The organism is Azospira restricta, assembly GCF_016858125.1.
GTDB classification, from domain to species: domain Bacteria; phylum Pseudomonadota; class Gammaproteobacteria; order Burkholderiales; family Rhodocyclaceae; genus Proximibacter; species Proximibacter restrictus.
The window spans coordinates 3,126,294-3,183,009 of sequence record NZ_CP064781.1; the positions used below are offsets into that span (position 1 = coordinate 3,126,294).

The 56,716-nt window shown below is 69.9% G+C and carries 46 protein-coding genes and 1 riboswitch (2 of these 47 only partly in view); of the genes, 18 read left to right on the forward strand and 28 right to left on the reverse strand.

Annotated elements, in window-relative coordinates:
- Positions 1 to 532, forward strand: partial view of an HpcH/HpaI aldolase/citrate lyase family protein gene (locus IWH25_RS14985; protein WP_203386566.1) — the 3' portion only. Its footprint begins 455 nt before the window's first position; 532 of the gene's 987 nt are visible here — the last part of the coding sequence; its start codon lies off the left edge, out of view; its stop codon occupies positions 530 to 532.
- A gap of 84 nt (positions 533 to 616) precedes the next feature.
- On the opposite strand, the gene IWH25_RS14990 is transcribed toward IWH25_RS14985, so the two are convergent.
- From IWH25_RS14990 to pqqB, 6 genes are all read right to left on the reverse strand, one after another.
- Complete coding sequence (locus tag IWH25_RS14990) at positions 617 to 1,855, reverse strand: porin (protein ID WP_203386567.1); 1,239 nt, start codon at positions 1,853 to 1,855, stop codon at positions 617 to 619.
- A 362-nt stretch (positions 1,856 to 2,217) separates the two neighbouring features.
- Positions 2,218 to 4,383 (reverse strand): TonB-dependent receptor family protein, encoded by a 2,166-nt coding sequence (locus IWH25_RS14995; protein WP_203386568.1) that lies wholly within the window; start codon positions 4,381 to 4,383, stop codon positions 2,218 to 2,220.
- Positions 4,384 to 4,410: 27 nt separating this feature from the next.
- Positions 4,411 to 4,725, reverse strand: coding sequence for a pyrroloquinoline quinone biosynthesis peptide chaperone PqqD (gene pqqD, locus IWH25_RS15000; RefSeq protein WP_238998919.1), 315 nt, complete (start codon positions 4,723 to 4,725; stop codon positions 4,411 to 4,413).
- Positions 4,726 to 4,751: 26 nt separating this feature from the next.
- Complete coding sequence (gene pqqA, locus IWH25_RS19330) at positions 4,752 to 4,826, reverse strand: pyrroloquinoline quinone precursor peptide PqqA (RefSeq protein WP_081455968.1); 75 nt, start codon at positions 4,824 to 4,826, stop codon at positions 4,752 to 4,754.
- A 108-nt stretch (positions 4,827 to 4,934) separates the two neighbouring features.
- On the reverse strand, positions 4,935 to 5,696 hold the full coding sequence (pqqC, locus tag IWH25_RS15010) for a pyrroloquinoline-quinone synthase PqqC (RefSeq protein ID WP_203386570.1): 762 nt from the start codon (positions 5,694 to 5,696) through the stop codon (positions 4,935 to 4,937).
- Positions 5,693 to 6,634 carry a pyrroloquinoline quinone biosynthesis protein PqqB gene (gene pqqB, locus IWH25_RS15015; protein ID WP_203386571.1) on the reverse strand — a complete coding sequence of 314 codons (942 nt, stop codon included), beginning with the start codon at positions 6,632 to 6,634 and terminating at the stop codon, positions 5,693 to 5,695. The genes pqqC and pqqB overlap by 4 nt, the downstream gene beginning before the upstream one ends.
- A 236-nt stretch (positions 6,635 to 6,870) precedes the next feature.
- Here pqqB and IWH25_RS15020 point away from each other — a divergent pair, with 236 nt between their 5' ends.
- The 3 genes from IWH25_RS15020 to IWH25_RS15030 all read left to right on the forward strand — a co-directional run bounded on the left by IWH25_RS15020 (position 6,871) and on the right by IWH25_RS15030 (position 10,981).
- Entirely contained in the window at positions 6,871 to 7,554 is a 684-nt protein-coding gene (locus IWH25_RS15020; protein WP_203386572.1) for a hypothetical protein, read from the forward strand.
- Positions 7,555 to 7,568: 14 nt separating this feature from the next.
- Positions 7,569 to 8,558 carry a DUF6976 family protein gene (locus IWH25_RS15025; RefSeq protein WP_203386573.1) on the forward strand — a complete coding sequence of 330 codons (990 nt, stop codon included), beginning with the start codon at positions 7,569 to 7,571 and terminating at the stop codon, positions 8,556 to 8,558.
- 86 nt (positions 8,559 to 8,644) lie between these two features.
- On the forward strand, positions 8,645 to 10,981 hold the full coding sequence (locus IWH25_RS15030; protein ID WP_203386574.1) for a penicillin-binding protein 1A: 2,337 nt from the start codon (positions 8,645 to 8,647) through the stop codon (positions 10,979 to 10,981).
- Positions 10,982 to 11,195: 214 nt separating this feature from the next.
- On the opposite strand, the gene IWH25_RS15035 is transcribed toward IWH25_RS15030, so the two are convergent.
- The 6 genes from IWH25_RS15035 to IWH25_RS15060 form a co-directional block, all read right to left on the reverse strand.
- Positions 11,196 to 14,339: a type I restriction endonuclease subunit R gene (locus tag IWH25_RS15035; protein ID WP_203386575.1), complete on the reverse strand. Its 3,144-nt coding sequence runs from the start codon at positions 14,337 to 14,339 to the stop codon at positions 11,196 to 11,198.
- A gap of 81 nt (positions 14,340 to 14,420) precedes the next feature.
- Positions 14,421 to 16,097 (reverse strand): RNA-binding domain-containing protein, encoded by a 1,677-nt coding sequence (locus IWH25_RS15040; protein WP_203386576.1) that lies wholly within the window; start codon positions 16,095 to 16,097, stop codon positions 14,421 to 14,423.
- Entirely contained in the window at positions 16,094 to 17,434 is a 1,341-nt protein-coding gene (locus tag IWH25_RS15045; RefSeq protein ID WP_203386577.1) for a restriction endonuclease subunit S, read from the reverse strand. Before IWH25_RS15045 ends, IWH25_RS15040 begins: the two co-directional genes overlap by 4 nt.
- Positions 17,431 to 18,330, reverse strand: coding sequence for an Abi family protein (locus IWH25_RS15050; RefSeq protein WP_203386578.1), 900 nt, complete (start codon positions 18,328 to 18,330; stop codon positions 17,431 to 17,433). The genes IWH25_RS15045 and IWH25_RS15050 overlap by 4 nt, the downstream gene beginning before the upstream one ends.
- 139 nt (positions 18,331 to 18,469) lie before the next feature.
- Positions 18,470 to 20,212, reverse strand: coding sequence for a type I restriction-modification system subunit M (locus IWH25_RS15055; protein WP_203386579.1), 1,743 nt, complete (start codon positions 20,210 to 20,212; stop codon positions 18,470 to 18,472).
- Positions 20,213 to 20,465: 253 nt separating this feature from the next.
- A complete protein-coding gene (locus IWH25_RS15060) occupies positions 20,466 to 21,131 on the reverse strand; it encodes an RluA family pseudouridine synthase (RefSeq protein ID WP_203386580.1) in 666 nt (221 codons plus the stop codon).
- 292 nt (positions 21,132 to 21,423) lie between these two features.
- Here IWH25_RS15060 and IWH25_RS15065 point away from each other — a divergent pair, with 292 nt between their 5' ends.
- The 7 genes from IWH25_RS15065 to IWH25_RS15095 all read left to right on the forward strand — a co-directional run bounded on the left by IWH25_RS15065 (position 21,424) and on the right by IWH25_RS15095 (position 32,025).
- Positions 21,424 to 23,541: a 4Fe-4S binding protein gene (locus tag IWH25_RS15065; RefSeq protein ID WP_203386581.1), complete on the forward strand. Its 2,118-nt coding sequence runs from the start codon at positions 21,424 to 21,426 to the stop codon at positions 23,539 to 23,541.
- A gap of 193 nt (positions 23,542 to 23,734) precedes the next feature.
- Positions 23,735 to 24,649 (forward strand): pirin family protein, encoded by a 915-nt coding sequence (locus tag IWH25_RS15070; RefSeq protein WP_203386582.1) that lies wholly within the window; start codon positions 23,735 to 23,737, stop codon positions 24,647 to 24,649.
- A 5-nt stretch (positions 24,650 to 24,654) separates the two neighbouring features.
- Positions 24,655 to 24,909 (forward strand): MbcA/ParS/Xre antitoxin family protein, encoded by a 255-nt coding sequence (locus tag IWH25_RS15075; protein WP_203386583.1) that lies wholly within the window; start codon positions 24,655 to 24,657, stop codon positions 24,907 to 24,909.
- Between the two features lie 2 nt (positions 24,910 to 24,911).
- Positions 24,912 to 25,637, forward strand: a complete 726-nt coding sequence (locus IWH25_RS15080) for a YceI family protein (RefSeq protein ID WP_203386584.1) — start codon at positions 24,912 to 24,914, stop codon at positions 25,635 to 25,637.
- A 95-nt stretch (positions 25,638 to 25,732) separates the two neighbouring features.
- A riboswitch (cobalamin riboswitch) is annotated at positions 25,733 to 25,954 on the forward strand.
- Between the two features lie 177 nt (positions 25,955 to 26,131).
- On the forward strand, positions 26,132 to 28,921 hold the full coding sequence (locus IWH25_RS15085; RefSeq protein WP_338022673.1) for a ribonucleoside-diphosphate reductase subunit alpha: 2,790 nt from the start codon (positions 26,132 to 26,134) through the stop codon (positions 28,919 to 28,921).
- On the forward strand, positions 28,912 to 30,564 hold the full coding sequence (locus IWH25_RS15090; protein ID WP_203386585.1) for an adenosylcobinamide amidohydrolase: 1,653 nt from the start codon (positions 28,912 to 28,914) through the stop codon (positions 30,562 to 30,564). The genes IWH25_RS15085 and IWH25_RS15090 overlap by 10 nt, the downstream gene beginning before the upstream one ends.
- Before the next feature lie 429 nt (positions 30,565 to 30,993).
- Complete coding sequence (locus IWH25_RS15095) at positions 30,994 to 32,025, forward strand: ribonucleotide-diphosphate reductase subunit beta (protein WP_238998920.1); 1,032 nt, start codon at positions 30,994 to 30,996, stop codon at positions 32,023 to 32,025.
- Between the two features lie 19 nt (positions 32,026 to 32,044).
- Here the strand turns inward: IWH25_RS15095 and IWH25_RS15100 are convergent, their stop codons facing one another.
- Positions 32,045 to 33,124, reverse strand: a complete 1,080-nt coding sequence (locus IWH25_RS15100; RefSeq protein WP_238998921.1) for an MBL fold metallo-hydrolase — start codon at positions 33,122 to 33,124, stop codon at positions 32,045 to 32,047.
- A 200-nt stretch (positions 33,125 to 33,324) separates the two neighbouring features.
- Between IWH25_RS15100 and IWH25_RS15105 the strand changes: the two genes are divergently transcribed.
- The 3 genes from IWH25_RS15105 to IWH25_RS15115 all read left to right on the forward strand — a co-directional run bounded on the left by IWH25_RS15105 (position 33,325) and on the right by IWH25_RS15115 (position 35,460).
- Positions 33,325 to 34,431 carry a phosphatase PAP2 family protein gene (locus tag IWH25_RS15105; protein WP_203386587.1) on the forward strand — a complete coding sequence of 369 codons (1,107 nt, stop codon included), beginning with the start codon at positions 33,325 to 33,327 and terminating at the stop codon, positions 34,429 to 34,431.
- A gap of 38 nt (positions 34,432 to 34,469) precedes the next feature.
- A complete protein-coding gene (locus IWH25_RS15110) occupies positions 34,470 to 35,006 on the forward strand; it encodes an RBBP9/YdeN family alpha/beta hydrolase (protein ID WP_203386588.1) in 537 nt (178 codons plus the stop codon).
- Positions 35,007 to 35,076: 70 nt separating this feature from the next.
- Complete coding sequence (locus IWH25_RS15115; RefSeq protein ID WP_203386589.1) at positions 35,077 to 35,460, forward strand: hypothetical protein; 384 nt, start codon at positions 35,077 to 35,079, stop codon at positions 35,458 to 35,460.
- 13 nt (positions 35,461 to 35,473) lie between these two features.
- Here IWH25_RS15115 and IWH25_RS15120 read toward each other — a convergent pair whose 3' ends face one another.
- The 10 genes from IWH25_RS15120 to IWH25_RS15165 all read right to left on the reverse strand — a co-directional run bounded on the left by IWH25_RS15120 (position 35,474) and on the right by IWH25_RS15165 (position 45,594).
- Positions 35,474 to 36,259, reverse strand: a complete 786-nt coding sequence (locus IWH25_RS15120) for a dihydroorotate dehydrogenase (RefSeq protein WP_203386590.1) — start codon at positions 36,257 to 36,259, stop codon at positions 35,474 to 35,476.
- Positions 36,256 to 37,398 (reverse strand): 3-phosphoserine/phosphohydroxythreonine transaminase, encoded by a 1,143-nt coding sequence (gene serC / locus IWH25_RS15125; RefSeq protein WP_203386591.1) that lies wholly within the window; start codon positions 37,396 to 37,398, stop codon positions 36,256 to 36,258. The genes IWH25_RS15120 and serC overlap by 4 nt, the downstream gene beginning before the upstream one ends.
- Positions 37,399 to 37,403: 5 nt before the next feature.
- A complete protein-coding gene (locus tag IWH25_RS15130) occupies positions 37,404 to 37,916 on the reverse strand; it encodes a urate hydroxylase PuuD (RefSeq protein WP_203386592.1) in 513 nt (170 codons plus the stop codon).
- A gap of 107 nt (positions 37,917 to 38,023) precedes the next feature.
- On the reverse strand, positions 38,024 to 39,169 hold the full coding sequence (gene pqqE, locus IWH25_RS15135; protein WP_203386593.1) for a pyrroloquinoline quinone biosynthesis protein PqqE: 1,146 nt from the start codon (positions 39,167 to 39,169) through the stop codon (positions 38,024 to 38,026).
- Positions 39,170 to 39,268: 99 nt separating this feature from the next.
- Positions 39,269 to 40,294, reverse strand: a complete 1,026-nt coding sequence (locus tag IWH25_RS15140; protein ID WP_203386594.1) for an alpha/beta fold hydrolase — start codon at positions 40,292 to 40,294, stop codon at positions 39,269 to 39,271.
- Positions 40,294 to 40,947, reverse strand: a complete 654-nt coding sequence (locus tag IWH25_RS15145; RefSeq protein ID WP_203386595.1) for a response regulator — start codon at positions 40,945 to 40,947, stop codon at positions 40,294 to 40,296. The genes IWH25_RS15140 and IWH25_RS15145 overlap by 1 nt, the downstream gene beginning before the upstream one ends.
- A 22-nt stretch (positions 40,948 to 40,969) precedes the next feature.
- The gene (locus IWH25_RS15150; RefSeq protein ID WP_203386596.1) at positions 40,970 to 42,358 is read right to left on the reverse strand and encodes a sensor histidine kinase; all 1,389 of its coding nucleotides are present in this window, start codon (positions 42,356 to 42,358) and stop codon (positions 40,970 to 40,972) included.
- Between the two features lie 2 nt (positions 42,359 to 42,360).
- Complete coding sequence (locus IWH25_RS15155; RefSeq protein WP_203386597.1) at positions 42,361 to 44,685, reverse strand: TonB-dependent receptor; 2,325 nt, start codon at positions 44,683 to 44,685, stop codon at positions 42,361 to 42,363.
- The gene (locus IWH25_RS15160) at positions 44,682 to 45,410 is read right to left on the reverse strand and encodes an energy transducer TonB family protein (protein WP_203386598.1); all 729 of its coding nucleotides are present in this window, start codon (positions 45,408 to 45,410) and stop codon (positions 44,682 to 44,684) included. The genes IWH25_RS15155 and IWH25_RS15160 overlap by 4 nt, the downstream gene beginning before the upstream one ends.
- Positions 45,397 to 45,594, reverse strand: coding sequence for a hypothetical protein (locus tag IWH25_RS15165; protein ID WP_203386599.1), 198 nt, complete (start codon positions 45,592 to 45,594; stop codon positions 45,397 to 45,399). The genes IWH25_RS15160 and IWH25_RS15165 overlap by 14 nt, the downstream gene beginning before the upstream one ends.
- A 350-nt stretch (positions 45,595 to 45,944) precedes the next feature.
- Here IWH25_RS15165 and IWH25_RS15170 point away from each other — a divergent pair, with 350 nt between their 5' ends.
- The 3 genes from IWH25_RS15170 (at position 45,945) to IWH25_RS15180 (ending at position 49,271) form a co-directional block, all read left to right on the forward strand.
- Entirely contained in the window at positions 45,945 to 47,729 is a 1,785-nt protein-coding gene (locus IWH25_RS15170) for a PQQ-dependent methanol/ethanol family dehydrogenase (protein WP_203386600.1), read from the forward strand.
- Between the two features lie 188 nt (positions 47,730 to 47,917).
- The gene (locus tag IWH25_RS15175) at positions 47,918 to 48,298 is read left to right on the forward strand and encodes a c-type cytochrome (RefSeq protein ID WP_203386601.1); all 381 of its coding nucleotides are present in this window, start codon (positions 47,918 to 47,920) and stop codon (positions 48,296 to 48,298) included.
- An 88-nt stretch (positions 48,299 to 48,386) separates the two neighbouring features.
- A complete protein-coding gene (locus IWH25_RS15180) occupies positions 48,387 to 49,271 on the forward strand; it encodes a cache domain-containing protein (RefSeq protein ID WP_203386602.1) in 885 nt (294 codons plus the stop codon).
- A gap of 41 nt (positions 49,272 to 49,312) precedes the next feature.
- Here the strand turns inward: IWH25_RS15180 and IWH25_RS15185 are convergent, their stop codons facing one another.
- Entirely contained in the window at positions 49,313 to 49,687 is a 375-nt protein-coding gene (locus tag IWH25_RS15185; RefSeq protein ID WP_203386603.1) for a hypothetical protein, read from the reverse strand.
- A 468-nt stretch (positions 49,688 to 50,155) separates the two neighbouring features.
- Here IWH25_RS15185 and IWH25_RS15190 point away from each other — a divergent pair, with 468 nt between their 5' ends.
- Entirely contained in the window at positions 50,156 to 51,127 is a 972-nt protein-coding gene (locus tag IWH25_RS15190; RefSeq protein WP_238998922.1) for a c-type cytochrome, read from the forward strand.
- Between the two features lie 57 nt (positions 51,128 to 51,184).
- On the opposite strand, the gene IWH25_RS15195 is transcribed toward IWH25_RS15190, so the two are convergent.
- From IWH25_RS15195 to IWH25_RS15210, 4 genes are all read right to left on the reverse strand, one after another.
- Positions 51,185 to 51,823 (reverse strand): response regulator transcription factor, encoded by a 639-nt coding sequence (locus IWH25_RS15195; RefSeq protein WP_203386605.1) that lies wholly within the window; start codon positions 51,821 to 51,823, stop codon positions 51,185 to 51,187.
- A complete protein-coding gene (locus IWH25_RS15200; RefSeq protein WP_203386606.1) occupies positions 51,807 to 53,591 on the reverse strand; it encodes a sensor histidine kinase in 1,785 nt (594 codons plus the stop codon). Before IWH25_RS15200 ends, IWH25_RS15195 begins: the two co-directional genes overlap by 17 nt.
- Positions 53,592 to 53,734: 143 nt before the next feature.
- Positions 53,735 to 54,529, reverse strand: a complete 795-nt coding sequence (locus IWH25_RS15205; protein ID WP_203386607.1) for a substrate-binding periplasmic protein — start codon at positions 54,527 to 54,529, stop codon at positions 53,735 to 53,737.
- A gap of 92 nt (positions 54,530 to 54,621) precedes the next feature.
- A protein-coding gene (locus IWH25_RS15210) for an ATP-binding protein (protein ID WP_203386608.1) crosses the window boundary here: on the reverse strand, positions 54,622 to 56,716 show its 3' portion. 197 nt of this gene lie beyond the right edge of the window; only the last 2,095 of its 2,292 coding nucleotides appear in the window; its start codon lies beyond the right edge, outside the window — the gene reads right to left on this strand; the stop codon is at positions 54,622 to 54,624.

The window sequence follows — 56,716 nt, forward strand, 5'->3', positions numbered from 1 at the left end:
GCACGGCGCGCTGCGCGAGGTGTGGCAGATCGCCGCGCTGCCCGGCGTCGAGTCGCTCGACTTCGGGCTGATGGACTTCGTCTCCGGCCACCACGGCGCGATCCCCGGCAGCGCGATGAAGAGCCCCGGCCAGTTCGACCACCCGCTCGTCGCCCGCGCCAAGTGCGAGATCGCCGCCGCGGCGCTGGCCAACGGCGTCGTGCCGTCGCACAACGTCACCACCGAACTCGCCGACCTCGACCTGATCCGCGCCGACGCGCGCCGCGCGCGGCAGGAGTTCGGCTACCTGCGCATGTGGAGCATCCACCCCAACCAGATCGTGCCGATCGTCGAGGCGATGCGCCCCGACTTCTCCGAAGTGCAGGCCGCCGCCGAAATCCTCACCGCCGCGCAGGACGCCGACTGGGGGCCGATCCGCCACGACGGCAAGCTGCACGACCGCGCCTCCTACCGCTACTACTGGGAGCTGCTGCAGCGGGCGCGCGCCACCGGCGCCGCGCTGCCCGACGACGCGCTTCGCCGCTTCTTCTGAGCCCGCCACGATAAAAAAGGGCGCCGCGAACGGCGCCCCAAGGCAGCACGAGGGAAGCCGCCCTCGCGGGCGGCGGGAACGCGCTTAGAAGAAGATGATGCCGCCCAGCGAGATGGTGCGGTTCTTCGCGTCGAAGTTGCTGTCGCCGACGTTGCTGACCTTCTCCTGGTTGAACTCGCCGACCAGCGTGATGAACTTGTTCAGCGAGTGATAGACGCCGATCGTGTAGGCGCGGTTCTTGATCTCGTTCAGCGAGCTCTGCGCGCCGGCGCCGCCGGTGATGCCGACGAAGCCGTTCTTGTCCTTGTTCTGGCCGTAGTTCAGGCCGACCTTGGTGTCGCCGAACTTGTACGTGCCCTGCAGGAAGTAGCCGCGCGAGTCGGTCTTGTCGCCGGCGCCGTCGCTGCCGCCGAGGAACTGCGCGCCGACCGTCGACAGGCCGAGACCGCGGCCGGTGAAGGCGTAGGCCAGCGCCTCGAAGTTGCCGATGCCGATCTTGCCGCCGAGCTCGTAGCCGGTGGCCGAGTGATCCTCGTTGCCGACGCAGGCGCCGCTGGTCGAGCAGCTGGTGCTCTGCGTCACCAGGCCGGTCCACACCTTGCCGGGGGTCGAGCCCTTCCAGTCGTACGAAGCCATCGCCTGGAAGCCGGGCGACTTGGTCTCGTCGCCGGCGAACTTGGCCGGCTGGAAGATGCCGGCGGCGGCCTGGAAGCCGCCCATCATCGGCGTCGTGTAGGTGATCTGCGGCTGGAAGCCGGTGTACATGTAGCCGTGGCCGATCATGCCGAAGGTGGTGTTGTACGGGATGCCGGCGTTGCTGGTGCCGCCGACGCCGAGCAGCGTCATGTCGTTGAGGATCACGTTCTGCCCGAAGAGGCCGATGTCGCGGCCGAACTTCAGCGAGCCCCAGTCCTTGTTGCCGAACTGGAAGTACACGTTACGCGTGTCGATCTGGCTGAAGGCGTCGCTGTCGCCGGTGCCGCCGGGGTCGCCGATCGGCAGGCCGACCACGTTCGAGTTGTTGTTGATGCCCGGCGCGAAGCTGAAGTGCGCCTTGATGTCCTGGCCCTTGGCCTGCGTCGTCATCACGAAGTTGATCCAGCCCGGCAGCAGGCCGTTGGTCAGCGCGCTGTTGTTGGTCGTCGTCGAGGCGCCGGTGCTGATGTTGGTCAGCTTCGCCTGGCGATTGACGTAGTAGCCGTTGATCGTGCCGTTGATATCCATCGTGATGTCGTTGTGGGTGAAGCTCACGGCATGGCTGCTGGCGCTGCCGCAGGCAGCGATGGCGAGCAGCAGCGGACGGACGGACATTTGTTTCTTCATGAATTGTCTCCAGATGTCGATAAGGCGATTCCCGCCGGCGCATCTCGAAATCGGCGCCGGACCTCCCCCGCAGTCGCCGGCGGATTGCCGACGCTGAGGCGTGCCAGATCGATTGCGAGGCATGTGCCAGCCGCTGCGAGGCGCCGCCTGGAAGCCCGGAAAGCCGCACGGCACAAGGGTTTCAGGACAACATCCGGGACACGCCGACGACCGGCGGCGCGCCGCGCAGCGTCCAGAAACTGGACAGTCGGCTGCGCCGCTGAGCCAGAACGCAACAGGCGCGACGGGAGGCCCGCAGCAAATGAAAAAGCCCCGCGACGGCGGGGCTCCGGGGAGGGGACGCCGGCGGCCGCCGGCGGCGTTCAGAAGGTATAGCGGGCGCCGGCGCCGACCAGCCAGCCGCGTCCCGGCGCCGACTCGTAATAGCGGCCGTTGCCGTCGCCGACGATCACCGAGCCGACGTACTGGCGGTCGAACAGGTTGTCGACACGCGCGAAGGCCTTCAGCTGCCACGCGCCGTAGCGGCGGTCGACGCCGAAGCGCAGGTTGGCGACGGCGAAGCCGGGCGCCGCCGGCCGCGTATTGCTGTCCTCGACGTAGATCTGGTCGCGGGCGACGGCTTCGAGCGCAGTGTGGAAGCCGCTCGCCACGTGCCGCCAGGCGAGCTCGCCGAACAGCGTATGCGCGGCGATGCCGGGCAGCCGGCGGCCGGCGGCGACGGTGCCGCCGCTGCCGGTGAAGCTCTCGTCGTACACCGCGCGCAGCCAGGTGTAGGCGACGCGGCTGGAGAAGCCGTGCGCCCACAGGCTGTCGACCGCCAGCTCGGCACCGTGGCGCAGCGTCTTGCCGGCGTTGCGGTAGCTGGTGCGGCCGCCGGACGACGCGGCGACGACCAGCTCGTCCTCGGTGCGCACCTCGAACAGCGCCAGGTCGGCGCGCGTGCCGTCGCCGACGAAGGCCTTGACGCCCGCCTCCAGGTGCCGGCTGGTCGCCGGCTTCAGGTCGAAGCTGAAGCTGCCGTTGGCGCCGGAATAGAACAGCTCGTTCATCGTCGGCGCCTCGAAGCCGCGCGCCGCGCTGGCGTAGAGGTTGAGCGCCGGCGTCAGCTTGTAGGTGGCGGCGAGCACCGGCGTCGCGCGGCGGTAGGTCACCGAGCCGCTGTCGTCGCCGTTGCCGGTGGTGATGTAGCGGTCGTCCACCTCGAAGCGCACCGTGCTGTGGCGCAGCCCGGCGAGGAAGCCCCAGCGCTCGCCCTGCCACTCGGCCTGCACGTAGGGATCGGTGCTGGTCACCTCGTCGGTCTCGTTGCGGCGCAGCTTGCCCTTGACGCCGCAGACGGTGCCGCCGCTGCCGCAGGTCAAGGAGAACGCGGCGCTGGTGGTGACGAAGTTCTCGTAGCCGCGGCGCTCGTCGGTCGAGGTCTCGCGGTCGATGCCGAAGGTCGTCGTCAGCTTGCCGCCGGCCAGCTCGCGCCGCATGATCCAGCGCAGCGAGACGCCGGAGAAGTCGCGGTCGAAGTCGATGACGCCGCCCGAGTGCTTGCGCAGGGTGGAGGTCGCCGAGGTCGCCGCGGTGAAGCGCTGCGCCGAGGTCGGGATCGACTGGTACTGGATCACCGAGCGCCGCCCGAGGTAGGCCGAGACCTGCAGCGCGTCGTCGCCGAAGCGGCGCTCGTAGTTCAGGCCGCCCTGCGTGTGCTCGATGCTCTTGCGGGTATTGAAGGTCAGCGCCACCGCATCGACCGAGCGCGGCGCCGCGCGGTACTGGTCCCACTTCAGGCCGAGCGGGTCCTCGGCGTCGATCTGGCGGAAGCCGTTGGCGATGAGCGTCAGCCGGCTGTCGGCGTCGGGCCGGAGGCTCAGCTTGGCCAGCTGCTGGTCGCGCGTCGCCGAGCTGTGGTCGCGGTAGCCGTCGGTGGCGAAGCGCGAGGCGTCGAGCACGTAGCCGACGCCGCCGGCCTCGCCCTGCGCGGCGACGTCGGCCTTCCAGCTGCCCCAGGCGCCGGCGGAGAAGTTCGTCTCGACGCTCGGCGCGCCCTTGCCGTCCGGCGTGAACAGCTGGATCACGCCGCCGGCGTGGTTGCCGTAGACCGCCGACAGCGGCCCGCGCATGACCTCGATGCGCTCGGCGCGGTCGAGGTTGAAGGTCGCCGCCTGCCCCTGCCCGTCCGGCATCGACGCCGGGATGCCGTCGGCGACGAGGCGGATGCCGCGCACGCCGAAGGCCGAGCGCGCGCCGAAGCCGCGCGACGAGATCTGCAGGTCCTGCGCGTAGTTCTGGCGGTTGAGCACGGTGATGCCGGGCACCGCGGCGAGCGCCTCGGAGGCGTTCACCCTGGCGTTGTCGGCACCGATGCGCTCGCTGCCGACGACGTCGATCGCCGCCGGCAGGTCGAAGCTGCTGTGCTCGATGCGGCTGCCGGTGACGACCACCGAGTCGAGGGTCAGCGCGTCGGCAAGGGCGACCGCCGGCAGCGCGGCGACGAGCAGCGCCAGCGGGCGGCGGGGAAAGCGGGGCGGAAAATTCATCGGTCTTGTTCTTCTGGACTTTGCGAATCAGGCGGCCGGCCGCAGCCAGCCCTTCTCGTGCGCCAGCGCGACGAAGCTGTGCGTGCCGGCAGCGACGTCGGCGGGGTCGGCGGCGAAGGTCGCGGCGAGGTCGGCGGCGATCTCGTCGACGCTGCGCACGCCGTCGCAGCGCTTGAGGATCTCGCCGGCGGACGGGTTCAGTTTGATCAGGCCTTCCGGATACAGAATGATGAAGGCCTCCTGGCTCGGCTCCCAGCGGAACATGAAGCGCGGGTCGAGCTGCGGGCGGAAGTTGGCGGTATCCATGATGTCGTCAGGCTGGCGGAGGTGGCGGCGCGGCATGTGCCTTCCCGCGCCGCCGGACCGCGTCAGCGCACGTAGACGTAGGCGGTAACTTCGAAACCGAGGCGGATTTCGCAGTAGGCGGGGGTTTCCCAGGTCATGGCTTGTCTCCTAAGTTGGCGGAACGGCACCCTGCCGCTCCTGAACCGATTATTCGGCGCCCCGGCCGGCGCCGCGAGCGCCGTTCGTCCAGATGCGCCTACAGAAAATCATGAACCGGCCGCAGCCACGGCATTCATCGGCGTGTACGCCCCCCAGCCCTCGACCTGCACCGGGCAGTAGGCGAGCATCATCGCATCGACCATCGTCCACAGCACGTCGAGCTTGAACTGCAGGATGGCGATCGCGCGCTCCTGCAGCTCGCGGGTGTTGAAGTGCGCCATCGTGATCGCCAGGCCGTTGACCACGTCGCGCGGTGCCTCGTTCAGGCGGCGCTTGAAGTAGGCGTAGCCCTCGGGCTCGATCCACGGGTAGTGGTCGGGCCAGTGCGAGAGGCGCGACTGGTGGATGGTCGGCGCGAACAGCTCGGTCAGCGAGGCCGCCGCCGCTTCCTGCCACGGCCGCTGGCGGGCGAAGTTCACGTAGGCGTCGACGGCGAAGCGGACGCCGGGCAGCACCAGCTGCTGCGAGATGATCGTCTCGCGGTCGAGGCCGACCGCCTCGCCCAGCCGCAGCCAGGCCTCGATGCCGCCCTCCTCGCCGGCGTAGCCGTCGTGGTCGAGGATGCGCTGCACCCAGTGGCGGCGCACCTCGCGCTCGGGGCAGTTGGCGAGGATCGCCGCGTCCTTGATCGGGATGTTGATCTGGTAGTAATAGCGGTTCGCCACCCAGGCCTGCAGCTGCGCCTGCGTGCACTGGCCGCGGTGCATCATCACCTGGAACGGGTGGTGGATATGGTAGCGGTCGCCCATCGCCCGCAGCCGGGCCTCGAACTCCGCGTGGCTCCAGGGTTTCAGTTCGTCCATCTTCATCGTTGGTCTCCGGTGGGGGCTATCAGCATGCCGTCGTAGGCGACCTCGATCCCGGCGCGCGCCAGTTCGGCGCGCTCGGGCGAGTCCGCGTCGAGGATCGGGTTGGTGTTGTTGATGTGGATCAGAATCTTGCGCGGCTTCGCGTAGCGGCCGAGCAGCTCGATCATGCCGCCGGCGCCGGACTGCGGCAGGTGGCCGATCTCGCGCGCCGTCTTGGTCGACAGGCCGAGGCGGATCATCTCGTCGTCGGTCCAGAAGGTGCCGTCGACCAGCACCGCGTCGGACTCGGCGAGGAAGGGTTCGAGGTGCGCCTCCATCGCGCCGAAACCCGGCGCGTAGAAGACCTTGCGGCCGCTCGCCGCGTCCTCGATCAAGAGGCCCAGGTTGTCGCCGGGATGCGGGTCGTGGCGGTGCGGCGAATACGGCGGCGCCTTGCTCGAGAGCGGCACCGGGGTGAAGGTGAGACCGGCGGCGCCGGGAACCGTGAACGGCGCGGCGCAGGGAATGGACGGTCTCACCTCCACCGGCTGCCAGCGCACCGTGCAGAAATGGGAAAGAACGTTGAAGACGGGGTTGCCGGTGCTCAGGTCCTCGCGCACCTGCGGCGTGCACCACACCGGCAGCGGCTTGCCTTCGCGCAGCATGAACAGGCCGGTGACGTGGTCGATCTGCGCGTCCATCAGCACGACGCCGGCGATGCCGGTGTCGCGCAGGCCGCGCTTCGGCTGCAGGCACGGGTTGGCCTTGAGCTGCGTCAGGATGTCGGGCGAGGCATTGCACAGCACCCAGTCGACGCCGTTGGCGCTGACCGCGATCGACGACTGCGTGCGCGGCGTCGCGCGCACGCTGCCGTCGCGCACGCCGGCGCAGTTGCGGCAGTTGCAGTTCCACTGCGGGAAGCCGCCGCCGGCGGCGGAACCAAGGACAAGGAGTTTCATGCGGGCCAGTATCCGCCGCCGCGGCGCCACCGGAATGCGCGGAATCGCCAAGCGGAGCTCATGGTTTTCTGGAGCCGGGGGTCGTCGTCGGCTGCTGCACCGTTGCACGCCGCTGTCCACTTTTTCGACAGTCGCCCCGCCTGCCGCGCCGCCACGGCGGCACATATCACGATGGAATGTTTCTTGCCCGATCGCCCGATCCGACCAACAACAACGACAGGAAGGAGAACGGAGACATGGCATTGAAGGAACTGTTGCAGCGGCTGCTCGCGGTCGAGGCGCCGTGGCAGGTGGTGAAGGTGCGCGACGACCTCGGGCGCGGGCAGATCGACGTCTGGGTCGGGCGCGGCGGCGGCCGCGGCGGCTGGCTGTTCGGCAACCGGCAGGCGGCGCCGGAGCAGGAGACGGCCTGGCGGCACATCAACCTCGGCCACGCGCGCTGCGTGGTGCACGCACCGGCGGCGGCCGCCGGCGACGACCGCCTGCCGTGGTCGGGCGACGGCGGGCAGCCCTTCACCCGCGCGCTGGCGCGGCAGATCGCCGGCCTCTTCCGCGAGGGCATCAAGTTCCAGTCGGTGTGCACGATGCTCGACATCGCCGTCGCCGACCTGTGGAAGTTCAAGCACAGCCTCGACCACGGCCGCGCCGGACTCTCCGGCGCGCCGGCGCTGCCGGCGGAAGGCGACGCGTCGAGCGTGCCGGCGGCCGAGCACCCGGTGTGGGCGATGCTGCTCGACGGCTCGCTCGACATCGACATCCGCGTGCTCGGCCTCAAGCTGTTCCTCAGCAAGCTGCGCGAGCAGATGCGGCTGATCACCGACGACGAGGTGCGCCTGTTGAAGGCGCACGAGATGCAGCGCTACTTCGTGCGCTACGAGCGCCAGCTCGGCCACGAACTGGCCCAGCTGCGGCGCTTCTGAGCGCGGGGCGAACGATGACGACAAAGCAAGGAATGATGTCGGTCGCCGACGCCGCGGAGCTGATCGGCAGCGGCCGCCCCCTGTGCATCGCCGGCGACGAGGCGGCGCTGCGCCGGCTGCCCGCCGGCAACTGGATCGGCGGCACGATCCCCTACTTCATGGGCAAAGGCGGCGGCCTCGTCAGCCGCGAGCAGGTGCACGTGACCGTCGTCGGCGACCACGCCGACGCCCCCCGGCTGCGCCTGTGCGACGCCGACGCCTTGCCGCAGCTGTGCCGCGCCGCGCCTGAGCACGGCTACAGCATCCTGATCCTGCCGGCCTTCAGCGACTGCCACCTGGCCTTCGCGCGCAACGCGCCGAACTACGAGGAGATGTACCTGAAGCCGCTGGTCGGCTGGGTCGCCGGCGTGCACCTCGACGACCTTGGCCGCGCGCAGCCGCAGGTGGTGCTCGGCAGCAGCGGCGAGTTCTCGGCGACGCAGGCGGTGGTGATGGACGTGCCGCTGCCGCCGGAGAAGTTCGCCCGCGTCGACATCGTCAATCCGTTCCGCCCCGGCGACGGCGCGCGCATCGTCTTCGCCGAAACCGGGCTGGCCGCCGGCGACTGCCGCATCGACGGCCGCCCCGGCAACCTCGCCGAGCACCTTGCGGCCAGCGGCGCCGACGGCCGGCTGCCGCTGGTCGCCGACTACTGCGGCGCGCCGGTGAACGTCAGCATCAAGGGCATCGACCGCGCCGCCGGCCGCGTCGACTTCTACGCGCCGGTCTTCCCCGAGCTCGAATACCGGCTCGCGGCGCCGCTGGCCGACCCGCTCGCCGCCTTCCGCGCCGCGCTGCCGCCGCCCGGCACGGCGATCTCGTTCGCCTGCAACTGCATCCTCAACTTCCTCTACCTCGAACTGGAAGGCCAGCGCACCGGCGAAGTCGGCGGCCCGATGAGCTTCGGCGAGATCGGCTACCAGCTGCTCAACCAGACGCTGGTGTATCTGACGGTGGAGGGGTGAGCGCCGGCGCGCGGCGGTTGCGGCTAAACTTCGTTTTCGGGTGACGGCCTTGCCGGCACCGTCAACGCTTCAGCCAGGACGACCGCGTGCGCTTCTTCTCCACCGCCATAAACTTTCTCGCCCTCCCCTTCGCCAGCGCCAATTACCGCAATTCGCCGCGGCGCACCCTGCTGGCGCTCGCCGCCAATGGCGTGCTGGCGCTGCTGGTGCTGGTCGGCGCCACGCTCGCGACCGTGCTGCCGAGCCTGCCGTCCTTCGACGTGGTGACCGACTACCGCCCGAAGATTCCGCTGCGCATCTATACGGCCGATGGCGCGCTGCTCGGCGAGTTCGGCGAGGAACGCCGGGACTTCACGCCGATCGACGCGGTGCCGCCGGTGCTCAAGGAGGCGCTGCTGGCGATCGAGGATGCGCGCTTCTACGAGCACAGCGGCGTCGACTACCGCGGCGTGCTGCGCGCGGTGGCAGCCGGCCTGACCGGCGGCATGCGCCAGGGCGCGTCGACGATCACGATGCAGGTCGCGCGCAACTTCTTCCTGTCGCAGGAAAAGACCCTGAAGCGCAAGCTGACCGAGGTGGTGCTGGCCTACCGCATCGAATCGGCGCTGAGCAAGGACAGGATCCTCGAGCTGTACATGAACCAGATCTACCTCGGCCAGCGCAGCTATGGCTTCGCCGCCGCGGCCCGCACCTATTTCAACAAGCGCCTGCCGGAGCTGACGCTGGCGGAAGCGGCGATGCTCGCCGGCATCCCGCAGAACCCGGCCAAGCACAACCCAGCGGTCAATCCGGTCCGCGCCAAGGCCCGCCAGGAGCTCGTCCTGAAGCGCATGCTGCAGCTCGGCAGGATCACCCAGGCGCAGTACGCCGAGGCCGTCGCCGAGCCGCTCAGGATCGGCCGCAGCCTGCAGTTCGAGGCCCATGCCGACCATGCCGCCGAACTGGTGCGCCAGGAGCTCCACGCGCGCTACAAGGGCGAGGCCTATACCCAGGGCTTCAACGTCTACACCACGCTCGACAAGGCCGAGCAGAACGCCGCCTACGACGCGGTCCGGCGCAACGTGCTGGCCTACGACCAGCGCCACGGCTACCGCGGGCCGGAAGGCTTCGTCGCGCTGCCGGACAACGCCGACGAGTGGGACGAGGCCATAGAGCGGGCGCTGGCCCGGCATCCCGGCAGCGACAACCTGATCCCGGCCGTCGTCACCGAAGTCTCGGCCAGGCTGGTCCGCGCCGAACCCGCCGCCGGCGACACGCTGGAAATCAAGGGCGACGGGCTGCGTTTCGCCGCCCGCGCGCTGCAGCCGAACGCCAAAATGGATCTCAAGATCCGCGTCGGCTCGGTGATCCGCGTCAGCCAGGACGGCAAGGGCCGCTGGGCGATCAGCCAGATGCCGGAAGTCGACGTCGCCTTCGTCGCGCTGAATGCCGACGACGGTTCCTACCGGGCGATGGTCGGCGGCTTCGACTTCGCCCGCAATCAGTTCAACCACGTCACCAGCGCCTGGCGCCAGCCGGGATCGAGCATCAAGCCCTTCGTCTATTCGGCCGCGCTGGAAAAGGGCTTCTCGCCGGCGACGCTGATGAACGACGCGCCGCTCTCCTTGCCCGGCGGCGAAGACGGCCAGCCGTGGGAGCCGCGCAACGACGACGGCTACGACGGCCCGATCAGCCTGCGCCAGGCGCTGGCCCGCTCGAAGAACGTCGTCGCCGTCCGCCTGCTGCAGGCCATCTCGCCGCAGTATGCGCGCGACTACCTGCAACGCTTCGGCTTCGATGCCGCCAAGCACCCGGCAAACCTGACCATGACCCTCGGCAGCGGCTCGGTCACCCCACTGCAGATGGCCAGCGCCTACGCGGTCTTCGCCAACGGCGGCTACCGCGTCACCCCGCGGCTGATCGAGAAGATCACCGACGCCCGCGGCAAGGTGCTGTGGCAGGCGCCCCCGCCGCCGGCCAGAGATGACGGGCAACGGGCGATCGACCCGCGCAACGCCTTCATCATCGACAGCATGCTGCGCGAGGTGGTGCGCAGCGGCACCGCTGCCGTGGCCAGCCACCGCCTCGGACGCAACGACCTGGCCGGCAAGACCGGCACCACCAGCAACGCGGTCGACGGCTGGTTCGCCGGCTACGCCGGCAACGTCGTCGCCGTCTCGTGGATGGGCTACGGCCAGCCCAGATCGCTCGGCGGCCGCGAATTCGGCGCGACGCTGGCCTTGCCGATCTGGATCGACTACATGCGCCAGGCCCTGTCCGGCAAGCCGCCCAGCGAAAGAACGCCGCCCCCGGGCGTCTCGCTCATCGACGGCGACTGGGTCTACGACGAATTCAGGGGCGAGGACGGGGTCAAGGCGCTGGATGTGGAGGTGTCGCCGTTCCGGTCGATCTTCGATGCGATACGGAGGGCGTTTGGGGGGTGAGGCGGAAGCGGGTTCGGTTGCTTGGCGGGAGGGCTCCGGCGGCGTCCGCGATGGCGCCGGCTAGCGGATTGGCTGTCGCCGTCAAGACTCGGGGATTTGCCGGTTGGCGGATGGGCGCCAATCAGCCGGAGCGGTATTCCAGCCGTTTTGTGCCGAGCAGCGGAATTACGCCGTAGAACAGGCGCTCGGAGTCGACTCCGAGCGCCGGGGCGACTCAACCATTAGCAGGGGCTCGGCCCTCTCCTCGCCCCTTCAGCGCCTCATACAGCTGCGCCGGACCGAGCAGAATATCCTTCAGCCCGTTCCGCACCTTCTCCGAGTCGATTGCCTGCTTGCTCATCGTGGTGTGCGCAGCAAACGCATCGAGGATGGCATTCATCAGTTCGTTGGAGAGATCGGGCGAGTTCGCGAACTGCTCCTTGGTGTTGTTCGCCGCCTGCTGAACGAGAATCTCCGATTCGAGCAGCTTGCCCTTCAGCACGTGATTCACGTAGACGAGCTTGTCGTCGTCGGAGAGTTCGCCGTCGAACAGCGTATTCACCTTCGAGATGATCTCGCCGAGCATCGCCCTTTCTCTCTGCTGCACCTCGCCGCTGCCGGGCTCGGTCAGCGGCTGCAACTTGTCCGGCTCGCCCACGCCGAGCGGCAGATTGCGCTTGCCGAGATCCTTCAGCTTGTGGTGGGTCAGCTGCACGCCGGAAAGATCGACCCCCTCCCGCTCGCGGCCGAATTCCAGCAGCGGCAGCAGACGCTTGTAGAAGATCGCCCGCTTCTCGATGTCGGCGTTGCCGTAGTCGAAGATTTGCGAGAGGAAGGAATACACGCGCAGGAAGGCGCCAAGGTTGCGCTTGAACAGAACCAGTTCGTTCAGCGCATCCTGCGCCTGCTGTTCCGCAGCCCCATCCTTTTTATCCCGGGCCGCGCGCAACGCGTCCTGCCCGGCCTTGTAACGCTTCAACAGGCGGTCGGCCACCGGCTCGATGGCCGCCGCCAGCTCGTACTGGTGCGCCTTCGGGTCCAGCTCGACCCTGACCACGCGCTCGACCTCGTTGTCGTCGTAGTAGCCGGTCGCGTCCAATTTGGCGCGCAGGTCGTACACGAGGTGCGGATCGGTGACGCCGGCGAGCTCGGCCGTTTCGTAATAGGTCTTGAACGCCGCCAGCACGTCCTCGGGTTCATTGACGAAATCGAGGATGTAGGTCGTGTCCTTCCTGCCGTACGGCCCGTGGTAGGCACGGTTGAGGCGCGACAGCGTCTGCACGGCCTGGATGCCGGCAAGACGCTTGTCGACGTACATCCCGCACAGCAGCGGCTGGTCGAAGCCGGTCTGAAACTTGTTGGCGACGAGCAGGATCCGGTAGTCATCGGTGGCGAACGCCTCGCGGATGTCGCGCCCGTTCAGCGCCGGATTCAGCAGCCTGCTGTTTTCGGTGAGCGGCTCGGCCCCGCTTTCCGTGTCGGCCACCTCCCCGGAGAAGGCCGCCAGCGTGCCGAGCCTGTAACCCGACGCCTTGATGTACTTGTCGATCGCCAGTTGCCAGCGCACGGCTTCCAGCCGGCTGCCGACGACGACCATCGCCTTGGCGTGCCCGGCCAGCAGCGGCGCGACGTTCTCGCGAAAATGCTCGACGACGACCTGCACCTTCTGCGCGATGTTGTAAGGGTGCAGCCGGACCCAGCGCATGATGCCCTTCATCGCCTCGCTGCGCTCGACCTCCTTCTCGTCCCATTCCTCCTTGCCGCTGGCCAGCCTGAAGGCCAGCTTGTACGGGGTGTAGTTCCTGAGCACGTCGAGGATGAAGCCCTCCTCGATCGCCTGCCGCATCGAATAGACGTGGAACGCCTGCGGCAGGTTGTCCGGCCCGGCGGGAAGTTCGGGGTTCGGCCGCCGCCCGAAGAGTTCCAGCGTCTTCGATTTCGGCGTCGCCGTGAAGGCGACATAGGTGATGCCGCTGTCGCCGGCCTTGGCCGCCATCTGCGCGGCGAGCAGGTCTTCCGTGCTCACCTCGCCGCCGTCGTTCAGTTCCTGCAGCTCTTCCGCGCTCAGCACCTGTTTCAGCCGGGCCGCCGCCGAACCGGTCTGCGACGAATGCGCCTCGTCGGCGATCACCGCGAAGCGCTTGCCCTCGGTGGCGGCCAGTTCCTGCACCGCCTTCATCGCGAAGGGGAAAGTCTGGATCGTGCAGACGACGATTTTCTTGCCGCCGGAAAGCGCCTCGGCCAGCTCGCCGCTCTTGCTCTGCGCCTCGCCGGTGATCGTGGCGACGACGCCGGTGGTGCGCTGGAAATCGAAGATCGCCTCCTGCAACTGCGCGTCGAGCACGTTGCGGTCGGAGATCACCAGCACCGAGTCGAACAGCTTGCGTTTCCCGGCGTCGTGCAGGTCGGCGAGGAAATGCGCGGTCCAGGCGATGGAATTCGTCTTGCCGGAGCCGGCGGAATGCTGGATCAGGTATTTCCGCCCGACGCCTTCCGCGAGGATCGCCTGCTGCAGCTGGCGCGTCGCCGCCAGCTGGTGGTAGCGCGGGAAGATCATGCCGACGATCTGCTTCCTGCTGTCGCGCTTCGTGACCAGATAGCGGCCGATGATCTCCAGCCAGCTCTCGCGCGCCCAGACCTCTTCCCACAGGTAGGCGGTACGGTAGCCGCCGTCATTGACCGGGTTGCCGGCGCCGCCGTGGTCGCCCCGGTTGAAGGGCAGAAAGCCGGTTGCCGCACCTTGCAGCTTCGTGGTCATGCGCACTTCGCGCGTGCTCGCGGCGAAATGCACCAGCGCACCGCGCGGAAAATCGAGCAGCGGCTCGGCCACGGCCTGCCCCTTCGGCCTCGGGTCGCGGTCGAAGCGGTACTGGTCGACGGCATCCTCCACGCTCTGCGTGAAGTCCGTCTTCAGCTCCACCGTCGCCACCGGGATGCCGTTCACGAACAGCACGAGGTCGATGGCGTTCTCGTTGAACAGCGAATAGCGCAGCTGGCGGACGACGCGCAGGCGGTTCGCCGCGTACCTCGCCTGCAGCTCGGGGTTCATCGCCAGCGCCGGCCTGAACTGCGCCATCGCCAGCGGCTGGCGCAGGCCAAGCAGCTCGATGCCGTGGCGCAGCACGTCGAGCGTGCCGCGGTCGTCGAGCTGCTTGCGCAGGCGGTCGAGCAGCACCGCCTCGGCCGCCGCGCCGTGGTTCTTGTGCAGGCTTTCCCAGGCTGTCGGCTGCGTCGCCTGCACCCAGGCCAGGACATCGGCGGGGAACAGCGCGCGGGCGCGGTCGTAGGCGGCGGCATCGCCTTCGGCATACAGCCAGCCCGCACCGGCCAGATGGGCGCAGATGTCGTTCTCGAACTCGATTTCCTTGTGCAGGCTCATGGTTGTGTGTTGTGGGTACTGGGCCAGAGTTGGCTAAAAGTTAGCTAAAAATTGGCTAAAGTCGGCTAAATTTTTCCGGGTTTAGCCGACTCGGGAACGGAGACGCCACACAGCCGTAGGCCCCTTGCCTTCGCTGCAAACCGTGCCATCTCTAGCCCGCATCTCAGCAAGCAGATTTCTTACCCTGTCTATTTTCTGTTGGTCTGTCAGGCCATCGGGCAGCATTGGTATCAGCAAATCGGCTAATTTTTTCCGGCTGATCGGCTGGAACTGGCGCAGATGGCTCAGGACAAACTGCTTCAACTGTTCCTTTTCCAGCCCCTTGTTCCGGGTATAGGTCGCCTGCTCGTTGGTTGATTCGGCAACCGATGCCGACAGGTAGAAATTCGGCTTCCTGCCTTCGATCAGCCCTTGCCGTCTCAGGTACGCTGCTACGCTGTCCGGGATCGGAAGCCGCTTCTGAACCCGATCCAGAAGAATGACCGTCGCAATGTCCAGATCCTGCTTTTCCAGCAAAAGCAGCGAATAGTTCTCGTCGAGCGTGTGGCCGAAAATCTCCAGAACCACGCTGTTGGCCGAGGACCGTCCGTAGTCCGGCAAGGGGAAGTAGCGTTGCCGCTGCGCCAGCGTCATCGCATGAATGCCGTATCCCATCGTGTCGATCATGCCCAACTGGACCATTGCCTGCGCCAGCCACGGATTGCGGTAACGGCTCGGCGTGCGCTCGCCGGTGAAGTAGTCCTCGGCATGCCCCTCGAAGAATCCGCCGGCGTTTTCGAAGATCAGCCGGTCCACCTTCTCGGTCACCAGGACGCGCGACTGCCGCGTGTAGTCCTGATGCGCCAGGCAGTTGTGCAGCGCTTCGAGAATCACGCGCGTGTCGTACTTGAGCACCTCGGTCGCCAGCAGTTGATTCGCCGGAAACAGCCGCTGCTTGATGTTCCGGATGCGCTGCAGAACCTGAGTCGTCGTCAGCAGGAACGGCGGGCCGAAATGCTCGTAGGACCGTTCTTCCGTCTCCAGCTTCCACGTGATCTGCGCCGGATGCGGCGACAGCAGATGAACGGCCGACGGCCCGCCGAGCAGCAGCAAGGCGGCACGTGTCAGCTGCCCGTTCGCGGTCAGCTTGGCGCGATCGAGAAACACCTCGGTCGACCAGCTGTCGATCTGGTCGAAAAACGCAGCGGTCGGATGCCGCTCCTTGAACTTCTGCCGCGCCAGCACCAGCGCGCCGAGGTCGAGATCGGCCGGCATCGCCGCTGGCACCACCTGAGCCGACCAATCCACCACATCGACCGACTCGCCGAGAATCGCGTCCAGCCGCTCGGATCGCATTTCGACCAGACTGTCGTCGAGCCGCTGCCATGCCTTGTCGTGCGCGTACACCGGAAGTCGCGGCTTGTGCTTCGGGATGTGCAGGACCCAGACCGTCTTCCGTGTGTCGTCGGTCAGGAATGGCTCGACGCGAAAGCCCTCGGAATCCAGATTCGTGCAACGCCCGAGAAGGCGCTGGCGCAGGTTCTCCGGCGTATAGTCGGCGAGGTTCTGGATGCCGACGATCTTGAGCGTGCCGTCCTCGACGCCGACCACCAGATGCCCGCCTTCCATGTTGGCGATGGCCGAAACGTAGCTGGCGATGTCGTCGCCCTTGCGCCCGCTCACCGCATGCGTCAGGTTCTTGAACTCCTTCCACTCGCAGGCGTCACCCTCCTTCGGGAAGTGCGTCAGCAAGTAGTCCTGAAGCGCTTGTTCGTTCATGCGGCCTCCCGGGCGGCGGCAAAACCGCGCACATCGATTTTGCCGGTGACGGCGGCGGAGATCAGGGCGGTGCGGCGTTCTTTAAGCAGGGCAATGGCCTTTTCTGCGTCTGCCGACAAAGCATCGAACTTCGTGATTGCCCCCATTAGGAATTCCGCGATTACCTCCTGTTCACCAACAGGAGGCGACGTCACCAGTAACCCCCGAATTTCTTCGACGTTTGCGCGGCGAATCGTTGCTCCAACCAAGAACGCCTCGATCTGATTCCGGACAAAATTGGAAGTCAATTGGAAATGCATGAAGCGGCTTTTCGAATTGGAGCGAATCAAACACACGTCCTGCCCCATGCAGAAAGGAGCATCGAAGTCGACATAGCCAACTGCACCTACACTCGCATTACGGCAGAAAATCATGTCACCGCGTTGCGGAACACGACCATCGCGCAAGAAATCCCACTCGTCCTGTGAGGTCAGCTTTGCATCGTTCAATGCAATCCGATCGTCGCGCAATTCCCGGATGCTGACGATCGGCAAGCCTTCATCGAGGAACTGGACAGTGTGGTGTTTGCAATCGAGCACATCGGAAAAGCGTTTCAGCAGGCCCACCTCCCAATGCGCCGGCACCTCCCCCAGCCACTCGATCCCCGAATCCTTCATCGGCGCATCGGGGTTGAGGCCCTTGGTGACGGCATGCGAAATGACGGCCTGGCGCTTTTCCTTGAGCAGGGCGATCAGTTTTTCCTGCTCGGCCACCAGCGCGTCGATCTTGGCGGTTTCGTGGTCGAGGAAAGCTGCGATGGCACCTTGCTCAGCCACATCGGGAAAAGCAACCGCGAAATTGCGCACGAATTCATCGGGCACCCGTTTCTGACCGCCCGCACCATACATCGCGGCTTCACCAAGTTGTCGAAACGGGCGCGAGATAAAAAGCCAATGTAGGTATTCGCTCGTCGCTTCGGTGGCCTTGGGTCGCGCAACGACCAGTTCCGTCGTGCCAAACCCAACCCCTGAGATCAGCCCGCGCATCACAGCGCCCTTGCCATTCTCGAAACACGGCGTGATCTTTGCGACGGTTACGTCGCCTTCGCGAAAATATGTGTAGCCCGTTTCAACTTCGCCAATCGGTCGCGTCCGTTCCAGATTCAACGAGCCGTCATCGCCGATCGCTTCCATCGGCAAGAAAGAGACCTCGAAGGATCGGTCAAACGACGCAAGCTCTGATTTGGAGGGATTCAGGTCGGCAACGAATCGCAAGCGTTTCACGCCCCAATGCGCTGGCACCTCCCTCAGCCATTCGACCCCGCTGTCTTTGTACTCGGGATAACGCGGGAAGCTCATGCCACCTCTCTCCAAAGATCGCGATCCAGCCAGTCGGCAGGGAAATCCATCGCCGAACAATCGATGCCGTGCCTGACGACAAGCGCTTTCAGGCGCTCCCGCCAATGGTGGCTGGGCGCGATCACGTTCATGAAATGCAAAAGGATCAGGACGGTGTTGTAGAGTTTTCGCGAGCCGTTGACGAATTGGCCATGCAAGGCACGGGGCTTGCTCCTTGGCAATTGCGGGGTAATCGTGAACTCGCGGTTCCACAAGCGGTTGTGGTGCGCGCAGACGTTACGAATGAACGTCAGGTGGTGCAGCCATGATTCGAAGACCTGCTGGTCGATGCCATACGTACCCGAAATTGCGCTGCGCGTCGCCATGGGTTTGAGATTCTTGTACTGTCGCGACAGCAGGCCGAGCGACATGATTTCGCAGATTGCCCAGACAGGAGGGAGTGGTTCCTCGTAGGTGCTGGTCAGATGTTCGATGAAGCTTTCCTTCGACCGCCCAACTTCTGCAATGAGCTGATTGCTGGTGGTTACCCAGGCCGTCCAGTCCTTGGCAAGGCTCGGATCGAGATGCGCATGGGCTCCGTGGCGGTGAGCCAGTTGATGGGCCCATTGCGTGCGCACAGACACTTCGATGCGTTCGATCGCATCCAGCAGCAAGAGCCGGAGTTCACGATCGAAGATGTAGAGATTCAGTACCGCATCGAACCGGGTACCCGGCTTGAAGGTGTGTGTCGCATGATCTGCCTCGAAAGGCAGGCAGTAAGCCGCCAAGCGGTAATAATTGAGATGTTCGAGATAGAACGCCGCTTGATGCACATCGTCGATGATCATCCCCCGCCGTTGCAGCAGGGCAACCTGTTGCGCACAGGTGGTTGGCGGTTTCGTGAAGGCGCGCTTCATGATTCGCGCCCCACAAAAAAGGAACCCGCCGGTTTGAGGATACGCTCTCGCGCATAGCCTTGGCGGGTGTTGTTGCCAAATACTATAGCACTATGCAGCACTTTTTCCCACTTTATCCCTCTTCTTCCAACTTTAACCCTCATGCCGACAGCCCCCCGATCATCTGCTTGATCCGGTCGGTCACCGCCTTGAGGTCGGCGTCGATCTCGGCGAGCGGGCGCGGCGGCGTGAACACGTAGAAGTGCCGGTTGAACGGAATCTCGTAGCCGACCTTGGTCTTGTCGTGGTCGATCCAGGCATCCGGCGCATGCGGCAGCACTTCGCGCTTGAAGTAGGCTTCCACGTCCTCGGCGAGCGGCACGTTCTCGGTGTCCCTCAGGGAAGAATCCGCCTGCGGCTTGCCCTTCTGCTTGCCCTTTTCGCCGAGCACGATCTTTCCCGCCGCATCGCGCAGCGGCCGTTCGACGGTGATCGTGCGGTAGCCGAAGTCCTCGTTCCTGAAGATGCGGCTGATCGGCTTGCCGTCCTGCTTCGCCTCGACGAACTGGCCGAACAGGCGCGTGATCTCGGCGATGTGTTCGTCGGAAAGCTCCTTGCGCTTGGAGCCGAGGCTCTTGCGCATCTTCTGCCAGAAGCCGCTGGCGTCGATCAGCTGCACCTTGCCCTTGCGCGCAGCCGGCTTGCGGTTGCTGATGATCCAGACGTAGGTGGCGATCCCGGTGTTGTAGAACATGTCGGTCGGCAGGCCGACGATGGCCTCCAGCAGGTCGTTCTCCAGCACGTAGCGGCGGATCTCGCTTTCGCCGCTGCCGGCGCCGCCGGTGAACAGCGGCGAACCGTTGAGGACGATGCCGAAGCGGCTGCCACCCTCGGCCGCCGGGCGCATCTTGCTGATGAGGTGCAGCAGGAAGAGCAGCGAGCCGTCCGAGACGCGCGGCAGGCCGGGGCCGAAGCGGCCGTTGAAGCCTTGGCTTTCGTGCTCCTTGCGGATTTCCTTCTCGACCTTCTTCCACTCCACGCCGAAGGGCGGGTTGGAGAGCATGTAGTCGAATTTCTTGTGCGGGTGGCCGTCGTCCGAGAGGGTGTTGCCGAAGCTGATGTTGGCGACATCCTGCCCCTTGATCAGCATGTCGGCCTTGCAGATGGCGTAGGACTCGGGGTTCAGCTCCTGGCCGAAGACGGTGAGCCGCGCCTGCGGGTTGTGCTCTTCCAGATACTCGCCGGCCACCGACAGCATGCCGCCGGTGCCTGCCGTCGGGTCGTAGATGGTGCGGACGACGCCGGGCTTCGAGAGCACGTCGTCGTCCTCGATGAAGATCAGATTGACCATCAGGCGGATGACTTCGCGCGGCGTGAAGTGCTCCCCCGCCGTCTCGTTCGAGATTTCGGCGAACTTGCGGATCAGTTCCTCGAAGACGAGGCCCATCTGGTGGTTATCGACCGCCTCCGGGTGCAGGTCGACCTGCGCAAAGCGCTCGGTGACCTGGTAGAGCAGCCCGGCCTTGTGCAGCCGATCGACCTGGGTATGGAACTCGAAGCGCTCGAAGACATCGCGCACGGCCGGCGAGAATGCCTGGATGTAGCTGAACAGGTTCTCGCGGATGTGATCCTGGTCGCCCATGAGCTTTCTCATGTCGAGCGGCGAGGTGTTGTAGAAGCTCTGGCCGGCCTTGCGCAGCAGGAAGGGCTCCGGGTTCAGCCCGGCCTTCTGCCTGTCGGCGAACTCCTTGAGGACGGCCTGCTTCGTGGATTCGAGCACGCAGTCGAGGCGGCGCAGCACGGTGAAGGGCAGGATCACCTTGCCGTAGTCGGATTGCTTGTAGTCGCCACGCAGGAGGTCGGCGACGGACCAGAGGAAGGCGGAGAGTGCGGGTTGGTTCATTGTTGCTTTGCTTTCAAGGGTGCCGGCGGTGATTTCCGAGCCGGCACACCGGAATTTTCTTCGAAGCCTGAAACTTTACTGAGCCGCGGCGTTCCAGACAATGACATATTGCTGAAGTCGTCGCTATCGATGCAGCCGGCCAGAATTTTCTTTGTGCTAAAGGGGTCAGCTTCAATTGACCTTCCAGAAGTTCAAACGAAGCCGCCCCCTTTATCTCCGACAACTCACGCTTCGCATATTCACGACGCACCGCTCAGAACGGCGGCGGGCAATCGATGCGCAGCGGCGCCCCCGTTTCGGGATCGGCGAGCTCGATCCGGCAGGCATGCAGCGTCAGGCGCCCGGCCTTGGCGAAGGAGGCCGGTGTGCCGTAGAAGTCGTCGCCGAGGATGGGGTGGCCCATCGCTTCCAGGTGCACCCGCAGCTGGTGCGAGCGCCCGGTAACGGGTTCGAGCTCGATGCGCGACACGGCGCGCGCGGCGTCGATGTCGAGAACGCGATAGCGGGTCAGGCACGGCCGGCCCGTGGCGTGATCGACTTTCTGCTTCGGGTGCCGGGGCCCATCGACGCCGATGGGCAGGTCGATCTCGCCCGCGGAGGCAGCCGTCCAGTGCCCGTCGACCAGGGCCTGGTAGCGTTTCTTCACCCGGCGCTCCTGGAACGCAATGCTGAGCTCGCGCTGCGCCTGCGCGCCGCGCCCCATGACGACGATGCCCGAGGTGCCCAGGTCCAGGCGATGGACGATCAGGGCGTCGGGAAACTCGGCCTGCACGCGGCGCGACAGGCAGTCCTCCTTGCCGGCGTCGCGCCCCGGCACGCTCAGCAGACCGCTGGGCTTGTCGACGACGATCAGCTGCGCCGACAGATAGAGGATGGAAAGCCCCCGGTGCGGCGGCGGACGATAGGGAGTGGATGCCATGCCGCGGATTGTCTCATCGCGGAGGCGAAGCGCAGAACTGCCCGCGCAATCGGTTTCCGGCACTCGGCCACGCCCCGTCCCCCATCGGAGCAACCGGCTGCTCCAAAATGGCGCAGCCCTGCGCCAGCGGCATCCGTCGTGCGCCGCCCTCACCCCGCCGCACGCCGCGTCGCCACGGCCTCCGGGCGAACCGTTGCCGCCCGGCCGTCGCCACCAAAGACGATGGCATGCCTCTTGCGCAACTCCCCGATCACGGCTGCCGGGGAGACAGGCGACGATGCGGAAAAACTCGATGGCGCGGACCAGCGTCCGCCGCTGCGCAACGCAGCTGCTGCCGCGGCTGGCGGCGCTCGCCGCGCTGCTGCTGGCGCTGCCGGCCGCCGCCGGCGTGCTGACGCAGGCCGATCTGCGCGCCTTCTTCCCCGACGCGATCCGCATCGAGGCGAAGGAGGAGGCGCTGCCGGTGTGGCCGATCGTCAAGCTCGACGGGCCGACCGAGAAGGTGATGGCTTACGCCTTCGAGTCGATCGACCTGGCGCCGATCCCCGGTTTCGCCGGCAGCCCGTTCAACCTGCTGATCGCGATCGACCGCGACGGCCACTTCATCGATCTGCGCGTGCTGTCGCAGCACGAGCCGGTGTTCGTCGACGGGCTCGGCGTCGAGCCGCTGCTGCGCTTCGTCGAGCAGTACAAGGGGCGCCGCCTGCAGCAGCCGATCCGCATCGCGCACGGCGCGCGGCGCGCCGGCAGCGACGAGCTCGACGGCATCACCAAGGCCACCGCGTCGGTGCGCATCCTGAACGAATCGGTGCTCGCCGCGGCGCTGCAGGTGGCGCGCGCCAGGCTCGGCTTCGCGCCGGCGGGCGCTGCGCGCGAGGCGGCGCGGGTGCGCGACGGCGTGTTCGAGCCGCTCGATTGGCCGGTGCTGGTCGCGCGCGGCGACGTCGCGCATCTCGCGGCGAGCAACGCCGAGGTCGAGCGGCTGTTCGCCGGCAGCGCGGTCGAGGGCGCCGACGCGGCGGCGCTGGCGCGGCCGGACGACGCCGCCAGCGAGCTGTGGCTGGCCTACCTGAACGTGCCGACGGTCGGCCGCAACCTGCTCGGCGAGGCGCGCTGGCGGCAGCTGATGGCGCGCCTCGAACCGGGGCAGCACGCGCTGCTGGTCGCCTCGGCAGGCCGCCTCGGCTTCATCGGCGACGATTTCGTCCGCGGCGGCGTGCCGGAGCGGCTGGCGCTGCGCCAGAACGGGCTGCCGATCGAGCTGCGCGACCTGGACGTCGATCTGGCCGTCGCCGGCGCGCCGGCCTTCGCCGAACTCGCCGCCTTCCGCGTCGCCGCGCAGGCCGGCTTCGACCCGGCGCGGCCGTGGCAGCTGGCGCTGCGCGTCGAGCGGCAGAAGGGCATCGTCTGGCCGGAGCGCGTCGCGCGCGAGCTGGTCGTCGAGCAGCGCCTGCCCGAGCGCTTCTTCGACATCCCCGAGAGCGCCGAGACGCGCGCCTGGAAGGCGGTGTGGCAGAACCGCGCGGCCGACCTCGCCGCGCTCGGCGCACTGTTCGCGCTGCTCGCCGCGGCGCTCTTCGCGCAGCGCCGGCTGGTGGCGCGGCCGCAGCGGCTCGCCGCGTTCCGCTGGGCGGTGCTGGCGGCGACGCTCGGCTTCGTCGGCTGGCACGCGCAGGGGCAGCTCTCGATCGTCAACCTCTCCGGCCCGCTGACCGCGCTGGTGCAGGGGCGCGACCTCGGCTTCGTGCTCTACGACCCGGTGACGCTGGCGGTCGCCGGTTTCACCGTGCTGACGCTGCTGGTCTGGGGGCGCGGCACCTTCTGCGGCTGGCTGTGCCCGTTCGGCGCGCTGCAGGAGTTCGTCGGCAAGGCGGCGCAGGCCTTGCGCGTGCCGCAGTGGAAGGTGCCGGCGCGGCTCGACCGCGCGCTCGGCCGCATCAAGTACGCGCTGCTCGTGGCGATCCTCGCCGCCGCGGCGTTCGCGCCGGCGCTCGCCGACCGCCTGGTCGAGGCCGAGCCGTTCAAGACGGCGATCACGCTCGGCTTCGACCGCGCCGGCCCGGCGCTGTGGTACGCGCTGGCGACGCTGGCGCTCGGCGCCTTCGCCTACAAGGGCTATTGCCGGTGGATCTGCCCGCTCGGCGCGGCGCTCGCCGTGCTCGCCCGCACGCGGCGCTGGCAATGGCTGCCGCGTCGCGCCGAATGCGGCCAGCCCTGCCAGCGCTGCCGGCACGCCTGCGCCTACAACGCGATCGAGGAGAGCGGCGCGATCCGCTACGCCGACTGCTTCCAGTGCCTCGACTGCGTCGCCATCCACGACGACCGCCAGCGCTGCGTGCCGCTGATCCTGATGGACCGGCACGGACATCCGGTGCCGCTGCACGGGCGGCGCGTGCGCAGGGAGGCTTGAGCGATCGGCGGCGCAGCCTTTATTGGCGTCGCGGCCGCCCACGTCGGACCGCGCCGGACTCCGGAGCGGTCCCGCCTCCACGCAAGCCTTTCGCCGCGACGACGAATTTCCGCGGGAATTGAATGGCCGCCGCCGCTATAGTGTCGAAAGCAAGCGCCGCCCCCGGGCCACCTGCCAATCGGAGGAAAACGCCATGAAGCCAGGCAAGCCGCAACGCCCCCCGCCACCGCCCATCGAACGCATCGCCGCGCGCAGCGCCGAGATCGGTGGCAGCATTCCCGTCCGGCGCGTGCTGCCGGTGCGCGGCCGGCGCACCATCGGCGCCTGGTGCTTCCTCGACCACGCCGGCCCGGCGAGCTTCGCGCCGGGCGCCGGCATGCGCGTCGGCGCGCATCCGCACACCGGGCTGCAGACCTTCACCTGGCTGATCGAGGGCGAGGTGCTGCACCGCGACAGCCTGGGCAACGAGCAGCTGATCCGCCCCGGCCAGGTGAACCTGATGACCGCCGGCCGCGGCGTCGTCCATACCGAGGAGTCGCTGCCCGGCGAGCGCCGCCTGCACGCGGCGCAGCTGTGGATCGCGCTGCCGCCCGAGGTCGCCGGCTGCGCGCCGGCCTTCGAGCACCATCCGGCGCTGCCGCAGTGGCGAATCGGCGGCTGCCGGGCGACGCTGCTCGCCGGCAGCTTCGGCGGCCAGGTGGCGCCGACGCGGCTGCACTCGCCGCTGGTCGGCCTCGACCTGATGAGTCCGGAAAACGCGGCGATCGGGCTGCCGCTCGACCCCAGCTTCGAGTACGGCATCCTGCCGCTCACCGGCGAGGTGCACCTCGGCGGCGAACGCATCGCTGCCGACGAGCTGGCCTACCTCGGCAGCGGCCGCAACGCGCTGGCGCTCGACCTCGCCCCCGGCACCCGCCTGCTGCTGATCGGCGGCGAGCCGCGGCGCGAGGAGATCGTGATCTGGTGGAACTTCGTCGGCGGCAGCAAGGAGGATGTCGCACAGGCGCAGCGCGACTGGGAAAGCGGCTACGGCGAACGCTTCGGCCGCGTCGCCGGCTACGACGGCGAGCCGCTGAAGGCGCCGCCGCTGCCGTGGGTCGGCCGCTGACCGGCATGCCGCGGACGATCCCGATCGTGCCGCGCGCCGGCGGTCCGGCGGCCGCCGACGACGCGCAGGAAGCGGCGCTGCTCGAACTGGCGATCGCCGCCTTCGGCAACCGCGAGCGCGCGCTGCGCTGGCTGCGCCGACCGCGGCGCGACTTCGGCGGACTGGCGCCGCTGGAGATGCTCGATACGCCGGCCGGCGCGCGCCAGGTCGCGGCGCTGCTGCGCGGGCTGGCCGCGGCGCGCGGCGAAGACGAGGCCTGAGGATGGCGGCCGGCCGGGCGAGTCGCCCTGCCCGACGCTGGCTGCTGGCGCTCGCCGTCGCCGTGCTCGCCGCGTGCGCGCCGGGCGTACCGCCGGAGGAGGCCGCGCTCGCGCCGCCCGCCGAACCGCCGGCCGGCTTTCCGGCAGCCGACTACCGCCGCGCGGCGGCAGCCGGGCACCGGGTGCTGCAGGTCGATCCGGCGCAGTCGCGGATCGTCGTCGAGGTGCGCCGCGACGGCCCGCTGGCCCGCCTCGGCCACGACCACGTCGTCGCCAGCCACGACCTGCGCGGCCAGGTCGACCTCGACGCCGGCCGCGCCGACCTCTACCTGGCGCTGGCGCGGCTGGTCGTCGACGACCCGGCGCAGCGCGCCGCCGCCGGTTTCGCCGAGCCGCCCGACGAGCGGGCGATCGCCGGCACCCGGCGCAACATGCTGACGCGCGTGCTCGACGCCGGCCGCTTCCCCTTCGCCACCATCGCCGTCCGCCGCGACGCGCCGGACGCGCCGACCGTGCGCGCGGCGATCACGGTGCACGGCGCAACGCGCGAATTCGACGTGCCGGTGAGCAGCGAAACGCTGGCCGACGGCATCGCCGTCGCCGGCCGGATCGACTTCCGCCAGAGCGACTTCGGCATCGTTCCGCTGACCGCGCTGAACGGCGCGCTGCGCGTCGCCGACCGCCTCGACCTGCACTTCCGCATCGTCGCCCGCCGGCGCGATGCCTAGCCGGCGGCGGGCGGCATGCACTGCATCTAGTGCTTTTCCACCGCCAACCTACTACCGCTAGTGTTCCGGTATTGACCCCGCCCGCGCCGCTGGCTTACACTCGGCGGCGTTGATGGTTCCCCGCCCGGGGATTAAAAGGGAATCCGGTGCCGGCTCCGCGTTCGCGCGGAACCGAATTCCGGGGCTGCCCCCGCAACTGTCATCGGCGAGTGCCTCGCCACGTAGTTTTCACCCATGGCCACTGGATGCGTTCCGGGAAGGCGGGCGAGGCGCGTTGAACCGAGAGCCAGGAGACCTGCCGCGACCAACCTTCTTTCATTCACGGGGCGGGGTGCCCCTGACGAGAGGTGTGTGCGTGCCGATCCTGCCCTTGCCGCGTTGTGCCGATCCGCTCCCGGGCTTGCGCCCATCGGGCCGGCGCCGCGTCGCCTGCGGCCCGGACCGCCCATTTCCGGCATTCCCCGCGTGCTTCGCCCCCACCACGGAGAGCCGCCTTGCCTTCCCCTGCCTTCGCCCATGTTCTGCCCCTGCCCGCCGGCCACGACAGCGCGCTCGCCGCGCTGCAGGTGATCCGCCGCAACGGCGCCGTCGTTCCCTTTGACGCCGACAAGATCGCCGTCGCGCTGGCCAAGGCCTTCCTCGCCGTCGAGGGCAGCCAGAGCGCCGCGTCGTCGCGCGTCCGCGAGATCGTCGCGCGGCTGACGCAGACCGTCGCCCGCTCGCTGAGGCGGCGCCTGCCCGACGGCGGCACGGTGCATATCGAGGACATCCAGGACCAGGCCGAGCTGGCGCTGATGCGCGCCGGCGAGCACGACGTGGCGCGCGCCTACGTGCTCTACCGCGAACGCCGCGCCGCCGAGCGCGCCGCGGCGGTGACCGCCGCCGACGAACTGGCGCCGCCGCTGCACGTGACCGACGGCGGCGAGCGCCGCCCGCTCGACCGCGCGGCGCTGCTCGCCGTCTGCGACGACGCCTGCGCCGGGCTGGGCGGGGCGGTGGCGGCGACGGCGGTGCTCGACCTGGCGCTGAAGAACCTCTACGACGGCGTGCCGCGCGCCGACGTCGACCAGGCGCTGATCCTCGCCGCGCGCACGCTGATCGAGCGCGAGCCGGCCTACAACCAGGTCGCCGCCCGCCTGCTGCTGACCGCGCTGGCGCGCGAAACGCTCGGCCGCGCCGTGCGGAGCGACGAACTGGCGGCGGCGAACGCCGCATATTTCCCCGACTTCGTCGCCGCGGGCGTCGCCGCCGGCCTGCTCGACCCGCGCCTGGCCGGCTTCGACCTGGCGCGCCTGGCCGCCGCGCTGCAGCCGGAGCGCGACCTGCAGTTCGGCTACCTCGGCCTGCAGACGCTGTACGACCGCTACTTCCTGCACGTCGACGGGCGCCGCATCGAACTGCCGCAGCTCTTCTTCATGCGCGTGGCGATGGGGCTGGCCTTGAACGAGATCGACCGCGAGGCGCGCGCGATCGAGTTCTACGACCTGATCTCCCGCTTCGACTTCATGTGCTCGACGCCGACGCTGTTCAACAGCGGCACGCTGCACCCGCAGCTCTCGTCGTGCTACCTGACGACGGTCGCCGACGACCTCGACGGCATCTACCAGGCGGTCAAGGAGAACGCGCTGCTGCAGAAGTACGCCGGCGGCCTCGGCAACGACTGGACACCGGTGCGCGCGCTGGGCAGCCGCATCCGCGGCACCAACGGCCAGAGCCAGGGCGTGATCCCCTTCCTCAAGGTGGTGAACGACACGGCGCTGGCGGTGAACCAGGGCGGCAAGCGCAAGGGCGCGGTGTGCGCCTACCTGGAGACCTGGCACCTCGACATCGAGGAGTTCCTCGACCTCAGGAAGAACACCGGCGACGAGCGCCGGCGCACGCACGACATGAACACCGCGCACTGGATTCCCGACCTGTTCATGCAGCGCGTGCGGCAGAACGGCGAGTGGACGCTGTTCTCGCCGTCCGACGTGCCCGACCTGCACGACCGCTTCGGCGCCGACTTCGCCGCCGCCTACACCGCCTACGAGGCGCAGGCCGCCGCCGGCGCCATCCGCCTGCACAAGAAGGTGCCGGCGGTGCAGCTGTGGCGCAAGATGCTGACCATGCTGTTCGAGACCGGCCACCCCTGGCTGACCTTCAAGGATGCCTGCAACCTGCGCTCGCCGCAGCAGCACGCCGGCGTCGTGCATAGCTCGAACCTGTGCACCGAGATCACGCTCAACACCTCGGACTCGGAGACGGCGGTGTGCAACCTCGGCTCGGTCAACCTCGTCGCCCACCTGAAGGACGGCGAGCTCGACCAGGACAAGCTGGCGCGCACGATCGCCACGGCATTGCGTATGCTCGACAACGTGATCGACCTCAACTACTACGCGACGCCCAAAGCGCGCAACGCCAACCTGCGCCACCGCCCGGTCGGGCTCGGCATCATGGGCTTCGCCGACTGCCTCTACGAGCTGGGCATCGCCTACGCCTCGGACGCTGCCGTCGACTTCGCCGACCGCAGCATGGAGGCCGTCTGCTACCACGCCTACCGCGCCTCGACCGTGCTCGCCGAGGAGCGCGGCCGCTATTCGAGCTTCGCCGGCAGCCTGTGGGAGCGCGGCATCCTGCCGCTCGACTCGCTCGACCTGCTCGAAGCCGGCCGCGGCGGCGACGTCGAGGTCGACCGCGGCGCGCGCCTCGACTGGGCGGGGCTGCGCGAGCGCATCGCCCGCCACGGCATGCGCAATTCGAACTGCGTGGCGATCGCGCCGACGGCGACGATCTCCAACATCGTCGGCGTCTCGGCCAGCATCGAGCCGGCCTACCAGAACCTCTACGTCAAATCGAACCTGTCGGGCGAGTTCACCGTCGTCAACGCCGCGCTGGTGCGCGACCTGAAGGCGCTCGACCTGTGGGACGAGGTGATGGTCGCCGACCTCAAGTACTTCGACGGTTCGCTCTCGCGCATCGAGCGCGTTCCCGACGAGCTCAAGGCGCGCTACGCTACCGCCTTCGAGATCGACCCGGTCTGGCTGATCGAGGCTGCCGCGCGCCGGCAGAAGTGGATCGACCAGGCGCAGTCGCTCAACCTGTACCTGGCGACGCCGTCGGGCCGCAAGCTCGACGAGATCTACCAGCTGGCCTGGCGGCGCGGGCTGAAGACCACCTACTACCTGCGCACGCTCGGCGCCAGCCAGGCCGAACAGGCCGGCGGCCGCGACGAGGCCGCGCCCGCGGCCGAGGAAGCGCCGCGCTTCTGCAGCATCGACAACCCCGAGTGCGAGGCATGCCAATGAAGTCGACGATGATCGTTGTCCTGCGCCGCGGGCTGGCGCTGCTGCTGGCGCTGCCGCTGGCCGTGTCGGCGGCGGCGCCGGGGGCGAAACCAGCGGCGGAATCGGCGCTGCCCGACGAACTCGGCGCCACGCTGCAGATCCTGCGCGCCGAACGCGACGGCTTGTGGGAGAAGACGCTGGTCGTCCGCTTTGCCGGCGAACGCCGCGTGCTGTCGACCAGCGACGGCCTGCTCGATGCGCGGGCGGCGATCAACCATGCCGCGCATCCGCGGCTGTGGGCGCGGCTCGGCACGGCGGGCAAGCGCTACAGCGAAGGCGTGCGCGATGCGACAGCCGACCGGCTGGGGCTGCCGCGGAGCGCGGTCGCCCGCATGGGCACCGCCGCCGACATGGACAATCTCGCCGTCGTCACGCGGCGCCACGGCCCGCTGACGGTGACCGTGCTGGCGACGGCGGGGGCGCGGAACAACGCACAGCGCACCGGCGTCGATGCCGGCACCTACATCGAAGAGGAAGCGCCGGCCGGCACGATCAACATCATGGTGCTGAGCAATATCGCGCTCAGCGACGCGGCGCTGGCGCGCGCGCTGATCACCGTCACCGAAGGCAAGACGGCGGCGCTCGAGGACCTGCGGGTGCCGAGCAGCTATACGCCGGGGGCGCAGGCGACCGGCACCGGCACCGACAGCATCATCATGGTCTCGGGAACGGCCGCGCCGCGCGCCACCTACACCGGCGGCCACAGCCGGATCGGCGAACTGATCGGCAAGGCGACCTACCAGGCGGTGGTCGAGGCGCTGGGCAGGCAGGACGGCGTATTCCTGCCGGGCAGCAAGCGCTTCGCCGAGGCCTCAACCGCGCCGGCCGGGCCGGCCAAGGCGGCCGGCGACCTGCGCCTGGCGCTGCTGCATCTCGACGCCGTGCCGGGCGACATCGCCGGCAACCGCGCGCGCATCGAGGACGCCATCCGCGAGGCGGTGCGCCACGGCGCCGACTGGATCGTGACGCCGGAACTGGCCGAGACCGGCTACCACTTCGCCAAGCGCATCGGCACCGACTGGATCGCGTCGTTCCCGGACGCCTGGATCGGCACGCTGGCGGCGATCGCCCGCGACAACCGCGTCGCGCTGTTCGTCGGTGTCGCCGAGCGCGACGCGGCCAGCGGCCGGCTGCACAACAGCGTCGCCGCGATCGACCGCGACGGCACAATCCTCGGCACCTACCGCAAGCAGCGCGTGCATGGCGGCGCCGAAAGCTGGTCGCAGGCCGGCGACGGCGGGCGCCCGCCGTTCGTCGTCGACGGCCTCGCCGTCGGCACGCTGATCTGCGCCGACACCTGGGCCGCCGAGCCGGCCGCCCGGCAGGCGGCGCAGGGGGCGGCGATCCTGCTGACGCCGGCCAACTGGCCGCCGGTCGCCGGCATGGGGCCCGGCGACGCCTGGGAACGGCGCACGCGGGAAACCGGCATCCCGATGATCGTCGTCAATCGCGGCGGCAGCGAGCCGGAACTCGACTTCTCGCGCGGCGAGAGCGCCGTGTCGCTGAACGGCGAGCGGCTGCTGAGCTTCGAGGCGGAGCGCGGCGGGATTTTCTACGTCGACTGGGACCGCCGGCAGCGCTTCCGCGAAGTCCGCCCCGAGTAGCCAGTCATGTTGAAACAGATGGATAAGTTCGTCATTCCGGCGAAAGCGCCCCGCAGGAAGTGCCCTTGGGGTGCCGGAATCCAGAAATACCCCACTGGATTCCGGGTCAAGCCCGGAATGACGATGGGTTACATCAACCGGATTCAGGTTGACTAACCGCTAGTTGCCAGGACCGTTGGCTGACGCTGACGGATTTTCCTTACCGAACATGCAAAGGCCCAAGCCATGAACGCCGCTTTCCGCTTCGACGACTGGGATACGCCCAGCCTCTCGCCTTCCCTTCCGGCAGACAGCCGGAACCCTGCCCACCTCCCTCTTGAGGCGGGAGGCCGGGAGTCCACTCTCCTCCCCCTTCAAGGGGGAGGCCGGGAGGGGGATGGGGTTATCACGCTGCCGCTGACTCCCCCCATCCCCACCCCAACCCTCCCCTTGAAGGGGAGGGAGCTGCCGGCCGGGCTGGCGCCGGTCAACGCCGCCGACAAGCGCATCGTCAACGGCCACGCCGACATCAACCAGCTGGCACCGTTCAAGTACCCGTGGGCCTGGGAGTTCTTCCTGAAGGCCAACCGCAACCACTGGACGCCGCTGGAAATCAGCATGGCGCAGGACGTGCACGACTACCAGCACCGGCTCACCGCCGCCGAGCGCCACGTCTTCGAGAACGTGCTCGCCTACCTGACCACCTCCGACATCCTGGCGATGCGCAACATCGGCCTGGCGGTGATGGAGAAGATGAGCGCGCCCGAGCTGCAGATCTACCAGGCGCGGCAGGTCTACGAGGAGGCGCTGCACACCTGGACCTACCAGCACTGCATCGAGAGCCTCGGCCTCGACCAGCAGGAGATCTACAACCGCTACCGCGTGGTGCCGGCGATCCACGGCAAGATCGCGCTCGCCAACCGCCGCCTGGAGCGCGTGCTGCGCTCCGACTTCGACCTCGCCGACCGCGACAACCTGCACGAGTTCGCGCTCTCCTACCTGTTCTTCGCCGCGATCTTCGAGGGCTGCTGGTTCTACAACGGCTTCACGCCGATCTTCGCGCTGCAGCGGCGCGGGCTGATGAAGGGCGCCGCCGAGCAGCTGCAGTACATCATGCGCGACGAGGTGCTGCACTGCGCCTTCGGCATCCGCGTCGTGCGCGAGCTGCTCAAGGAGGAAGAGCTGACGCTCGACCCGGCCGCGCTGCGCAGCCTGTGGGACGAAGCCGAGGCGGCCGAGGCGGCCTATGCCGGCTACATCCTGCGCGAGCCGATCCTCGGCTACAACGCCGAGCTGCACGTCGACCAGTTCCGCTTCATCGCCAACCGCCGCGCGCGCCAACTCGGGCTCGGCGAACCCTTCCCCGGCGCCGGGAACGTGCTGCCCTGGCTCGACGAGCAGGCCAACCTGCGCAAGGAGAAGAACTTCTTCGAGACCCGCGTCACCGAGTACCAGACCGGCGGCGCGCTGGCCTGGGAGTAGACGGGGCGCCCGGCGGGCGTCAGCCGTGCACCACCGGCAGCCCGAGCTGCCGCCACAGCAGCATGCCGCCGTGCAGGTTGGCGACGCGGGCGAAGCCGGCCTGGCGCAGGATCACCGTCGCCTGCCCGGAACGCATGCCGGCGTGGCACACCGGCACCAGCGGCCGGTCGGCCGGAACCTCCGCCAGGCGCGCCTGCAGTTCGGAGAGCGGGATGCACTGCGCGCCGGCGATGCGGCCGAGGCGCTCGTCCAGCTCGCCGGGGTCGCGCACGTCGAGCACGTGCACTTCGGCGCGGTGCTCGGCGACCCACTCCGGCTCGATCTCCAGCAGCCCGGCGTAGCTCTGCCGCACCGGCCCCCAGTCCGCCGGGCACGGCACCTTGCCGTCCTCCGGCCGCCCCGAGCGCAGGTTGGCGGGAACGGCGACGGCGATCTGCCGGGGGTGCGGCAGGTTCAGGTTCTCCATGAAGCCGACGAAGTCGCGCTCGTCGGCGCCGCCGCCGATGCGCGGGTTGTGCGCGCGCTCCTCGCCGATCGAGGAGACGGTGCGGCCGGCGTAGTCGTGGCCGGGGAAGATCAGGCAGTCGTCGGGCAGCGTGAACAGCCGTTCGCTGATCGAGCGGAACAGCGTGTGCGCGTCGCCGTGCTGGAAGTCGCAGCGGCCGGCGCTGCGGATCAGCAGGCAGTCGCCGGTGAGCGCGAAGCGGCGGTCGTCGGCGACGTAGCTCAGACAGCCGTCGGTATGCCCCGGCGTCGCCCGCACCGCCAGGTGGCGCGCGCCGAAGACGACGCGGTCGCCGTCGTCGAGGCGCAGGTCGGCGCCCTGCACCGCCTCGCCGTAGCGCCGCGAGATACCGATGCGGCAACCGGTGGCCTGCTGCATCAGCCAGGCGCCGGTGACGTGGTCGGCATGGCAGTGCGTGTCGAGCGCGGCGACCAGCGTCAGCCCCAGCTCGTCGACCAGCGCGCGGTCGCGCAGGTGCTGCTCGAACACCGTGTCGACGATCACCGCCTGCCGGCTCGCCGGGTCGCCGAGCAGGTAGGTGTAGGTCGACGACGCGGCGTCGAAGAGCTGGCGGAAGATCAGGTCGCTGAACATCGGGGGCGCACGGCGCGAGGGGGATACTGGGAATCTAGTCCCGGCGAACGCAGGCGGCAAGCGGGCGTTGCAGTCACGGGAAGGACGGAGGTTGCGCTGTCACCACGCCGCTGGCGCCGGAAATATGACTGGGGGTACGATTGTGCGCATCCCCTCGCAAGCTGAAATAGCGCTGCATCCTTCAAGCCGGAACCCGCGAAATGTGGCGCAGCATCCCGACTCCCTCCAAGCTGCTGCTCCTGCCCGCGATCGCCCTGCCGCTCGCGGCGGCCGGCATCCACTACGCCAGCGCGCTGCCGGCGGCCTACAGCTGGTCGCGGACACTGGAGCTGCTGGGGCTGGCCGTCGTCGACCGCTACTTTGCGCTGGCGGCGCTGTTCGTCCTGCTCGCCGCCGCGGCACGGCGCGCGGCGCCGGGGGCAGCCGTTGCCGGCCGCCTCCGGCAGGGCCTGTCGCTGGCGCTGGCGCTGGCGGTCGCGCTGATGCTGGCGCTGCTCTCGGCGCGCTATTCGCCGTGGGATTACCTGGCGCTGCCGCTGGTCGCCGCGCTGCTCTACCGGACGCTGCTGCGCACCGACTTCGCCGAGGCGCTGTTCGGCATGGCGGCGACGGTGTTCGTGCTGGTCGTCGTCAGCTACGTGTTCACCATCTTCAAGTCGCAGCTGTTCACCTTCGGCGTCGTCCTCGACGACTGGCTGATCGCCGGCGAACGGGCGCTCTTCGGCGAGCCGCTCTACCTCGCGGTCGCCCGCTGGGCGAGCACGCGGCCGGCGGTGGTCGGCTTCAGCGACTGGGCCTACTTCCTGTTCTTCCACCACATCGCGCTGACCGCGCTGTTCCTCTTCGCGCAGGGCGACCGCCGCGAGCAGTGGCGCTACGTTGCCAGCCTGTCGCTGTGCTACCTGCTCGGCGGGGTCTCGTACTACCTGTTTCCGGCCTACGGCCCGGCCTTCTACGACCCGGAAAAATTCGCCTACCTGCACGACAGCGCGCCGTTCACGCTGTCGATCCAGCAGCTGCTGGCCGACGCCACCAACGCGGCGGCGGCGGGCAAGCTCGAGCGGATCGAGACCTTCGCCTTCATCGCCTGCATGCCCAGCCTGCACATGGCGCACGAGAGCCTGATGCTGTTCTTCGCGCGGCGCTCGCTGCCGATGAGCGTCTTCTCCGCATTCTTCTGGCTATCGTCCATCGTCGCGGTGCTGGTGCTCGGCTGGCACTACCTGTTCGACGTCGCCGGCGGCATGCTGCTGGCGGCGCTGGTGATCGGCATCGTATGGCGGGCGCTGCCGCCGCAGCGGGCATAGGCGGCAATCCGTTTCCCTCGACACCTCCGGAGGCGCACATGAGCTCACCGATCCTCATCTTCCCCGGCATCGGCAACTCCGGCCCGGAGCACTGGCAGACGCGCTGGGAGAACAGCGGCCCCGGCTTCGTGCGCGTCGCGCAGCGCGACTGGGAGCAGCCGGTCTGCGCCGAGTGGGTCGCCGCGTTCGAGCAGGCGGTCGGGCGCGCCGGGCCGCGGGCCGTCGTCGTCGCGCACAGCCTCGCCTGCCTGGCGGTCGCGCACTGGGCGGCGACGCCGCAGGCCTCGCCGCTCGCCGCGGCGCTGCTGGTCGCCGTGCCCGACCCGGCCGGCGACGCATTCCCGGCGGCGGCGACCGGCTTCGCCGCGGTGCCGCGGTGGCCGCTGCCCTTCCCCAGCATCGTCGTCGCCAGCGACGACGATCCCTACGGCTCGCCGCAACACGCCGCGGCCATGGCGCGGGCCTGGGGCAGCCGCCTGGTGAACGTCGGCGCCTGCGGCCACATCAACGCCGCCAGCGGCCTCGGCGACTGGCCGGCAGGCCGGGCCCTGCTGCAGTCGCTGCGCGGCAATTGATCCAGCGCGCGGAATCCGGCGCCCGAATGCGGTATAACCCGGTCGTCGAACCCACCGAACGCCGCGAACGATGAAAACCCTCCTTGCCCGCCTGCTCCTCGCCGCCTCGCTACTGCCGGCCGCCGCCGCGGCCGACCCGGTCGCGCCGCCGGACGGCAAGTACCGCTGCTACCAGCCGCCGGAACAGACGGTCGTCGCCTGGTTCGAGATCGTCGCGGGCACGGTGCGCATCGACGGCGGCGAGCCGCGGCGCTTCGCCTTCGACGCCCGGGCGCGGCGCATCGACTGGCCGGGCGCCGAACTGGCGCCGTACCGCCACGGCTTCTTCTTCCCGGTCGGCGCGGACGACGAGCACGGCGAGCGGACGACCATCGTCCTCGCCCAGCAGCGCCGCGCGCGCCCCGGCCAGGCCGGCTGGCAACAGCTGCCGCGCTGCTACCTGACCACGCACTGATCTCCCCGTCGGCTCAGCCGCCCGCACGCAGCCGCGCGACACCGGCCGCGCCTTCGTCGACGAACAGGCGATGCACCTGCACGCCGGCGGCTCCGGCGCGGCGCGCGGCGGCGACGTCGGCCGCGCTGCGGATGCCGCCGACCGCGACCAGCGCCGCCTGCCCGTCGATCTCCCGCGCCAGCGCGGCGACGCGCGCGAAGTCGGTGGCGCCGTCGGCGCGGACGACCGTCAGCCGGTCGACGCCGGCGGCAACGGCGAGCCGCGCGACGCCCGGCAGCGGCTCGCCGGCGGCGCCGAGCGGCAGCTTGACCGCGAGTTCGATGCTGCACCCGCCGGCGGCGGCCATCGCCGCGCGCCAGGCCACGACCGCGGCGAAGGCGCGCGCCAGCAGCGGCCACTGTGCCGCCGCCAGCAGCGGGCGGTTGGCGGCGGCGCTGAGGTTCAGGCTGACGTAATCGGCGACGCCGGTGACCAACGCCAGCCCGGCCAGCCAGCCGTCGGCGAGCGCCGCCGGCGGGGCGCCGGGCGGGCGGCCGAGGCCGACACCGATGCGCGGCGCGGCGCCGGAGGCGGACGCGCGCCAGTCGGCGAGACGGGCGGCGAGCGCCGCCGCGCTGCCGTCGGGATGGCCGGCGATGCCGCCGGCGACGGTGCCGAACTCGACGCTGTCGAAGCCGGCGGCGAGCAGTTCGGTGGCGCGACTGCCGTCCTTGTCGATACCGCCGGCGAGCCCGATGCCGAAGTCGCCGGCGCTGCGCCGCCCCGGCGCGAGACCCGCTGCCGGCCGCTCCGCGCTCATCCGCGGCGGCGCATGAAGTCGGCCATGAAGTCGACCAGCGCGTCGACGCCGGTCATCGGCATCGCGTTGTAGAGGCTGGCGCGCAGGCCGCCGACGCGCGGGTGGCCGCGCAGGTGGAACAGCCCGCGGCGCTCGGCCTCGGCGGCGAAGACCGCGTCCTGCACCGAATCGGCGAGATGGAAGCGGACATTCACCGGCGAGCGGCAGTCGCGCCGCACCGGTGCCGTGTAGAAGCCGCCGCTGGCGTCGATAAAGCCATACAGCCGCGCCGCCTTCGCCGCGTTGGCGGCGGCCATCGCCGGGAGCCCGCCGCGCTCGGCGATCCAGTCGAAGACCAGCGCCGCGAGCTGGATCGCCGCCGTCGGTGGCGTCGTCACGCAGCTGTCCTGCGCCGCCTGCACGGCGTACGAGAACGGCGCCGGCAGCTCGGGGCGCGCGCGTTCGAGCAGGTCGTCGCGGACGACGACGACGGACAGGCCGGCGGGGCCGATGTTCTTCTGCGCGCCGGCGTAGAGCAGTCCGAAGCGCGACACGTCGAGCGGCGCGGCGAGGAAGCACGAGGTGACGTCGGCGACCAGCGGCACGGCGCCGGTGTCCGGCAGCGCGGCCCAGGCGACGCCGTCGGCGGTCTCGTTCGGCGTGAGGTGGCAGTAGGCGGCGTCGGCCGGGATGTCCCAGCCGCTGCCGGGCGACACGTCGGGCGCCGCCGGCGCGCCGGCGGGCGGCGTCGCGACGACGCTCACCGCCGCCTGCTTCCAGCCCTCGTCGATGGCGCGCCGCGACCAGTAGCCGGAATCGGCGTAGGCGGCGCGGCGCGAGGCGCCGAGCAGGTTCATCGGCAGCAGCGAGAAGTGCTGCATCGCGCCGCCGGCCATGAACAGGATGCGGTAGTTCGCCGGCAGCGCGAGCAGCGCGGCCAGCCGCTCGCGCGCATGCGCCAGCGTCGCGCGGAAGGCGTCGCCGGTGAACGGCCGCTCGATCGCCGCGGCGCCGTCGCCGCCGCGCGCGAACAGCGCCTCGCCGGCGCGCGCGAGCACCGCGTCGGGTAGGCGGGCGGGGCCGGCGGCGAAGCTGTACGCCGGCTCGGCGGCGGCCGGCGACGGCCGCAGCACCGGCGCGGGAACGGCCGCGAGCGCCATCGCCGCTAGCCGAACAGGAAGCCGCCGTGCGCGCCGGCGGCCATGAAGAACAGCAGCGGAATCGACAGCATGGTGTTGGTGCGCGACGACAGGTGCGTGATGCGCGAGCAGCGCAGTCGCTCCTCGACGCTCGCCGGCTTGAAGCCGAGCACTTTCTGCTGGTGCGGCCAGAGGACCAGCCACAGGTTGGCCATCATCAGCGTGCCGATCCAGACGCCGAGCCCGAGCGGCGCCAGGCTGCCCTGCAGCGTCAGCGCGCCTTCCAGCCAGCCGCGCTGCCAGAGCATGAACATGCCGGCGCCCCAGGCCACCACCGACGACCAGCGGAAGAAGCCGTGCTCGCGGCCGAGCATCGTCTGGAAGCGCGGGCTGGTATCGCTGACCAGGTCGGCGGCGGTCAGCGGCTGCCAGCTCGGACGCTGAACGACGCTGGAATAGTTGTGGCCGACCCAGATGATGCCGGCGATGAAGTGCGCCCAGCGGGCGAAGACATCGAGGAAGGCGAAACCAGTTTCCATCGCGCGGCCTCAGGCGAAGACGCGCAGCAACGCGGCGAGCAGCACGGTGAGCAGGACGCCGAGGGCGATGGTGCCGGTGGCGGTGTCGTAAGGGTGTTTCACGGCGCTCACCCCTCCATGAACGCGGTCTCGACCGCCTGCGCCGAGCGCTTGACCAGCGGCTTCCTGAAGCGGATCGGCTTGACCGCGACCGCCACCGCCTCCTGCACCAGATGGTGGTGCGGCGAGCGGCTGCACGCCGGGTCGGTGTTGCCGGCGTCGCCGGTGAGCAGGAAGGCCTGGCAGCGGCAGCCGCCGAAGTCCTTCTCCTTCTCCGAGCACGAGCTGCACGGCTCCGGCAGCCAGTCGAGGCCGCGGTATTTGCGGAACAGATCCGACTCGTGCCACAGCCAGGACAGCGGCTTCTCGCGCACCGACTGGAACTCCAGCCCGGGGATCGCGCGCGCCTCCTGGCAGGGCATGGCCACGCCGTCCGGGGCGACGGTCAGGTGGATCGCGCCCCAGCCGTTCATGCACGCCTTCGGCCGGCCCTCGTAGTAGTCGGGGATGACGAAGTAGATGGTCATCGCCTTGCCGAGCTTCGCCCGCCATTCGTTGACGACGCGCTCGGCCTCGCGCAGCTGCTCCAGCGTCGGCATCAGCTCGTCGCGGTTCAAGAGCGCCCAGTTGTAGTACTGGATGTTGGCGAACTCGATGTACTCGATGCCGAGCCCGGCGGCCCATTCGACCATCTCGCCGATCATGCCGATGTTCTGCTTGAAGACCGGCATGTTGAGCACCATCGGGAAGCCGTGCTGCTTGATCAGCCGCGCCGCGTCGAGCTTCAGCGCGTGCGCGCGGGCGCCGACCAGCGCGTCGGTGACCTCGCTCTTCGTCGCCTGCAGCGACAGTTGGATCTGCTTCAGGCCGGCCGCCTTCAGCGCCAGCAGGCGCTCCTCGGTCAGCCCGATGCCGGAGGTGATCAGGTTGGTGTAGTAGCCAATGCCGTCGGCGTAGGCGACCAGTTCCTCGAGGTCGTCGCGCATCAGCGGCTCGCCGCCGGTGAAGCCGAGCTGCAGCGCGCCGAGTTCGCGGCCGTCGCGCAGCACGCCCTTCCATTCCTCGGTGTTCAATTCGCGCGCCGCGTAGTCCTCGAAGTCGAGCGGGTTGTTGCACCACGAGCACTTCAGCGGGCAGCGGTAGGTCATTTCCAGCGACAGCCACAGGGGCTTGCCCTGGCCGTCGAGGCTGAGACCGGTGTGTTCCTTGGGCATGGCGTCGTCCTTTCGTCGGAAGTGTCTGTCGGGACCAGTGTGCGCGGGGGGAGGCGCGGCGGCGCCCGGCAAATCGGGGATTGGGGCTCGCGATTTTCGCTAGGCGATCTCGCACTCGCGGCCGCCGGCGCGCGCTTCGATGCGATCCGCGACCCGCGCCAGCGCGGCGATCGTCGCCTGCGCCAGCGGCGGCGTCAGGCCGCCGTGGCCGGCATGGGCGATGCCGCTCCATTCGGCTTCCGGCCACGCGGCGCGCAGCCGCGCGGCGGCCAGCGGCGGGCAGACGAGGTCGGCCAGCCCCTGCACGATCGCCGCCGGCAGCTGGCGGATCGTGCGCACGCCGTCGAGCAGCTGGCCCGGCGCCAGGAAGCAGTCGTGCATCAGGTAGTGCATCTGGATGCGCGCCTTCGCCAGCTGCACCGCGTCGGGCGGCGCCGCCTGCGGCGCGTCGCCCATCAGCCGGCGCTCGTAGTCGAGCCAGGCGGCGACGGCCGGCAGCGCGCGCGACGGATCGCTGCTGAGGATACGGCTGACCCACGGCGCCAGCGGATCGGCGACGAAGTCGGCGTTGCTCGCCGGCAGCAGCCGGGCGGCCCGCGCCGCGCCGCGCGCGTAGCCGTGCACCTCCTCGCGCGAGCCGAGGAAGATGCCGCGCAGCACGAGGCCGGCGACCGCGTCCGGGTGCGCCTGCGCGTAGGCGAGCGCGAGCAGGCTGCCCCAGGAGCCGCCGCAGACCAGCCAGCGTTCGACGCCGAGCGCCGCGCGCACGCGCTCGCAGTCGGCGACCAGCGCCGGCGTGTCGTTGCCGGCCAGCCCGCCGAGCGGCGCGCTGCGCCCGCAGCCGCGCTGGTCGACGAGCACCGCGCGGAAGCGGCGCGGATCGAACAGCCGGCGCTGGCGCGGCGAGCAGCCGCTGCCCGGGCCGCCGTGCAGGAACAGCAGCGGCAGCCCGTCCGGATTGCCGCATTCCTCGACGTGCAGCAGATGGCCGTCGCCGACGTCGAGCCGGTGCTCGGCGAACGGCGCCGCCGCCGGAAAGAGGCCGTCGTCGGCGACCACCGCCGCCCCCCGCTTGCCGCCCAGCGGCTGCACCGACTTTTCGCCGGCCCGGCGCGTGCCGTCCATCACGCTTCCACCAGCCCGCTGCGCACCGCCAGCAGCGCCATTTCAGCGGCGTTCTGCAGGTTCAGCTTCTGCTTGATGTGGTACAGGTGGGTGCCGACCGTGCTCGGGCTCAAGAAGAACTTCTCGGCGACCTCGTTCACCGAATGCCCCTCGGCGAGTTTCAGGAAGACCGCGAACTCCTTCTCGGTCAGCGCCGCCACCGGGTCGGCGGCGCCGGACAGCTGCGCCAGCGCGACCGCCGGCGCCAGCTCGGGGTCGAGGTAGCGCTGGCCGGTGGCGACCTGGCGCACGGCGCGCACGAACTCCTCCGGCGCCGCGCGCTTGCACAGGTAGCCGCAGGCGCCGAGGCGCAGCGCGCGCACCGGGATCACCGCGTCGTGGTGCGCCGACAGCATCAGCACGCGCGCCGCCGGGTGCGCCGCGCGCAGCCGCTCCAGCGTCGCCAGCCCGCCCATGCCGGGCATCGAGACGTCCATCACCAGCACGTCGGGCGTGAGCTCGTCGAAGCGGCGCAGCGCCGCCTCGCCGCTGTCGGCCTCGCCGACCACCTCGCCGCCGGCGCCTTCGAGCAGCAGGCGGAAGCCGAGGCGGACGACGGCGTGGTCGTCGGCGAGCAGGATGCGGCAGCCGCGCAGGTGGGTGTTCGTGGTCATGGGCTATCCTCCGGTCGGTGCTTCAATTCGATACAGCGCAATCGGCTGCGGGCAGCCGGGCAAGCAGGCGGACGCCGCCTTCGCGGCCGCTGCCGAGCTGCACGCTGCCGCCGAGCGCCGCCGCGCGCTCGGCCATGCCGGCCAGGCCGAGGCCGCAGCCGGGCTGGCGCGACGGGCCGCCGGCGAGACCGCGGCCATCGTCAGCGATGCACAATTCAAGCCAGCCGTCGGCGGCAGCCAGTTCGATGTCGACGCGCGTCGCACCGGCGTGGCGGACGACGTTGGTCAGCGCCTCCTGCACGATGCGCAGCGCGGCCTGCGCGGTGGCGTCGGCGAGCGGCGCGTCGCCGGGCGCGCCGTGCAGTTCGAGCGCGATCTGCGGGTGCTGTTCGCGCCACGCCGCGCAGTGCCGCTGCAGCGCCGCGGCCAAACCTGCCGGGCCGACGCCGGCGGCCGGCGGGCGCAGGCGCTGCAGGATCGCGCGCACGCCGTCCTGCATCTCGCCGGTGACGGCGACGATGCTCTGCGCCGGCCCGAACAGCGCCGGCTGTGCCTCGCTGCGCTGCGCGATCGCGCCGGCCAGCGCGCGCACCGCGGTGATCCCCTGCGACAGCTCGTCGTGCAGCTCGCGCGCGATCGCCCGGCGCTCGTCTTCGAGCCCGGCCTGCAGGCGGTGCGCGATCTCGCGGTCGGCTTCCAGGCGCACGTTCTGGTCGACCGCCTGCGCCAGCCGGTCGGCCATGCCGTTGAAGGCGCGCGCGATGCGGTCGAGCTCCGGCGCGTCGCCGGTCGGCAGCCGGGCGTCGATGCGGAAATCGGCGCCGCTGCGCGCGGTGCGGTCGAGCGCGGCGACGACCTCGCCGAGCGGGCGCAGCGCACGGGCCAGCGCGCCGCGCACGGCGACGAAGAGCAGGCCGAGCAGCGCCGCCGCCCAGCCGGCCATCGCGACCAGGTCGTCCCAGGCGTCGAGCACGGCACGCGACGAATCGGGATGCAGCACCAGTACGAGGCCGCCGGCCTCGATCCGGCGCGCCGCGAAGCGCGGCCCGACCAGCGCCGCGAACCAGCCCGGCGCGTCGCGGCCGGCCTTGTAGGCGGGCGGCGGCGACTGGTAGAGCAGCTCGCCGGAGGCGGCGAAGACGTCGAGCACGTTGGCGCGGATGCGGCCGAGCGCGCGCAGGTCCCCGAGCAGGGGGTTGGCGGCGCCGGGCGAGACTTCCCCCCGGTCCTCGCGCACCAGCGCCGCCAGCCACTGCTCGGAAACGCGCGTCGCCGCCTCGACCTCCTCGTGGATCGCGCCGCGCACGCCGTGCAGCCACAGCCCGCCGAGCGCGAGCAGCAGCGTCGCGGCGAGCGCGGTGAGCACGAGGCTGAGGCGCGTGTGCAGGCTGGGGCGACGGCGCGCGTTCATGTTCATTTACCGAAGGCGTAACGCAAGCCCAGCCAGAACGCGCGCGGCGCGCCGGGGGCGACGAAGGTTTCGCGGCGCCAGTCGCCGGAGTCGGACTGGAAGGCGCCGGCGGCGTCGAACGGGTTCTCGGCGAGCGCGGCGGCGCTCGCGTAGCGCTTGTCGAAGACGTTGTCGACGCGGCCGAAGAGCTGCCAGCCCTTGCCGAGGTCGAGCTCGCCGTTGAGGTTGAGCAGCGCGTAGCCGGGCAGGCGGCCGCCGCGGGCGAAGCTGCGCACGTTGCCGAAGGCGTCGGTGGAAGTGCCGGCGCGGTGGCGGTTGTTCTCGTTGCCGCGCGCGTACTGGCCGGAGAAGGCCTGCACGTCGGCGCCGAGGCGCAGGCCGGGGGCCGCGCGCCAGGACAGCGCGAGCTTCAGGCTGTGCGCCGGCAGGCCGGGGATGCGGTTGCCCTTCTTCACCCGGATCTCGTCGTCCTGGCCGCCGGCGGTGCACGCCGGGTCGAGGCCGCGCGAACTGTTGTTCTCGGCGAGCAGGCAGGCCGACGAGCGGAAGGTGGCGTGCAGGTACGAATAGTTCACTCGCCAGTCGAACGCGCCCTGCGCGCGGGAAAGGCCGAGCTCGATGCCCTGCCGCTGCGTGCGGCCGAAGTTGGTGAAGTAGCCGGCGCTGGTCGAGGTGCCGACGAAGAGGATGTCGTCGCGGTTCACCGTGCGGAAGACACCGGCGTTCCAGTCGATGCCAGCCAGCCGGCCGCGGGCGCCGGCTTCCAGCGTGCGCGCGACGACCTGCTTCAGCGGCGGATCGGCGGCCATCGCGTTGGGCAGCGTGCACGGGTTGGCCGGGTCGGCACAGCCGAGCTCGATCGGCGTCGGCACGCGCGTGCCCTGGCTGGCGCCGGCGTACAGGTTGAGCGCCGGCGCCGCCTGCCAGGTGAGGCCCAGCGCCGGGTTGAGCTTCTGGAAGCGGTGGTCGCCGTCGAGGTTCGGCGCGACGAAGTCGAGCTGGTCGCGCATCTTCACGCGGCTGACGTTGTAGCGCGCGGCGGCGGTCAGTGCGAGGTCCGGCGTCAGCGCGACGGTGTCGGTGAGGTAGAGGCTGGCGGTGCGCGTGCGGCCGACGACCTCGTTATCCTCCTCTTCCTCGTCCTCGACGCTGACGCCGCGGCTGGCGTTCAGCCGGCCGAGCTGGCTGCTCTGCATGAAGCGCGCGCTGGCGACGTCGAACGAGGCGCCGAGCGCGAGCTGGTGCTTGCCGCGGGCGAGGTTCCACTGCGCGGCGAGACCGCTGCCCGACTGCTTCATGCGGGTGCGGTTGAGGGCGCCGGATTCCTCGTCGGAGACGCCGTCGAAGGGGCCGTCCTCGAACTCGTCGTTGGCGTCGCCGTTCAAGGTGCGCGTGCGCGTGCGGCGGTGGTAGACGGTGGTCGTCAGGCTGTCGGCATCGCCCAGCCACCAGCGGCCGGTGAGCGCGAGCTGGGTGAGTTCGTTCTGCGTGCGGTCGGGGTGGGTGAAGATGCTGTCGCGCTCGGCCCGGTACATCGACTGCGGCAGCAGCCCGTTGCCGGTCAGTCGCGTCGAGGCGTGCGTCAGCGACAGGTCGAGGTCGACCAGATCGCTTTTCCTGGAGAGCTTGCCGAACAGCTGGCTCGCGCGCGACGGCGAGAAGTCGCGCCAGCCGTCCTCGCGGAACGATTCGGCGGCGAGGTACCAGGCCAGCCCCTGCGCGTCGCTGCCGCCGTGCTCGAAGGCCGCCTTGCGGCGGCCGAAGGAGCCGCCGGCGGCCTCGACGCGCGTGCCCGGATGCGTGTCGCCGCTCTTGGTGCGCACCGCCAAGGCGCCGCCCAGCGTGTTCAGCCCGAAGGCCGGGTTCGAGCCGGGAACGAGGTCGACGCCGGCGATCGCCGAACGCGGCAGCAGGTCCCAGTTCACGGTATCGCCGAAGGGCTCGTTCACGCGCACGCCGTCGACGAAGACGGAGAGCCCCTGCGGCGTGCCGAGCAGCGGCGAGGCGGCGAAGCCGCGGTAGTTGAGGTCCGGCTGCAGCGGGTTGCCCTGCGTCTCGTTGATGTTCACGCCGGGCAGCTGGCGCGCCATGAACTCGCCGAGGTGCAGCGCGCCGCTGTCGGCGATGCGCGCGCCGGAGACCGACTGCACGGCGGCCGGCACCTGTGCCGCCGGCACGCCGACGCCGGCCAGCGGCGTCGTGCCGACGACCTGCACGGTCGCCGTCTCGACGACGCCGGGGGCGGTGTCGGCGGCACCGGCGGCACCGGCGAAGGCCAGCGACAGCACGATCGGCTGCGCAAGCGGCTGCAGGCGCCACGGGGTCATGCAGGTTTCCTCAGCTTGTACTGGATGGGGACGACGACCTGGACGTCGCCGGAAAATTCGGCGGGCGGCGGCGGCAGCTTGCCGATCTCCTCGATCATCGCCAGCGCGTGCCGGTCGAGCACCTCGTAGCCGCTCGAGCGCTCCAGCCGCACCGCGCTGAGGCCGCCCTGGCGCGCCACCGACAGGCGCACGCGGACCTCGCCCTCCCAGCCGCGCAGCGCAGCCAGCCGCGGGTACTGCTGCTGGCGGGCGAAGAGTTCGGAGAGGCGCTGCCCGTAGTTTTCGAGCAGGCGTGCCGCGTCGGCGGCGGCCGGCTGTGCCGGCACCGCGGCGACCGCGGCGACCGCGACGGGCGCCGGGGTCGGGGCCGGCAGCGCGGGCGTTTCGCCGTCGCGGCTGGCGGCCGGCGCGGCGGCGACGGTCGGCCCGGCAGCCGCCTGCGCGGCGGGCTGTGCCAGCGTTTCCCGCCGTACCGGCTGCCGAGCCTCCCTGCGGACCGCAGTCGGTGCCGCTTCGCGCACCGCGGCCGTTTCCGTTGCGCGCGCCGTCGTCGCGACGCGCAGGCTGGCGCTCAGCACCGCCAGCATCGCCGGCGCCTCCAGCCGCGGCTTCTCCGGCATCCGCACCCAGCCGAGCACGGCCGCGTGCAGCGCGGCGGAGACGGCGAGCAGCGCGAGAAAGCGCGGCTCGACGCCGTAGCCGACGACCGCTTCAGCCGGCCGCATGGCGCATCAGCTCGCGCTGCAGCGGCGCCGGCGGCAGGCCGGCGGCCGGTTCCTCGGCGACCGGCGCCAGCAGCCCGGGCTGCAGCCAGCCCAGCGCGCCGTGCCAGGACAGCCCGTCCGACTGCGCGCCGAGCGCGCTCAGCGCCAGATACACGGCGAGGCCCGCCGCCATCCAGATTCGCATCCTCGTCTCCTCCGGCCTGATGGCCTGTTTGGCGGGAGACGTCGCAAGCGGCATGCCATGCGCCGGCGGGGCCGTGCCGACGCCCGCAACGGCGCGGAATGCGGCACGACGTGCGCCATCGGCGCGGGAAAGCTGCTGTGCAAGTTTGGAGCAGGTGGTGACATTTGAAACACGGCGCCGGGGCAGCGCGCAGCGCCGGCCACCCGGCCGCAGGCCCGGTCGACGCAAGGCGCAGCGGCCGGCAACGCGATTGGCACACGCCTTGCAGACCGCTGCTCCTGCGGTGCGGCCCGCTCAGGGAATGGAGGGTCGCGGCCCGTGTGTGAAATGGACAACCAAGGAGACAATCCATGCATCGACACAACACTCCCCGGCGGACGCAAGTCGCCCTCGCCCTGCTCGTCGCCGCGGCCTTCGTCGGCGGCCCGGCGGCGGCGAAGGACGTTACCGACGCCGACATCCTGAACGACGCCAAGACCCCGGGCGACGTCGTCAGCTTCGGTCTCGGCACGCAGGGCCAGCGCTTCAGCCAGCTGGCCGCGGTCAACACCGGCACGGTGAAGAACCTGGTCCCGGCCTGGTCGATGTCCTTCGGCGGCGAGAAGCAGCGCGGCCAGGAGTCGCAGCCGGTGATCCACGACGGCAAGATGTTCGTCACCGCCTCCTACTCGCGGCTGTTCGCGATCGACGCGAAGACCGGCAAGAAGCTGTGGAAGTACGAGCACCGCCTGCCCGACGGCATCATGCCCTGCTGCGACGTGATCAACCGCGGCGCCGCGCTGTACGGCAACCTGGTCATCTTCGGCACGCTCGACGCGCAGCTGGTCGCGCTGAACAAGGACACCGGCAAGGTGGTGTGGAAGGAAAAGGTCGACGACTACGCCGCCGGCTACTCGATCACCGCGGCGCCGATCATCGCCAAGGGCAAGCTGATCACCGGCGTCTCCGGCGGCGAGTTCGGCATCGTCGGCCGCATCGACGCGCGCGACCCGCTGACCGGCAAGCTGGTGTGGACGCGGCCGACGGTCGAGGGCCACATGGGCTACGTCGTCGACAAGGACGGCAACAAGAAGGAGAACGGCATCTCCGGCACCGCCAACGCCACCTGGTCGGGTGACCTGTGGAAGACCGGCGGCGCGGCGACCTGGAACGGCGCCACCTACGACCCGGAGACCAACCTGATCTTCGCCGGCACCGGCAACCCGGCGCCGTGGAACAGCCACCTGCGCCCCGGCGACAACCTGTTCTCGTCCTCGACCGTGGCCATCGACGCCGACACCGGCAAGATCGTCTGGCACTACCAGAACACCCCGCACGACGGCTGGGACTTCGACGGCGTGAACGAGTTCGTCTCCTTCGACTTCAAGGACCCGAAGACCGGCAAGGTGGTCAAGGCCGGCGGCAAGGCCGACCGCAACGGCTTCTTCTTCGTGAACGACCGCACCAACGGCAAGCTCCTGAACGCCTTCCCGTTCGTGAACAAGATCACCTGGGCGAAGAGCATCGACCTCAAGACCGGCCGTCCGGTCTATGACGACGAGAACCGTCCGGGCGACCCGACGGCCGGCGACGGCAAGAAGGGCAAGACGGTGTTCTCGGCGCCGTCCTTCCTCGGCGGCAAGAACCAGCAGCAGATCGCCTACAACCCGCAGACCGGCCTCTTCTACGTGCCGGCCAACGAGTGGGGGATGGACATCTGGAACGAGCCGGTGGCCTACAAGAAGGGCGCCGCCTACCTCGGCGCCGGCTTCACGATCAAGCCGCTGCACGAGGACTACATCGGCGTCATGCGCGCGGTCGACCCGGTCAGCGGCAAGGTGGTCTGGGAGAACAAGAACTACGCTCCGCTGTGGGGCGGCGCGCTGACCACCGCCGGCGGGCTGACCTTCTACGGCACGCCGGAAGGCTACCTGAAGGCGGTCGACGCGAAGACCGGCAAGGAGCTGTGGTCCTTCCAGACCGGCACCGGCATCGTCGCGCCGCCGGTGACCTGGGAACAGGACGGCGAGCAGATGATCGCCGTCACCACCGGCTGGGGCGGCGCCGTGCCGCTGTGGGGCGGCGACGTCGCCAAGCGGGTGAACTACCTGGAACAGGGCGGCTCGGTGTGGGTGTTCAAGCTGCACAAGTCGTAATCCCCATGGAGCCCGCGTCAGCGGGCTTGCAGGGAGCGGCCCGGGGATCATGGTCTCCGGGCCGTTTCTTATGGGACCGGCCAGGCCGTTGAATTTTGTAACACGACGCCAGGGCGAACGTCGGTCGTTCCGCTGGCCCAGCGATCCGGGAGAAGCGCCCGGTTCAGCCTCAACTGAAGGAGAAGTTTATGAGCCTCATTCGTCCCATTGTCATCGCCTCCGCGCTCTCCATCCCCGCAACGGCCGCCGTGGCCGACGCCAAGCTCGACGAGGAGATGGGCAAGCTGGCCGCCAAGAGCGGCTGCATCACCTGCCACAGCATCTCGCCCAAGCCCGGCCCGGACGGCCTGAAGCCGATCGGCCCGGCCTGGGAGGACGTGGCGCGGAAATACCGAGGGCAACCGAAAGCCGCCGGGATGCTGACGCATCTCGTCATGGAAGGGACCAGCCCGTACAACAGCCACTGGAAGGACAAGGTCAGCGGCCTGGCGATGCCGCCCAACGCGGTGGCGATCAAGGAGCCGGATGCCCGCAAACTGGTCAAGTGGATCCTCTCGCTGGCCAAGTAGCGGCCGACCGCGCCGGGGGCGCGTCGCTGGAGCCGGGCTCCCGCGCGCCGCACCGGCGGCAACCCTTCCCCCTTTGGAGATCGACACCATGATCCGCCACTCGCTCCGTCGAGCGCTCGCCCCGCTGCTCCTCGCCCCGCTGCTCCTCGCCCCCCTGCTCCTCGCCCAGGCGGCAACCGCTGCGCCGGCCGCGGAGCGCGCCACCCCGCGCGAAGCGCGCGTGCTCTTCGACCAGGCCGTGAAATACCTCGAGGCCAACGGCGCCGAGAAGGCGTGGAGCGCCTTCAACGACCGCAAGGGGGCGTTCGTGAAGAAGGACCTCTACGTCTACGTGATCGACCGCCAGGGCACCTACGTCGCCAACGGCGCGGCGCCGGAAAGCCTGGTCGGGCTGAAGGTGCTCGACAGCGTCGACGCCGCCGGCAACCCGCTGTTCCGGCACATGATCGCGGTCACCGACAAGCAGACGGAAGCGCGCATCCGCTACGTCTGGCTGAACCGCAGGACCAACCACGTCGAACCGAAGTTCGCCTGGCTGCACCGCCAGGGCGACTACATCCTCGGCGTCGGCTACTACGCGCCGCGCTCGACCGCCGACGACGCGAAGAAGATGCTCGACGAGGCCAGCGCGCTGGTGAAGAAGCAGGGCATCACCGCCGCGCTGGCGCGCTTCAACGACCAGCGCGACAGCTTCGTCCGCGACGACCTCTACGTCTTCGCGATCAACCTCGACAGCGGCAAGTTCGAGGCGCACGGCATGAACCCGAAGTGGACCGGCAGCGACGCCAGCGAACTGCGCGACGTCGAAGGCCGCGCGCTGGTGCAGGAGATGCTCGCGCAGGTGAAGGCCAACGGCGAGGGCCGCGTCGACTACGTCTGGCGCAACCCGGTGACCAACGCCGTCGAGAAGAAGCGCAGCTTCGTACGGCGCGCCAACGGCAGCCTGATCGGCGTCGGGTTCTACAGCGAGTGAGGCGGGCGGGGGGGCGCCCCCGCCCTGCTCCGGCGACCGGCCTAGGCGCCCGTCCGCGGTTCGATCAGGCGATGGAATTCCTCGTGCACGTCGAACAACGCGCGCTCGACGTCGCCCTTGCCGTCCGTGCAGGTCTTCGCCAGCGTGGCGAGGCTGGCCTGCAGGCGCGCGGCGTCGGTCGAGCGGATCGCCTGCGCCAGCCCCGCCATGCGGCCGGCCCTGGCGCACGCATCGCGGTTGCGCTCGGCGCCCCGGTCGGCGTGCCACACCGGGGCGAGCACGCCATGGAAGGCGTCGACGTCGGCGGGGAAATGATGATGGTGATGCCCGTGCTCGCCCTGCCCGGCCACGGCGGCGCCGCCGATCAGCGAGGCGGCGATGGCGGCCGCGATCAGTTGCTTCGGTTTTCTGCTCATGAGTGTCTGCGTTGGATGGGGACTATCGTGGGAACTGCGCTCGCCGATCGCGGCGTTGCCGGAATCGGCGCAGGCGAATGGTAGCAGCTGGCGACGGCGGGACGCGCATCCGGGCTCGCCCGATGGTCGCCGATCGGCCGCTGCGGCCGGGCGGATGGCCCGCTTCGCGCGACGGCCTGTCGGCGCCGGCGATCGCCGTGCCGGTGACGGGGGGCTCCCGCAGGCACGCTGCCCCGGGCTGATTCATCGTCCGGACCACCTACGCTCCCCCTTGCAATCGAGGCTGAAGGACAGCGGCGCGATCCGTTCGCTGCGCCGCAAGCACACGCTGCCGGCAATAGCCTGTTTCGGCTATCCGGGTCGCCCAACGATGGAATGTCGCCGGCCGCGGGCGAACCCTAGACTGGAACCGTCGATAAAGAACGGGAGCGAATCATGAAAACGAATGCCGGAATCCTTGCCGTCGCAATGCTCGTAGCCCTGAGCGGCCCTGCCGCGGCGGAAAGCAAGCTCAGCCTGATCGGGCGGGCGGCGCCTGCGGTGGAAAACCTGCCGAACGACGAATACGGCGACCTCGTCCGCTACGGCCAGCAGTTGTCCGTGCGGACCTTCGCCCACATCGGTCCCGAGGTGCAGGACACGAAGATGCGCTTCGCCGGCAACAACCTGGCGTGCACCTCCTGCCACCAGGAGAATGCGACCAAGCCTTACGCCATGCCGTGGGTCGGCGTGAGCGCCGTCTTCCCGCAGTATCGCGCCCGGGAGGATGAGCTGAGCACGGTCGAGGAACGCGTCAACGGCTGCATGCAGCGCAGCATGGCCGGCCGACCGTTGCCGCTCGATTCCCGCGAAATGAAGGCCTTCGTGACCTATATCCATTTCCTGTCGCGCGACGTGCCGGTGGGGGCTCGCATCGAAGGCGCGGCGACCAGAGGCAGCAAGCCGCCCAATCGACGCGCCGACCTGGCGGCCGGCGAGTCGGTCTACAAGGCCCAGTGCATGGCGTGCCACGGCGAGAACGGCGAGGGGCGGCGCAACGGCGTTCCGGGCGATGCGCAGGGGTATCAGTTCCCGCCGGTCTGGGGGCCGGATTCCTTCAATACCGGCGCCGGCATGAATCGCATCCTGATGGCGATGCGCTTCATCAAGCACAACATGCCGCAGGGCGTGAACCACGCCGCGCCGGTGCTGAGCGACGACGAAGCCTTCGACGTCGCCGGCTTCATCCTTTCCAAGCCGCGGCCGGAAAAGAAGAACCTCGAGCAGGACTTCCCGGCGCGCTGGAACAAGCCGATCGACGCGGCCTTCCCGCCCTACGTCGACGGCGCCCCGGCCGATCAGCACAAGTACGGCCCGTTCCCGCCGCTGGCCGAGAAGGCGCGGGCGGCAGCCGCGGCGCGCGAGGAAACGAAGAAGACCCGGGAAAATCGCGGCCAGTAGGCGTTGCGTTCAGTCGAAGACACGACGGCCGCCGAGCGCGGCCGTTTTCGTCGACCGTCAGTCGAGCCCCGCGGGGTCGGCGCGGAGGATCAGCCGGGCCAGTTCCGCGGCGCTGGCGATACCGGTTTTTTCCATCACGTGCTGCCGGTGGATATGGACGGTGTTGTCGCTGATCGCCAGTTCGCGGGCGATTTCCTTGTTGGACAGCCCGAGCGCCAGCCAGCGCGCGACCTCGGCTTCGCGCGGGGACAACCGGGCCAGCGACTCGCGGGCCTGCTGGCGGCGGGTTTCGGCCTCGTGCCGCGTCTGGCTCAAGGCCACGGTCCGTTCGACGGTGTCCAGGAACAGCTGGTCCTTGAACGGCTTCTGCAGAAAATCGACGGCCCCGGCCTTCATCGCCTGGACGGCCAGTTCGACGTCGCCGTGGCCGGTCATGAAGACGATGGGAAACGGCGAGCCGGCGGCGTTGAGGCGGCGCTGCAATTCGAGGCCGCTGATGCGCGGCATGCGGATGTCGAGGACCAGGCAAGCGCCGGCGTCGGGGAACGCGGGTGGCGCCGCGAGAAAGGCCTCGGCCGATTCGTGGCCGATCGCCTGCCAACCCGCCGTTTCGAGCAGGAAGAGCAGGGAACGGCGAAACGGTGCCTCGTCATCGACGACATGGACGACGGCTTGGTGACTATTGGGCTGGTTCATCGGTTTCGGGCGCGGTGGCGGCAAGCGGAATCTGCAGGCGGAGGACCAGGCCGGGGCCGGCGTCGGGAGCCAAGGCGTCGAGCGTACCGCCGTGCGCTTCCGCGATGCTCCGGCTGATCGACAGGCCGAGGCCCATGCCGTCGGCCTTGGTCGTGAAGAAGGGTTCGAACAGGCGGGACTGTTCTTCGCCCGACATGCCGGTGCCGTGATCCCGGACCGAGATCCTGGCACCGTCGTCGGCGGCGATTTCCACGGTGATCGTCATCGGGTGTCCGCTCCGTCTCGCCGAGCGCTGCGCGTCGAGGCCGTTTTTCAGCAGGTTGAGCAACACCTGCTGGATCTGCAGCGGATCGACCTCGACCGCCCGCCGGTCGGCCGGCAGCCGGTCGATGACGTCGACCTGCGGGGCATCGTGGATCATGCCGCGGAACAGGCGGACGGCGCCGTCGATCAGCGTCGGCAGGTCGACCGTTTCGCGGATGCGCGTGCGCTTGCGGGCGAAGGCGCGGATGCCCGCGAGGATGCCGGCCGCCCGCTCGGACTCGCTGGCGATTTCGGCCGCCGCCTGCGCGGTCGCCGCGGAAGAGAGGGTGCCGTTGTCCAGCCGGCGGGCCAGCCCCAGCGCGTAGTTGCTGATCGTGGCGAGCGGCTGGTTCAGCTCATGGGCCAGCGTTCCCGAGAGTTCGCCGAGAATCGACAGCCGGGACAGGTGTTCCATTTGCTGGCGGTGCGCCTGGATGCTTTCGGCCAGCTGGTCGCGCGCGGCCAGCGCCGCCGACAGCTCGCGGGTCCGCCGCTGAACCAGCACTTCGACGCGCAGCGTGTAGGCGAGCCAGCAGGCCAGCAGCATCGCCAGCGCGGCGGCAAGCGGCCAATACCGGCGGATCTGCGCCTCCAGCCGATGCTCGCGCAGGAAATCGTAAGGCGTGATCTGCAGTTCCCGCAGCATGCCGTGGACCGGATGGTAATCGGCCGGCACGCCCCAAGTCTGGCCTGTCCGTTCGGCGGGCAGGCCGAGCAGCGCGATCAGCACCTCGCGCGCGAGGCCGGGCGAGGTTTTGGGCGCGGCGGCGAAGGCCCAGCCGGGGTAGACCGGCGAGGAACTCTTGCAGGGACGCTCCGCACCCTGCGGCGAGAGCACGCGATAGCGCCCGGCGGGCACCCTGCCTTCGCGTTCGAGGCGTTCGAGCAGGCAGCTGCGGATGGCCCCGGCGTCGGCGCTGCCGTTCTCCAGCGCTTCGATGACGCGGGTCATCGGAAAACCGGTGAAGACCGGGGTGATGTCGCCGTCCTCCGGGTCGACGCCATGCCGCTTCAATTCCGCCCAGACCACCTGGTAGCCGCCGAAAGCGTCCGGGGAAACCGCCGCCAGGCGCTGCCCCTTGAGGTCCTCGAGGCGCTTCAAGGCGTGCCGGTCATCGCGCACGATGACCGCCGAGCCTACCGTATGCGCCGAATCCTGCCCCGCTTCGATGATCTGCGTGGCGATCCGGGTAACGCCGTACAGCGCCTCCAGGGCGACGTAGTTGCCCGGGTTGGTGACGACGAAATCGACCCGGCCTGCGGCGACCGCGTTCTCCATCCCGCCGAGATCGAGATAGCTGGGCTGCAGACGATGGCCGGGCAGCGAGCCTTGCAGCGATGCCAGCAACGGTTGCCACTCCGCGGCGGCGGATTCCTCGCCCTGCCAAGCCAGCACGCCGATGCGGATATCGGCGGCGGCGACGGCCAGGGGGAGCCACAGGAGCAGGAAAGCGGCAAGGCGCACGGAAGAAAATGTTGTGCGGAAGTGGCGACGCCGAATCTTACTTGATCGCACGGCTTGTGGCTTCGCCGGCGAGGTGCGGACGCCACGCCCTTTCCGCTCTGCGCGTTCCCGGCGCCTGCCGGCGCATCGCGGGCCGCCCGCCGCTACCGATACGTCGTCACCATCCGCCGATACGCCGGCGTCGCCTGCACGTCGCGGATGGCGTCGAAGAAGGCTTCGGCGAGTTCCGGGTGCCGCTGGTAGAACGGTTTCGCGACGATCAGGAAGTAGTGCTTGTCCTGCAGCGGCAACGGCAGTTTTTCGATCTCGACGAACTCGGCCCGGTGCTCGGCGAGGAATTCGTCGCCGATGCCTTCGATCTCGACGTAGGCGGCGATGCGGCCGCTCTTCAGCTTGTCCATGTTGCTGCGCACGCCCGGCGCTTCCTCGACGGCGGCGCCGAGCCGCTTCAGGTCGTCGGCGACCGCGTTCCCCGCCAGCGTGCCGAGCGGCTTGCCGACGTTGCTCAGCGTCTGGCCGTCCCAGCCGATCCCGGCACCCTTCGGGGCGTAGATCGCGTAGCGGTTGCGATAGATCGCGCGGCCGGTGTCGAGCCTGCCGGCGCGGGTCGGGTACACCGCGTAGCGCGTCCGCTCTTCGGTGTAGCTGGCATGGAAGGTGGCGTCGACGTAGCCGTTTTCGAGCAGGTACAGGCAGCGCTTCCACGGCACGCGCGTGAACTCGAGGCGGACCCCCACCTTGTCGGCGGCCAGGCGCAGCAACTCGACCGAGATTCCCGGCTTGTCGTCGGGAACGGCCGCACCGTGGCCGAGGATGCGCGGCGGGTTCTCGGTTTCCGGATAGGCCACGCGCAGCACGGTGTCGGCCGCCGCCGGCACGGCCAGCGCGAGCGCCAGCACCGCCAGCGCGCGGCGCAGCCAGCGGACGGGACCGTGCATTGCGGGGCGGGTCGATGCGGGGCGGACAGACGGGTATGAGCTCATGGTCGGGACGGGAAAGGACGATTCGTTGCCGTGGCGGGGACGGCGCTTCAGGTATCGGCGGCGAGGTAGTCGCGCATCGCCACGCCGACGGCCTCCGCCTCGCTGCGGAAGGGCGGCGCCGCAGCGGCGACCGCGGCGGCGTCGGCCGCCGCGCAGGCGTTCTCCAGCGCCTGCGCATCGCGGCGCAGGCGCTCGGCGCCGACCGAGGCGCTCATGCCCTTGACGCTGTGCGCCGCCCGGCGGGCGCCGCCGAAGTCGCCGGCGGCCAGCGCGGCGTCGAGGCCGGCCAGCTGCTCGGCGAGATCGTCGAGGAAGGTCGGGACGATCTGCCGGTAGAGCGCGCGGTCGCCGCCCAGGTTGCGGATCGCCGCCGCGGTGTCGAGCCGCGCCGCCGCGCCGTCCGCCGGCGCCGCCTGCGGCGCCGCCGCCAGCGACGGTGGCAGCGGCATCGGGTCGGTGCTGCCGACCAGCCAGTGCAGCAGCGTCGGATACAGCACGTCGGCCTGCAGCGGCTTGGTCAGGTGGTCGTTCATGCCGGCCGCGAGGCTGCGCTCGCGGTCGCCGATCAGCGCGTTGGCGGTCATCGCGATCACCGGCAGGCGGTCGAAGCGCGCGTCGGCGCGGATGCGGCGGGTCGCCTCGTAGCCGTCCATCACCGGCATCTGGCAGTCCATCAGCACGATGTCGAAGCGCTGCCGCTCGAGCGCGGCCAGCGCCTCGATGCCGTTGGTGGCGAGCGTCGGCTCGATGCCGGCCTTGCGCAGGAAATGCTCGGCGACCTCCTGGTTCAGCGGATTGTCGTCGACGAGGAGCACGCGGCAGCCGGCGAGGCTGCCGGCGATGGCGATGCCCGCGCGTGCGGCCGGCGCCGGCAGCGCCGAGGCCGGCGCGATGTCGCAGGCGAGCTCGAACCAGAAGGTGCTGCCGGCGCCCGGCGTGCTGACGACGCCGATCTCGCCGCCCATCAGTTCGACCAGCCGCCGCGAGATCGCCAGCCCGAGGCCGGTGCCGCCGTAGAGGCGCGTCGTCGAGCCGTCGGCCTGGACGAAGGACTGGAACAGCTTCGCCTGCGCGTCCGGCGCGATGCCGATGCCGGTGTCGCGCACCGTGAAGCGCAGGCGGATGCGGCCGTCCGTGGCGCCCGCGAGCGGCGCGAAGCTGGCGACGACCTCGCCGCGCGGGGTGAACTTGAGCGCGTTGCCGACCAGGTTCAGCATCACCTGGCGCAGGCGCAGCGGATCGCCCCACAGCGCCGGCGGCAGCCCGGCCGCGGGGTCGATGCGGAAGTGCAAGCCCTTGTCCGCCGCCACCGCAGCGAAGAAGTCGGCGAGGTCGGCGGCGAGCGCCCGCGGGTCGAAGGCGACGCGCTCGATGTCGAGCTTGCCGGCCTCGATTTTCGAGAAATCGAGGATGTCGTTGATGATCGCCAGCAGGTTTTCGGCGGCGCCGTGCACCTTCTCGATGTAGTTGCGCTGTGCGGCGTCGAGCGGCGTCTGCAGGGCCAGGTGCGACATGCCGATGATCGCGTTCATCGGCGTCCGGATCTCGTGCGACATGTTGGCGAGGAAGGCCGACTTGGCGCGCGTTCCCTCCTCGGCGACCTCCTTCGCCTGGCGCAGCTCCGCCTCGTGCGCGGCAGCCTCGTCGGTAATCCGGCGCACGACCCGGTTGAAGCCCTCGGTCAGCTCGCCGATTTCGCGGTACGGACTGGGCGGCAGTTCGCCGGCGGCCTCGCGCCGGCCGCCGCTGCGCCGCGCCTCGGCGAACAGGGCGTCGCGCAGCTCGCCGAGCGGGCCGAAGATCGTGCGCAGGCTGACGAACATCAGCAGGATCAGCAGTGCGTCGATCGCCAGCACCTCGAGCAGCTTGCGCTGCCAGTTGCGCTGCAGCGTCGCGTCGAACTGCTCGCGGGTGAAGTGGACGACGACGCGGCCGATCGTCTCCGCCGCGCGCTCGCGGCCGGCCGCATCGCCGCCCGCCAGGCGCGCGATGCCGGCCTCGGCGGCGCTGCCCGGCGGCGCTTCGCCGACGGCGCCCGCCGGATCGCGGCTGGCGGCGGCGAACGGCCGGCCGCCGACGTCGAAGACCTCGATCGCCGCCACCTCCGGGCGCAGCATCTCGGCTTCCAGGATATTGCCGACC

What these genes read in the sequence shown, in the direction of transcription:
- IWH25_RS15060 (WP_203386580.1), bottom strand. Translation starts at nt 21,131, where the DNA reads ATGGCATCCACTCCCTATCGTCCGCCGCCGCACCGGGGGCTTTCCATC.
- pqqD (WP_238998919.1), bottom strand. Translation starts at nt 4,725, where the DNA reads ATGCCGCGCCGCCACCTCCGCCAGCCTGACGACATCATGGATACCGCC.
- IWH25_RS15100 (WP_238998921.1), bottom strand. Translation starts at nt 33,124, where the DNA reads ATGTTCAGCGACCTGATCTTCCGCCAGCTCTTCGACGCCGCGTCGTCG.
- pqqE (WP_203386593.1), bottom strand. Translation starts at nt 39,169, where the DNA reads ATGCCCAAGGAACACACCGGTCTCAGCCTCGACGGCCAGGGCAAGCCC.
- IWH25_RS15155 (WP_203386597.1), bottom strand. Translation starts at nt 44,685, where the DNA reads ATGACCCCGTGGCGCCTGCAGCCGCTTGCGCAGCCGATCGTGCTGTCG.
- IWH25_RS15020 (WP_203386572.1), top strand. Translation starts at nt 6,871, where the DNA reads ATGGCATTGAAGGAACTGTTGCAGCGGCTGCTCGCGGTCGAGGCGCCG.
- IWH25_RS14990 (WP_203386567.1), bottom strand. Translation starts at nt 1,855, where the DNA reads ATGAAGAAACAAATGTCCGTCCGTCCGCTGCTGCTCGCCATCGCTGCC.
- IWH25_RS15150 (WP_203386596.1), bottom strand. Translation starts at nt 42,358, where the DNA reads ATGAACGCGCGCCGTCGCCCCAGCCTGCACACGCGCCTCAGCCTCGTG.
- IWH25_RS15175 (WP_203386601.1), top strand. Translation starts at nt 47,918, where the DNA reads ATGAGCCTCATTCGTCCCATTGTCATCGCCTCCGCGCTCTCCATCCCC.
- IWH25_RS15040 (WP_203386576.1), bottom strand. Translation starts at nt 16,097, where the DNA reads ATGAACGAACAAGCGCTTCAGGACTACTTGCTGACGCACTTCCCGAAG.
- IWH25_RS15160 (WP_203386598.1), bottom strand. Translation starts at nt 45,410, where the DNA reads ATGCGGCCGGCTGAAGCGGTCGTCGGCTACGGCGTCGAGCCGCGCTTT.
- IWH25_RS15180 (WP_203386602.1), top strand. Translation starts at nt 48,387, where the DNA reads ATGATCCGCCACTCGCTCCGTCGAGCGCTCGCCCCGCTGCTCCTCGCC.
- IWH25_RS15065 (WP_203386581.1), top strand. Translation starts at nt 21,424, where the DNA reads ATGGCGCGGACCAGCGTCCGCCGCTGCGCAACGCAGCTGCTGCCGCGG.
- IWH25_RS15165 (WP_203386599.1), bottom strand. Translation starts at nt 45,594, where the DNA reads ATGCGAATCTGGATGGCGGCGGGCCTCGCCGTGTATCTGGCGCTGAGC.
- IWH25_RS15185 (WP_203386603.1), bottom strand. Translation starts at nt 49,687, where the DNA reads ATGAGCAGAAAACCGAAGCAACTGATCGCGGCCGCCATCGCCGCCTCG.
- IWH25_RS15055 (WP_203386579.1), bottom strand. Translation starts at nt 20,212, where the DNA reads ATGAACCAACCCGCACTCTCCGCCTTCCTCTGGTCCGTCGCCGACCTC.
- IWH25_RS15115 (WP_203386589.1), top strand. Translation starts at nt 35,077, where the DNA reads ATGAAAACCCTCCTTGCCCGCCTGCTCCTCGCCGCCTCGCTACTGCCG.
- IWH25_RS15105 (WP_203386587.1), top strand. Translation starts at nt 33,325, where the DNA reads ATGTGGCGCAGCATCCCGACTCCCTCCAAGCTGCTGCTCCTGCCCGCG.
- IWH25_RS15205 (WP_203386607.1), bottom strand. Translation starts at nt 54,529, where the DNA reads ATGCACGGTCCCGTCCGCTGGCTGCGCCGCGCGCTGGCGGTGCTGGCG.
- IWH25_RS15110 (WP_203386588.1), top strand. Translation starts at nt 34,470, where the DNA reads ATGAGCTCACCGATCCTCATCTTCCCCGGCATCGGCAACTCCGGCCCG.
- IWH25_RS15195 (WP_203386605.1), bottom strand. Translation starts at nt 51,823, where the DNA reads ATGAACCAGCCCAATAGTCACCAAGCCGTCGTCCATGTCGTCGATGAC.
- IWH25_RS15130 (WP_203386592.1), bottom strand. Translation starts at nt 37,916, where the DNA reads ATGGAAACTGGTTTCGCCTTCCTCGATGTCTTCGCCCGCTGGGCGCAC.
- IWH25_RS14995 (WP_203386568.1), bottom strand. Translation starts at nt 4,383, where the DNA reads ATGAATTTTCCGCCCCGCTTTCCCCGCCGCCCGCTGGCGCTGCTCGTC.
- IWH25_RS15190 (WP_238998922.1), top strand. Translation starts at nt 50,156, where the DNA reads ATGCTCGTAGCCCTGAGCGGCCCTGCCGCGGCGGAAAGCAAGCTCAGC.
- IWH25_RS15045 (WP_203386577.1), bottom strand. Translation starts at nt 17,434, where the DNA reads ATGAGCTTCCCGCGTTATCCCGAGTACAAAGACAGCGGGGTCGAATGG.
- IWH25_RS15035 (WP_203386575.1), bottom strand. Translation starts at nt 14,339, where the DNA reads ATGAGCCTGCACAAGGAAATCGAGTTCGAGAACGACATCTGCGCCCAT.
- IWH25_RS15140 (WP_203386594.1), bottom strand. Translation starts at nt 40,294, where the DNA reads ATGGACGGCACGCGCCGGGCCGGCGAAAAGTCGGTGCAGCCGCTGGGC.
- IWH25_RS15170 (WP_203386600.1), top strand. Translation starts at nt 45,945, where the DNA reads ATGCATCGACACAACACTCCCCGGCGGACGCAAGTCGCCCTCGCCCTG.
- IWH25_RS15080 (WP_203386584.1), top strand. Translation starts at nt 24,912, where the DNA reads ATGGCGGCCGGCCGGGCGAGTCGCCCTGCCCGACGCTGGCTGCTGGCG.
- pqqC (WP_203386570.1), bottom strand. Translation starts at nt 5,696, where the DNA reads ATGAAGATGGACGAACTGAAACCCTGGAGCCACGCGGAGTTCGAGGCC.
- IWH25_RS15025 (WP_203386573.1), top strand. Translation starts at nt 7,569, where the DNA reads ATGACGACAAAGCAAGGAATGATGTCGGTCGCCGACGCCGCGGAGCTG.
- IWH25_RS15120 (WP_203386590.1), bottom strand. Translation starts at nt 36,259, where the DNA reads ATGAGCGCGGAGCGGCCGGCAGCGGGTCTCGCGCCGGGGCGGCGCAGC.
- IWH25_RS15050 (WP_203386578.1), bottom strand. Translation starts at nt 18,330, where the DNA reads ATGAAGCGCGCCTTCACGAAACCGCCAACCACCTGTGCGCAACAGGTT.
- pqqB (WP_203386571.1), bottom strand. Translation starts at nt 6,634, where the DNA reads ATGAAACTCCTTGTCCTTGGTTCCGCCGCCGGCGGCGGCTTCCCGCAG.
- IWH25_RS15075 (WP_203386583.1), top strand. Translation starts at nt 24,655, where the DNA reads ATGCCGCGGACGATCCCGATCGTGCCGCGCGCCGGCGGTCCGGCGGCC.
- IWH25_RS15090 (WP_203386585.1), top strand. Translation starts at nt 28,912, where the DNA reads ATGCCAATGAAGTCGACGATGATCGTTGTCCTGCGCCGCGGGCTGGCG.
- serC (WP_203386591.1), bottom strand. Translation starts at nt 37,398, where the DNA reads ATGGCGCTCGCGGCCGTTCCCGCGCCGGTGCTGCGGCCGTCGCCGGCC.
- IWH25_RS15145 (WP_203386595.1), bottom strand. Translation starts at nt 40,947, where the DNA reads ATGACCACGAACACCCACCTGCGCGGCTGCCGCATCCTGCTCGCCGAC.
- IWH25_RS15070 (WP_203386582.1), top strand. Translation starts at nt 23,735, where the DNA reads ATGAAGCCAGGCAAGCCGCAACGCCCCCCGCCACCGCCCATCGAACGC.